Genomic DNA, 57,473 nt, shown 5'->3' with positions numbered 1-57,473 from the left:
CCCAGATGACGCGGGTCGACCAGCTCGGGCAAGTCGCCCGGCCAATAGCCGCAACCGCGAGCGATGGCGACCATCCGCGCCATCGCCTGACCGACCAGGCCGAAGCGTCGTCCCACCGCCTCGGCGACCCGCGCCAGGGTGACGAGCCGCGCGATGTTGCTGGCGAAACTGGTGACCAGGATCCGCCCGCTCGCCTGGCTGGCCAGCTCAAGCAGAGGGGCGAAGAGATCCCCTTCGGATCCGGTTGAGCCCGGCACCACGGCATTGGTGGAATCGCAGACCATGGCCAGCAGGGGCGCGCGACTCAGGGCGTGCAGCCGGTCGGGGTCGTAGCGTCGGCCGACGACCGGACGATCGTCGAGCTTCCAGTCGCCGCTGTGGAAGACCGCACCGACCGGGGTGGTGATGAGGATCCCGTTGGACTCCGGGATCGAATGGGTCATGCCGATATATTCGACACCGAAGGGACCGAGCTGAAACCGCTCGCCGAGGGCGATCGGCCGAACCGGATCCTCCTCGATTCCGGCGCCAGCGAGCTTCTGGCGGACGAAGGCGGCGGTGAAGGGCGTGGCCAGGATGGGACAGCGCAGACGCCGCCAGAGATAGGGCAAGGCGCCGACGTGGTCCTCGTGCCCGTGCGTCAGCAGGATGCCGACCAGACGCTCGCGGCGCGCCGCGATGAAGGCCGGATCCGCCATCATCACCCGATGCTCCGGGAAGGCGTCGCCACCGAAGGTGAGGCCCATGTCGACCATGAACCAGGCGCCATCGTGACCGTAGAGCGCCAGGTTCATGCCGATCTCGCCCGCGCCGCCCAGCGGGAGGAAGAGGAGTTCGTCGGTCGTGGGGATCAGGTGCGCGGAATCGTTGAGCGGCATCGCTAGGACATGAGGGCTCGGTCAGGTGGAAAACGACCCGTCCGAATCCGTAACGGACCCTGTCAGTCTGGCACTAAGGGTCAAGCTCGGCAAACCCACGCCAGCGGCATCCGATCCCGGCCTCTCGAAGGCCTCGCCCACGCAACCGATGGATCGGAGCCGCTACCGCGACGCCGGCTACTTGCTCCGGGATCAGGATTCGATCAGGCGGGTGCGCGAGCGGATCCGCCCAACCATCTCCATATCCAAAGGCGTCGCCCGCCCGCTAGGGGTCATGGCGCGCATTCCAGGCACGTCCGAGTGACCGGTGAAGATGGCTCGGATCCGGGCTTCGAGCCGGGTTTCACCGAGGACGTCAGGTCCGGCCAGATGGAGCGGATCGTCTCCCCAGGCGTCGAGTCCGGCCTCAAGCACCCGGCGCGCCCGCGTGCCTTCACGGATCAGGCGAAGGGCCAGATCGTCGAGCCAGCGGCCAAGACCAGGATCAACCCGATGTTTGAAGTACCTCTTCATGCGCGCCTCGCGAGTGGTTTCGTTGAATGGTGATATCGCGCGGCATTCGGGGCTGGATCCTTGGTGAATGCCGCTCACCACCTAGCTGACAACCGTCCACCGAAAAAGTTGTCGGCAAGACAGCACCGAACGTCGATTGAACCTCGTCGGCCAGGCGCGCGCCGCTCAAGGCTCCGCGCCACGCCATCTCAGGTGCTCAAGCAGATCCAGCAGGGGCGCGGCCTTGTGAAAGGTCTCTCGATACTCGGCTTCAGGGTCGGAGTCGGCCACGATGCCACCGCCGGCCCAGAGCCGCGCGGTGCCGGCGGACTGAACCAGGGTGCGAATGGCGATGTTGGTGTCCATGGCGCCATCGAATCCCAGATAGCCGATCGCCCCGCAATAGACACCGCGCCGATGCGGCTCCAGCTCATCGATCACCTCCATCGCCCGCCGCTTGGGCGCGCCCGTGATGGATCCGCCCGGAAAGCAGGCTCGCAGCAGATCCACCGCCGTGCGTCCCTCGGCCAGACGCCCGGTGACGGTGCTCACCAGATGGTGCACGCGGGCGAAGCTCTCGACCTCGAACAGCTTGGGGACACGGATGCTGCCGATCGCGCAGACCTGGCCCAGGTCGTTGCGCATCAGGTCGACGATCATGACGTTCTCCGCGCGATCCTTTGGGCTCAGACGCAGCGCGTCCGCCAGACGCCGGTCCTCGGCTGGATCCTTCCCGCGTGGGCATGTCCCCTTGATGGGCTTGGTTTCCACCCAGCCGTCCCGCGCCTCCAGGAAGCGTTCCGGCGAGGAGCACAACACCTGACCATCGGGCGTCGCCAGATAGGCACCGAAGGGGGCCGGGTTGAGCGTCCGCAGGATCCTGTAGGCGTGCCAGGGATCGCCCTCGGCGGGCACCGAGAAGCGTTGGGCGAAATTGACCTGATAGCAGTCGCCCTCATGGAGATAGCGCTTGATGCGCGCGACGGATTCCAGGTAGCGCCCCTGGGTCAGGTTGGATGTAACCCGACCGAGCGCCCGGAAGGAGGCGCGCGGACGTCCGCGCGGGGGACCGTCGAGAGCCGAGGACAACCGCCCCTCGTACTCCGACACCATCGCCCGGTCCAGGCCGACCAGACGGCTGCGACGCTCGACATGATCCACGACCAGGGCCCAGTCGTAGAGGCCCAGGGCCATGTCCGGGAACGGTGGGTCATCCTCCACCCGACTCGGCGAGCGCGCCAGGCACCGGCCGAGATCGTATCCGAAATAGCCGACCGCCCCGCCGACGAATGGCAGGCCGGCCATCCCCGAGCGAAGGGGACCGAGCGCGTCCGCCAGCAGCCGGAAGGGATCGTCGAGCGAGAGGCGCGCTCCATGGGCCGAGCGCCACTCGGTCTTGAGCCCGCGGGTGACGAGCACCTGGCCTGGATCGGCGGTCAGGATGTCGAAACGACCCTGGGAACAAAAGGGACGGCCGCTGTCGAGAAAGACCGGCCGGGAACAATCCAGCAACGCCTCGAACAGTGCCGCGCTATCCGGACGATAGGGAAAATCCCGGACCAGCGGCGGACTCACAAGGGATAGGATTCAACGGCCAGGGCGGCCACCGCCGCCGCCGGGGCGCAGTCGGAGACAGGGGGCGACCCGCTCCATTCGCAGGCCAGCAGGGTATCGAATCCGACATAGGGGCGCTTCAGTCGCTCGGCGAGTCGAACCGCCAGAAAGCAACCGACCCCGGCCCCCACGATCGGCGTCGTGTCAGCACAGTCGGCACGCGAGAGCAGACAGGCCGCGGCATCCACGAGGCGGCGCAGTTGGCACTCGGACAGATACTCGGCGGTTCGTGTCCAAGCCCCCGGATCGCCCGACGCCTCCGCCAGTCCGAGCATCCGGGCCAGTCGTCGCGCGCTGGCCGTCGCCTTCCCCTCGCGACCCTCGGCGCCCGGCGGAATCTCGCTCGGTTCCGGCAGATCGCCGGTGAGCCGATGGATGTCGGCGGTCGTCGCGAAAGGCTCCGCGATCAAGGGAACCCAGGCGCCATCGAACGGCACCTGTCGAGCCAGGGCCATCAGCGGGGTGCTCGACACACCGGAATAGAGTAGCTCGCCATGCAGCAGCCGTTCGTGATCCGTCGCGCCCCAGGCCAGCACCTCGTGATCCGCGAATGGAACCAGATCGACGGTGGCGCTCCCGACATCCACCACCAGCCCTCGCGGGAGATGACTGGTGGCCAGCGCGGCCGGCGCCATCCAGCGCGCCGAGGCGACCTGGGCGCGCATGCCGCTGGCCGCGTCCGGCCCGATCAAGCCAGCCGCGCCCGCGTAGACCAGGAGCGTTTCGTCGGGCAGGGCGTCTCGCATCAGGGAGACCAGTGTCTCGACTCCTTGGGCGCGATCCTCGAACAGACGGGCCAGCTCGACGGTCATGGTCAGCGCATGGCGGGCCTTGGGCCGACCGAGTCGTTCCAGGGCCTCCTGAATCGCGGGCGCGAGCCGATCGAAGCCCTGGCCCAGCGGGCAAGCGATCAGGACCACCGCACGCACGCACCCCGAGCGATCGAGCCGAACCGCTTTCAGGCGGGTAGCGCCCAGATCCCAACCAATCCAAGCATCAGGCAACACCGGCATACGTCAGACAGATCTCCAGGGCTAGGCCGTCGGCGACATCCCACGGCCTGTTGAACGGACCCAGGCGCATCGCGCCCGAGAGGACAGTCTACACCCGAGAGGGCGACAAGGCGGGAGGCGCGGGCGCGCCGGGGAGCATGGCCCTCGGCGATCCGCGAGGACGCCGGCTCGCGAGCCACGCGCGTCATGCATCAGTCAGGGATCGCCTCAAGCACCTCCAGGGCCGGGACGTAATCCAGCGCGTGCGCCTGCGCGACCTCCCGCCGACAGAGACGCCCGTTCGCCACGTTCAACCCGTCGCGCAGACGCGGATCCTCCAGCAACGCCCGGCGCGCGCCCTTGTCCGCCAGCGCCAGCACGAACGGCAGGGTGGCGTTGTTCAGGGCCAGGGTCGAGGTCCGCGCCACCGCGCCCGGCATGTTGGTCACGCAATAGTGAACGACCCCATCGATCTGGAAGGTCGGATCCTGATGGGTGGTCGGACGCGAGGTCTCGAAGCAGCCGCCCTGATCGATGGCGACATCCACCAGCACCGAGCCCTTCTTCATGCGCCCGACCATCTCGCGCGTGACCAGCTTGGGGGCCGCCGCCCCTGGGACCAGCACCGCGCCGATCACCAGATCCGCCTCCAGGACGCATGGCTCCAGGAGGTGCGCCGCCGAGAACAGGGTGCGAACGCGATTGCCGAAGCGCTCGTCCAGACGCCGCAGGGCGTCGAGGTCGCGATCCAGAACACTCACGTCCGCGCCCAGACCAACGGCCATGGCGATCGCGTTGCGTCCCACGACCCCCGCCCCGATCACCGTCACCCGCGCCGGCTCGACCCCTGGGACACCGCCCAGCAGGAGGCCGCGTCCGCCCTGGGCCTGTTCGAGACAATGGGCGCCGGCCTGGATCGAGAGTCGGCCGGCCACCTCCGACATGGGCGTCAGCAGCGGTAGATGCCCGGTGGCGTCCGTGACCGTCTCGTAGGCGATGCCGATGGCCCCGCTCGCCATCAGATCCAAAGTCTGGGCGAGATCCGGGGCGAGATGGAGAAAGGTGAAGAGCGTGTGACCCGCGTGCAGCCAGCCACGCTCGACCGCCAGGGGCTCCTTGACCTTGACGATCAACTCGGAGCGCGCGAAGACCTCCTCGGCCGATGACGAAATCCGGGCACCGGCGGACAGATAATCCGCGTCCTGGAAACCGATCGCCGCGCCGGCCCGGGACTCGACCAGCACCCGGTGCCCGCGCGCCGACAACGCCTGGACCGAGGCCGGCGTCAGCCCGACGCGATACTCATGGTTCTTGATTTCCCTGGGCACACCGACGTTCATGGGCAAACATCCCCCGGCGGTTGAGTCGCGACGGCTCGACCGAGGCGGCCAGCCGTCCTGGATCGCGGTTCAGTCGGCCCCCGCGCCCGGCGTCGCGGATGGCGGTCTGGGCATCAGCCAACCGGCGATCAGGATCAGGATCACGCCAGCCAGCGAGATCCAGTACCAGCCGCGTAATTGAGTCGGACCATATTCATACACGGCGCCGGCACCCACCATGATCCGATCTCCAGCGGAAACGATACGGCCGATCCCGAACGGCGGCTGGTTTTCGACCGTGTCGGCCGGCAACAATGGATCCTCGGTGATCAAGCCATCGTCCTCGTCCGAAATCCCAAACGAGTAGAGCCCATCGTCGCGTCCGATCCAGAGGCGCTCCGCGCCTTGCGCGCCGCCGTCCGTGGTCAGGTGTAGCGACAACACCCGTTGGCCCTTGAGTTCGGGATGCAGCGACCGCCAGACCTCGCCCGGTCGCGTTTGCCAGAACAGACCCTGATCGGTCCCGGCCAGAAGCCGGCCGCCCCGGCTGGTCGCGAAACCGAACACCTTCACGTCGGCCGGCAGCCCCTCGCTGTTCGCCCGCCAGGCCGTCGCCGGATCGCCCGCCGGGGTGGAGAAGACCCCGGCGCCAATGGTGCCGGCATGCCACCAATGTCCGGCGTCCGTCCGTTGATCATGAAGACAGTAGATGTTCGCCTTCGGCTCCAGAACCTGCCAGACGCCATTGACGAGCCGCCGCACACCGGTGGCGGTTCCGGCCAGGAGCCCCTGGTCGGTCGCCAGCAGGCTCCCGACCCGCTCCTCCAGCGGCGGCGCCCCGACCGGCGCGAAATAGAGTCCGCCCGCCGTCCCAACCGGTGCACGCCCCGGCTCGCCGAGCATGGCGATCACCGGCTGCTCGCCCAGGTACTGATTGATCCGCGTCCAGACCCCATCGCGGAAGCGCCAGACCTCACCCGCCTGGGTACCCGCGAGAATGTCGCCCCCGGCCGTGGCGACAAGATCCGTCACATGCCCGGTCCGAGGCGGATCGTTCGGCGCCAGATGGATACCGCCCGGCAGCAAAGGCCCGGCGATCGCCAGGATCAGCCCGAGCCCGCTCAGACCGAGCGCGAGATTCTTTCGTGTTTTCATCGACATGATTCCGCTAGCGCTGAAAGGCGCGTTGGTGATTTCCCGAAACCCCGTCCCGGTGGATGGATACGCCAGATAAAGGGGATTTCCAGGATCGAGTGAAGTTCCTGGGACTCGGCTCACGCCTCCAGATTAAAGATGCTTCTGGAAACCGCTAAAGACCCAGCCGATGGCATCCGGTCGCCCGAGGTCGTCAACCGCCAGCACGTCGAACAGGTCGCTCTTCTCAGCGTCGATGATCCCAGACGTTGGCATGTGGGCCTCGGACAGGTCAAATGGAACCTAGGGTTTAGCCACCGCATCGGTTATGGTCGCACCCGAGCCATCTCGGTGACTTGCGTGGATTTTGACCGACGTGTTAGGATCCCGCTTCTTTATGCACCGAAACACACGCCGACTTGCAGGGATTCCCGCCATGTCCAAGGTATGTCAAGTTACCGGTAAACGCCCCCTCACCGGCAACAACGTCTCGCACGCGAACAACAAGACCAAACGTCGTTTCCTGCCCAATCTCCATGAGAAGAGATTCTGGGTCGAGGCGGAGAAGCGCTGGGTGAAGCTGCGGCTCACGACCAAGGGCATGCGCATCATCGACAAGAAAGGCATCGATGCCGTTTTGGTCGATGTCCGCGCGAGCGGCATCAAGGTCTAACCGGAGAATCCATCCATGGCCAAGGCAGCACGCGACAAGATTCGGCTGAACTCCAGCGCCGGAACCGGTCACTTCTACACCACGACCAAGAACAAGCGCAATCAGCCCGGCAAGATGGAGATCAAGAAGTTCGATCCCGTCATCCGCCAGCACGTCATGTACAAGGAAGGCAAGATCAAGTAAGCCTTCCCGATCGGCGCTCGCTGCCGGTCCGCTCGTCCCTGATCGTCTAAAAGGCCCGCCTTGGCGGGCTTTTGGCGTTTTGGCTGACCTGCGTCTCGTCCTCGCGAGCGCTCCAGTCCATCGGGCACCCTGGCCGGGCCATGGACTGTCAGCGAATCGATTCGATCCCCCGAGCGGCACCCACCCGCTCTCCTGGCTCCGCAGTCCGGAAGCGCCTTATCGAGCCATCCCGTGGATGACGGATGAAAGGCTCGGACGGGTTGTGGGTGATCTCCGGGAAACCATGTGCCCGCGATTCGCCCCGTCATGGACAGGATTTACAGGATTTATAAAGCCCTGTTTTTAATCCTGTAAATCATGAAGAATCCTGTTAATCCTGTCCCACTCCCGAGCCTTCGGTCGGGCACGGACTTGCCCGGAAATCGCCTTAGTCGATCCCCGCAAGACAGAACACCGTACCTTCGTCTCGTCTCGCGCATCGCCCCGATGCGCGCCTTGGCGGCGCGCGCTCGGGATTGTCGAAGGCGTGAGGTGCTCAGCCTGAGTGGATTAGACGCGGACCGACTACTATTGAACGGCCCTCAGCCGCCCCGATTCGCGCGCTTGCGCTCGTGCTCCTTCAGGTAGCGCTTACGCACCCGGATGGCCTTAGGGGTGATCTCGACCAGTTCGTCGTCCTCGATGAACTCCAGTGCCTGCTCCAGCGTGAACTTGACGGGCGGGGTCAGCAGGATGTTCTCGTCCGAGCCGGCGGCGCGGATGTTGGTCAACTGCTTGGCCTTGAGCGGATTGACGGTGAGGTCGTTGTCGCGCGAGTGGATGCCGACCACCTGGCCTTCGTACACCTCGTCGCTGGGCGAGACCATCATGCGACCGCGTTCCTGGAGCGCGAAGAGGGCGTAACCCAGGGCCTTGCCGGTGCCGTTGGAGATGAGCGCGCCGTTGCGCCGGGGGGCGATGCCGCCCATGTTGGCCGGACGATAGCGGTCGAAGACGTGGTATTTGAGTCCGGTGCCGGAGGTCAGCGACATGAACTCGGTCTGGAAGCCGATCAGTCCGCGCGAGGGGATCTCGTAGTCGAGCCGCACCCGGCCCCGGCCGTCCGGAACCATGTCCTTGAGCTCGCCGCGCCGCTCGCCGAGCGCCTGCATGATGGCGCCTTGCGAGGTCTCGTCCATGTCGACCGTGAGCTGCTCGTAGGGCTCGCAGATCTGACCGTCGATCTCGCGGAAGATGACCTCGGGACGCGAGACGGCCATCTCGAAACCCTCGCGGCGCATGTTCTCCAGCAGGATGGAGAGATGCAGCTCGCCGCGCCCGGAGACGCGGAATTTCTCGGGGTCGTTGCCTTCCTCGACCCGCAGGGCGACGTTATGGATGAGCTCGCGCTCCAGCCGGTCCTTGAGCTGGCGCGAGGTCAGATATTTGCCGTCGCGCCCGCAGAAGGGCGAGGTGTTGACCTGGAAGGTCATGGTGACGGTCGGCTCGTCGACGGTCAGCGCCGGCATGGCGTGAACGTTCTCTGGGTCGCAGAGGGTGTCGGAGACGCCGGGCGCCTCGATTCCGGTCAGGGCCACGATGTCGCCGGCGGTGGCCAGGGGCACTTCGTGACGCGCCAGACCCAGATAGCCATAGACCAGCCCGATCTTGGCCTTCTGACGCACGCCGTCGGGCTTGACGACGATGATCTGCTGGTTGGGTCGCACGCTGCCATGCCGAATGCGACCGACCGCGATGGCGCCCACATAGGAGTTGTAGTCGAGCGTCGAGATCTGCATCTGGAAGGGCGAGTCGGGATCGACCTCGGGGGCCGGACAGTGCTGGACGATGGCCTCGAACAGCGGGGTCATGTCGCCCTCGGTGATGTCGTTGGCGAGTCCGGCATAGCCGTTGATGGCCGAGGCGTAGACGATCGGGAAGTCGAGCTGCTCGTCGGTCGCGCCGAGCCGGTCGAAAAGATCGAAAACCTGGTCGATCACCCAATCCGGGCGCGCGCCGGGGCGGTCGATCTTGTTGATGACCACGATCGGACGCAGGCCGTGGGCGAACGCCTTGCTGGTCACGAAACGGGTCTGAGGCATGGGGCCTTCCTGGGCATCGACCAGCAGCAGCACCGAATCGACCATGGAGAGCACGCGCTCCACCTCGCCGCCGAAATCCGCGTGGCCGGGGGTGTCGACGATGTTGATGCGGTAGTCGTTCCAGCGGATGGCGGTGTTCTTGGAGAGGATGGTGATGCCGCGCTCCTTCTCCAGCGCGTTGGAGTCCATGACCCGCTCCACCGGCCCGAAGCGATCGCCCAGTGTGCCGGATTGCTGCAAGAGCTTATCCACCAGTGTGGTTTTGCCATGATCGACGTGGGCGATGATGGCGATGTTGCGAAGGGTTTCGATCACTGGGGAAAGCTCCGGGGAATGGCAAAAGGATGACGGAAGTGAGGGAGTTTGAATCACGAGCGGTGGCGGGATCCTTGACCGGGGGCCGGATGCGGGGCATGACCGGCCCGGTCAGACGCGAATTATATACGCTCGGAGCCCAGATTGATCGGTGCTTGTCCACGTCACCCTGGTTTGCGCGGAACCTTCCGGGGCGTGTATGCGCCAGGCGGCCGGTGGTCGGACCGGCCAAGTCGAGCGGGGCCGCGGCGCGGAACACACCATGATCGCCGCCCCGAGTGTCGGGGACACTTAGCGGTCAATCCTTCGACTTTTCGTCGTCATTTTGCCGCAACGCTTGGCCTCTCATGCCTTTTTCCAAGATGCCAACAATATCTGTGGATAACTTTGTGCAAAACATTTGATCAACCGCGTCGAGGGCGCGTCGTTACTGGTCTCGAAACAGATTGCACGAATTTTGACCGATTCAAGAAAATCTTGTTAATTCAGCATCTTGTGAATTTCCGCTCGTTCGCCGGAAGGGGCCGCCCGCCCCCTGTGTCCGGCCTGGCCAGAGGGCTTGACACTTGTGAACAAGCCGTTATCCAACCGGCCGGCTGGAATCTGGCGAGGAGCCTCCGGGACAGCCCGCGCCTTCGGTCCACGGCCGCGCGTGAACCGTGGCGAAAGGGCTGGCTGAATATTTGAATATGCCAATAAATCAATGTGATCGAGTATTTCCCCAGGGTTGCGCTGGCCAGCGAAAAGGCCCAGCATAGCGCGCTCGGAGGACAGACCGTGGGCACACCGCGGCACATATCCAGCTCGGCACTGTAACGACCTCATCCACGGCCATCCTATTCGGGAAACATAAGTACAAGAGCATGACGCCCACCGATCTCAATGCCGTTCGCGAACACATCGCCTCTCGCATCATTGGCCAGCAACCCTTCATCGACAGCATGCTCGTCTGTCTGCTGAGCGATGGTCATCTGTTGGTCGAGGGCATGCCGGGGCTGGCCAAGACCACCGCCGTCAAGGCGTTGGCCGAGTCGCTCGAAGGCGACTTCCATCGCATCCAGTTCACCCCCGACCTGCTGCCATCGGACCTGATCGGCACCGATATTTACCGGCACGAAAAGGGCGAGTTCGAGTTTCGCCAGGGACCGCTGTTCCACAACCTGCTGCTCGCCGACGAGGTCAACCGCGCCCCGGCCAAGGTGCAGTCGGCCCTGCTGGAGGCCATGGCGGAGCATCAGATCACGGTCGGGCAGAGGACCTATCCGCTGCCCTCGCTCTTCATGGTGCTGGCGACCCAGAATCCGGTGGAGCAGGAGGGCACCTACCACCTGCCCGAGGCCCAGCTCGACCGCTTCCTGATGCAGGCCGTGGTGACTTATCCGACGCGCGATGAAGAGCTGAGGATTCTTGAGCTGGACAGCCAGCAACAGCAGCACAGCTACACGCCTCCGGCCAAGCGCCTGACCCAGGCCGAGCTGTTCGCGATGCGTCGCGACGTGGCCAATCTCTACCTGGATCCCAAGCTGCACCACTACATCGTCGATCTGGTGCAGGCGACTCGCCAGCCGAAGCTCTACGACAAGGATCTGGGCCGCTGGTGCCGTTTCGGCGCCTCCCCGCGCGCCAGTATCGCGCTCGCCCGCTGCGCCCGCGCCCGCGCCTGGCTCGACGGCGAGACCTTCGTCGCCCCGCATCACATCCAGTCCGTCGCGCCCGAGATCCTGCGCCACCGACTCCTGCTCACCTTCGAGGCCGAGGCCGAGGGGGTTACGACGGATGCCTTCATCAAGCGCCTGTTGAGTTTGGTGGCGATTCCTTGATGGTGAGTGACATTGGATCGGTTCCGTCGAGCACGGATGAACCTGGCATCTCTCGGGATCCGCAACGGGACACGCCGTCCGATTCACCTTAGGCCGTGCCCGCCAACTGTTGCGCCGCCTTATGTAATCTTGCGTTGAACCAGCGGCGAATGATGTAACTTCGGGCAAGGCTGATCGCCGTGAACCAGGCCCCAATGGCAAGATTCGAGCTGATCGGTATATCAATCCCGAACCATGGGAAGATGACCAGTTGTGATGCAAAAGCAACGAAGTAGCCTATGGCCACATTCATCGCCGACTCAATCATTGATTCAAATCGCGTTTGCTGCATGGATTAAAACGTCGCTCGGGAGCCGACCCAGCGCGGTCGGCGTGGTTGATGGCATTCAAGGCCCTGCCGCGCGCTGGGCGGCGTCGATCGTCGTTCCGGCCACTCAGGCGATTTCCAGGAAAGTCCGTACCCGGCCGAAAGCTCCGGAACCGGACAGGATTAACAGGATTCCTCAAGATTTACAGGATTAGAAACAGAGCTTTACAAATCCTGTCAATCCTGCGAAATCCTGTTAATCCTGTCTATGACCAGGCGGATCGCGGGCACGAGGTTTCCTGGAAATCACCTTAGCATCGACCGCCTCCGGGATCGTCCCTCAGCGTCGCCGATGGCCGAAACGATGGTCAAGGCCGTAAAATCCAACGGACAACTTCATTCAATCATGAGCCTCTACCCCCGACTCGATGACTTGCTGGAGCTGCGCCACCAGGCCCATACCCTGGGGCTGCCGTCGCATCATCTGGTCAACTCGGCCTTCGCCGGGCTCTATGCCTCGGTTTTTCGCGGCGCGGGAATCAACTTCGAGGAGGTGCGCGAGTACCGCGAGGGCGATGACATCCGCTACATGGACTGGAAGGTCACGGCCCGCACCAACGAACCGCACATGAAGATCTTCCGCGAGGAGCGCGAGCGTTCGGTTGTGCTCTGCGTCGACAAGGGGCCGCACATGAGCTTCGGTACCCGCGGAACCTTCAAATCGGTCCAGGCGGCGCGCGCGGCGGCGCTCATCGGCTGGGCCGCGACCCGACTCAACGATCGGGTTGGCGGGCTCGTGTTCGGTGATTCAGCGACCGGTCCGCGGCACTTTCGTCCCTCGCGCGGGAGCCGCGCGCTCTGGCAGGTGTTGCGGACCTTGACCGAAGCCGGAACCGAGCGATCTCCCTCCATCGATTATCTGAGCGGTGCCCTGCGACGCGCGACCTCGGGCCTGCCGAATGGCTCGCTGGTGTTCGTGATCGCGGATCTCAATCGGGACGCCCTGGATTTGGAGCCAGTGCTGGGCGATCTCTGTCAGCGCAACACCGTCGCGCTGGTTCCCACCGACGACCCGGCGGACTGGGAGATCCCGGCGATGGGCGTGACCACCTTTACCGGAACCGATGGCGCCTTGATCGAGATCGACACGGATGATCCCCAGGCCGCCCGGCTCTATCGCCAAGCCTGGGAAGAGCGACGCGAACGTCTCCAGGCGATGGCGCATCGGCTGCGTATCGTGATGCTACCGGTGCGCACGGACACCGAGATCCACCTGACCCTGATCCGTAACCTCGAACAGCGCGCGCGCTCGCGGACCATCTGATGGATCCTATTCTCACCCCTCTTCAGCCGGTTCAGACGCTCCGGGATATCCGGGACATACCGCCGATCCCCTGGTGGCCGCCCGCTCCGGGCTGGTGGCTGTTGCTATTGGCACTGATACTGATCGGCTACCTGGTCTGGCGCTGGCGTGCCCCGCTCAGTCTGCGCATCCCCATTCCGGGCCTCACCCTGGGCACCTGGCGCTGGGACGCGGCGTCGGCGCTGCGTGATCTGGGGCGACGTGCCCGCGCGGGTCAGGATGTCAAGACGACGCTTGGCGAACTCTCCGAGCTGCTGCGGCGCATCGCCATGGCCCGACTCGGTCGCGCCGCCTGCGCCGGTTTGACCGGTTCGGCCTGGCTCGACTGGCTCTCGGCCCATGATCCGAATGGCTTTCCCTGGCATGAACACGGTCGGCTGCTGCTGGTGGCGCCCTATGCCCCGCCCAGCGGGGTCGCCGGAGATATCCAGATCCTGATCCGAGCGGCCGAGGCCTGGGTGAGCGCGCGCGAACCAGGGGCGCGCCCCTGGCGTCCCTGGCGCCTGACGTCGACCTCGCGGGGAGTGACCGGCGATGTTTGAGTTTCACTGGCCCTGGGCAGCGCTCCTCCTGCCCCTGCCATGGCTGTTGCCTTATCTGTGGCCGGACCCCCGACTCCAGGTCGAGGAAAGCCTCGAAGGACAGCACCAGACCCTGCTGCATCCCCGTCTGAACGATCTCAAGGCCGCCTTCAGCGTCCGGCGCCCGCGACTCCAGCTCACCGGCTGGCTGCATCGCGCGCTGCTCTATCTGCTGTGGGTGGCGCTGGTCCTGGCGCTGATGCGGCCCCAATGGCTCACGCCCTATACCGAGGTCAGCACGCCCGGATACGATCTCATGATCGCGGTGGATGCCTCGCACTCGATGGAGGCGCTCGATTTCACGGTCGAGGGCCGCCAGGTCAACCGCATGGCGGTCGTCAAGGGCGTCATGGGGCGCTTTATCGACACTCGCGAGGGTGACCGGGTCGGGCTCATCCTCTTCGGCAGCCAGGCCTTCGTGCTCTCGCCGCTCAGTCTGGACCGGTACGCCGTGCGCCAGTTGCTCGATGGCGTGCTGCCGAGCATCGCCGGGCCGGCCACCGCGCTCGGCGACGCCATCGCGCTCGGGGCGGGTAAGCTGCGCGAGCGCCCGGAGGGCTCGCGCGTCATGATCGTGATCGCGGACGGCGACAACAACGCCGGCAGTTTCGCGCCCAAGGAGGCGGCGATGCTGGCGCGGATGACGGGGACACGCATCTATGTCATCGGCGTCGGCAGCAAGCAAAAGAGCATCCCGATTCTTGAGGAGGGCCGCGTGCGTTACCGCGACGATCTCACCATGGACGAGGAAACGCTCCAAGAGATGGCCAACCTGACCGGCGGAGGCTACTTCCGGGCCACCGACACCCGTGCCCTGGAAGAGATCTCCACCCGCATCGGCCAGCTCGAAAAGACCGAGGCGCAGGCCCGGACCGCCCTCCTGCCGCGTCCACTCTATCGCTGGCCACTAGGTCTGGCCCTCTTGGCCCTGCTCGGTCTGGGGTTGTTCCCCGAGGGTCGTAAACGTTTTCTTCGTGGGCTCGCCAGTGACTGACCCAGGTTTTCATTTCGCTCAACCCCTGTGGTTCCTTGGACTGCTGGCCATTCTTCCGGTGGCCGTCTGGCTCATGCGCAGCGCCGCGCGGGCCGCGCGCGGACCCATCCATCGCTACGCGGATCCGCATCTGCTGCCCTATCTGACCGGGACGCGCGATTTGCGCACGACCGAGCGCTGGGGCCGCTTCCTGCGCTGGAGTCTGCTCTGGACGCTCCTGTTGACGGCCATGGCGGGGCCTCGCTGGAGCTACAGCGACCTGCGTCTGTTCCATCCCGGCAACAATCTCCTGGTGCTGCTGGATGTCTCGCGCTCCATGCTGGCGGAGGACGCCAGTCCGAGCCGGCTCGGCCGCGCGCGCCAAGAGTTGCAGGATCTGATCCTGAGGAACCGTCAGGTGCGTCTGGGGCTGATCGTATTCGCCACGGTTCCGCACGTCCTCTCGCCCATCACCGAGGACACCAACAGCATTCTCAATACCCTGCCCGCCCTATCGGCCGATCTGGCCAGCCCCGGTCTTCAGGGCAGCAGTCTCACGCGCGCCCTCGCGCGCGCCGAGAACCTGCTCGCGGGACTGCCGGAGGACAGCGCCCGCGCCATCCTACTGATCAGCGACGGCGACTTCGACGAGCCGCGCCTGCTCGATCAGGTGTCGCGGCTCGCCGAGCGGGGTATTCGCGTGCACACGCTCGGGATCGGATCGACGGATGGCGCCACGGTGCCGGCGCCGCAAGGCGGCGTGGTCGTGGATCCCGCCGATCCCGACCGTAAACCCGTGCGTTCGATCCTGAACGAACCCCTGCTGGAGGGCTTGGCCAAGGCCGGCGGCGGGCTCTATCTCCGCGCCGATTACCGCGACTCGGACACCAACGCCATCCTGGCGGCGGCGACGGTCAGCCGCCTCCCCCCGGAGGCCAGCGACGCGCGCACGCGAATCTGGAATGAACGTTACTGGTTGCCGGTGCTCTTGGTGGCGGGCCTGCTGTTGCCCCAGTTCCGGGGGCTTTCGCGGCGCTCGGTTCGCCGTCGGCCGACCGACCAGGGAACTGGAGGTACGCGGCCATGAGGCGACCGATTGATGCGATGATCCATCCGCTGGGGCTGGCCTGGCTCGCCGCGCTGCTCCTGGCTCCGGCGGCACCGTCCGAGGCGGACTGGCTCCGCACGGATGAGCAAATGGCCTACGACAGTTATCGCGAGGGTGACTACGCGGGGGCCGCCAAAGCCTTCGCCGATCCCTACCGCCAGGGCGTGGCTCTCTACCGGGACGGGCAATACCAGAAAGCCGAGCGCGCCTTCGGCCAGGCCAAGGACGGACCCTTTGGCGAATCCGCCCGCTATAACCTGGGCAACGCCCGTTTCAAGCTCGGCGACTACACAGGCGCGGCCGAGGCCTACGAGTCGGTCCTCGCCACCAATCCCTCCCATGAGGATGCCGCCTACAACCTCGCCCTGACCCGCGCCAATCTGGCCCGGCTGGAGCAGGAACAATTCCGCGACCAGACCGAGGAGAAGCAGGAGGAGGGGGAACAGGATCGCGAGACCGAGCGCGAGCAGACGCAGACCGGCAACGAACGCCAAAAGGCCGCCCAGGAGGAGGAACAGCAACAAAAGCCGCAGGATAAGCCGTCGAAGCAGGACGAGGCATCCGATCAGGAACAGAAGTCCGAGCCACAACAAAGCTCCAGCGAGGAACAGAAATCCCAACAGGAGAAATCCAAGGAGCAGCAATCGAAGAAGGAGCCATCCAGCCAACAGCAGGAGAGCGAGCAGAAGAAGGAGGAGAAGAAGGAAAGCGAGCCGAGTCAGTCCGGGGACGGCGAACCCCAGGAATCGGGCGAGTCCGGTTCGGAGTCCGGGAAAAAGAAGGGCGACCAGTCATCGGGGCGGTCGGGTGAGCAGGCGCAAGCCTCCGGCGAGGCGGGTGCCGAACCGTCGGCCAAGGGCGAGGGAAGCGAGCAGGACAGCGCCCAACGCGGAGCCGGTCGAGAGTCGGAAAACGCCGGGCAGGAAGGCGACGAGACCGGGAAGCCCTCGGAAGCTGGTGGGAACGCCGGCGATGAGACCGACCAGTCGCGCGGCGATCGGGAGGAGACGGATAAGCGGCAAGCGGGCGAGCGATCCGATTCTCGTGAATCCGAGCCGGACCGCGCGGAAGGAGACCGGGAGCCGTCCGAGCAAGAGGCGCGCGGTGAAGAGCCGCGTCCCGAGGACCAGCCGGGCGGCGATGAATCCGAGCCTCGACAGAGCAAGGACGAGACCGGATCCAAGGGCGAGGAGCGCGGCCGGCGCGAGTCCGAGCTAGGGGAATCGGGCGAGGAAAAGGCCGGGGGCGGCGAGGAGACGCTCGACGAGGCATCCGGCCTTGATCCAGGCGATCAGGAAGGCAAGACCGAGGAACCCGGCCGCTCGGAGCGCGAGCCCGGCGAGGAAGGCGAGCGCGGGCAAGAGCCTCGGGACCAGCGCGACGAGCGGGAAGGTCAAGGAACCGGGGAGCGCCCCGAGTCCAGGGAGGCCGGCCGTTCCGGAGGACGCGCCGATCGTCGGGGCGTGACACCACCGGAATCGCTCGACGAGCGTCAAGCCGAGGCCGTGGAACAATTCGACCAGCTCGGACTTCAACCCGGCTCGGATCGGGAGGCGGCGACCCGAGAGGGGCAGATGCCCTCGCTGGACGGCTTGAGCCTGATGGGCGGACCTGGCATGGCCGCCATGGAACAGCGGCTCAAACAAGTGCAGGGCGATCCCACATTATTGATGCGCAATCAATTTCGGATCGAGGAAATGCGCCAGATGCAGGGCTCGACCGGCGCCTGGCGGGAGACACGGCCATGGTAAGCGGAGGCGACGCCTTGAATCCCCTGACCGTCGAGACCTTGTCCGTCGAGAAGGAGGCGCTCCGCGCCAAGGTCTGGCGCCTGGCCCTCGGTATCGTGCCGCTGCTGGCGAGCGGTGCCCTCGGCGCGCAGCCTTACGCCACGCCCTACGGCCAGCCCTATTACGCGCCGCCTTATTACGGACAGCCCTATTACGGACAGCCGTCACGACCGCCCGAGTCGCCACAACCCCGGCCGGATTCGCCCCAGTACCGTCGGCTGCCCCCAACGAACGCCCAGGGCGTGCCGCCGGCCTATCAGCCACCGCCCGCGCCGGGAGGAATGCCTGGCCAGAGGCCCCAGGGATATCCTGGCTACCAGCCCAACTGGCCAGGGGGCTATGCGCAAGGGCCGGCCCAGTCGAGCCAGGTCGCGCCGCCGAGGATGGAATGGTCGCTGGAGGTGATGGATCCTTACCTGCAACAGCCGGTGGTTCTCAAGCTGGATGTCGTCAGCCGCGAGAATCTGAGCACGGCGAACCTGGAGTTACCGGCGTCGGGTGATGCGCTCATGAAGACCCTTCAGGGGCCGAGCACCAGTACCCGGACCACCAAGGGCCAGCGCGAGATCCTCAACAGCTTCGTGCTGACGGTCGTCCCGCTACGGGCCGGCGACCTGGAGCTGCCGCCGATCAAGGTCACCGGCACCCTGGCCGGCTCGGGTCTCGGCCAAGGCTACGAGGCCCACACCGAGCGCCCCATCCGACTCCAGGTGCGTCCATCCATGACCTCGGTGCGCCCCTGGCTGCCGCTGAAGTCCCTGACCCTGAAATCCAGCCTCGACCGCGAAGGAACCCTGGAGCCCGGCCAGCCGGTGACCCTGGCGTTGGAAATCGCGGCCATCGGTGGAACCGCGGTCCAGCTCCCGAGCCTGGAGGCGCAACTGAATGGACCGGATTTCCGTGTCTATCGCGAACAGACGCTCACCAATACCGAGTTGTCGTCGGACGGGCGACAACTGAGCGCCACCCGAACCGAGTACTACACCCTGGTCCCGCAAGTCGGCGGCCGACTGAGCCTCCCGGAGATGAGCATCGCCTGGTGGAATGTCGATCAGGGCGTGCGCGAGGTCGCCCGTCTGCCGATCAAGACGCTGACCGTGCGCGGTGGTGGCCCGTTCGGGTTCCCGGTCGCGGCCTTAACCAGTTCCGAGTGGGTCAAGTTCTGGGTTCCCCTAGCCGGTCTGTTGCTGCTGGTCGCCGGCTATTGGGTGGGCGTCCTCTATCGCGGCCGTCCACTGAGCCTGGGGATCGACCTGCTCGGGCTGGGGGTCAAGGGTTTGCGCGCCGGCCATGGATTCGCGCTGAAGTGGCTGGGACCCTATGCGAGGAGCCTTGGGCCAGCGGCGCTGTTGGCGGCGACGCGCCGTTTCCTGGGGCGGACCCTGCCCGCGAGCAGCCGTTTCCTGCGCTGCGTACGGTACGCCAACCAGGCCGCCACCCCGGATGAGTGGCGCGATCGGTTCGAGGAGGAGTCCCGCGCCTGTCGGTCATTCAAGGGCGAATTCACCCAAGCCGTGCTCACCCGGCACATTCTGACCGTCCGTCCCGGAGCGGATCCGAAGGCACTGAGTCGGCTCATGGGGCAATTGGACGCCGGCATCTATGGCCGCGAAACCCTCGATTTCCAGCGCTGGAAGCGCGATCTGATGCGGCAGGTAGGGCGAGGCGCGAGACTCCCGCAGCGAAGTGAAGCCTCCGGGCGCCTGCGCTGGGCCGCGCTCCCGGCGCTCAATCCAAGCTCGTTGCGAGTCGGATGAGCGCGGAGATCAAGGACTCCTCCATTCCTGGAGCTGGATGCCGGGTGTCGGGGCGAATTCATTCGCCCCGACAGGATGCCGCGCGACATCCGCGTCGATCCGAGCCTTGGAGCCTTGGAGCCGTGGCCGGGCGGACGATCCAACGATGAAGACAATTGATGCACGCCCCAGGAGATCCGGATCCCTCTCATGCCCGCCAAGCCGATCCTCTTCATCGATCCGGGACCGAACCTGGTCCAATACCTCGCCGCCGTCGGCGAGCGGCTCGCGCCCCACTACCGGGCGGTCTTCTTCTCGCGCCGGGTGAAGAGCCGCGGTCTGCTGCGTCGACTCGGGCAGGAGATCCATCCGGATCGAGACGCGCGGCGCGCCCATGCCCCATCCCCATCGATCCGGATCGACCCCGAGGCGCTCCTGGCGCGGCTGCGCAAGGAATCGGACAAGGCCCTGACCAGAGAACAGGGTCCAGCCTTCCGCCGACTGGTCGGCGAGCTGGACGCCTGTCTCGACCGACTCCAGCCGGCCGGCGTCTTCTGCTGGAACGGCTCCGGCCTGGCGGCGGCGATCGCCGAGCAACTGGCGCGGGCGCGCGGTCTCCCGCTCCTCTTCGCCGAAAACGGCTATCTGCCCAATACGCTCCAGCTCGACCCCGAGGGCGTCAACGCCTTCTCCTCCATCGGCCGCGACCTGGATCTGGACGCCATCCGCGCCCGGCCCTATTCCGACCAACAGCGCCGCGAACTGGACGCCCGGCTCGACGATTACCGGGCGGGCAAAAGCCCACCGCGCGCGCCGCCCGCCCAAGGCCGAGTCCGCCCCCCGCCGCTGGCCTATCTCATCCAAGCCTGGAACGACTGGCGCGAACGCGAACCCTCGCGCCCCCTCAACCGGCGGATCCCGCGCCAGCCGCCGGAGCTTCCCGAGCGCTTCGTCTTCTTCCCGCTCCAGGTCCGGAGCGACAGCCAGCTCACCCTCCACTCACCGCTCTACGGCAACCGGCTCGACCTGGCCATCGCCGACCTCGATCAGTCCCTGCGCGCGATCGATCCCGAGCTGAAACTGGCGATCAAGCTCCACCCGGCCGATCTCGGCAAGACCGACTACGACCCCATGGTCGAGCGCTTCCCCCAACACCTCTGGATCGGCGGCGGCGACGTGCGGACCCTCCTGCAGCGCGCCGAGTGCGTCGTCACCATCAACTCCACGGTCGGCATCGAGGCCATGATCTTCGGCAAACCGGTCGTCGCGCTCGGCGACAACTTCTACGTCCGCGAGGGCCTGGTTCATCCCGTGCGCGACCGTGCCGAGCTGACGCCGCGTCTGCGCCAGGCCCTGAGCCAAGCGCCGGACGCCGGGCTGATCGAGCCATTCCTGCGCTTCCTCTACTTCGACGCCTTCGTGCGCGCCCACTGGCGGGATTATTCCGAAGCCTCGCTGAACCATCTGGCGGAGCGGATGATGGCGATGGTGCAGGTTCGGTCAGCGGATTGATTCGAGCTGTCCGCCACCCGGAGAGCCCGCGGATTCAAAGTGCCCTCGACAAGGCGTCCACCAACATGATGGTGACCGACACGGCAGGTACCCTCATCTATCTGAACGAAGCCTTCACCCGGATGATGCGCGGAGCCGAGGCGGATCTCCACCGGCATCTTCCGAATTTCAGTGCCGCCGGACTACTCGGGCGCGGCGGGTGTGCGGGTTGCGGAGGTTGGCGGCGAAGAACTCTTAGAAAGCGGAACTGGGCGCCTTCACCACTGGCGGCGATCAGGGCGGGACAGGCGGACAGCGGCGTCATGATCGCACGGGACACGGCATCGGCGATCAATAGACTCCCCAATCCTTGGCGCTGAAACCGTCGATCAATGGCCAAACGACCAATCAATCCTGCCGGCAGGCTGGGGTAACGCGGCAACCGCTGCGTGAGATCGGCGGGCAATTCGTTGACCGGCACGCTGGTGGCGGCAAACGTGTAGTAGCCCGCTAATTCGTCACGGGCATCCAGCAGTACGAAGCCGTGGCTCAAGCGGCGCCGGATATCCTGCGTGACGTGATCACGAAAGTAGCGATCCAGCTCGTCGCTCCCACTGCCAAACGTCGCCCGGTCTTGTGTCCCGAGACGCTCGATACGCCAACTAGTCGTCACGGTGACGGTGTAATCAAGGTGCGATAGCGCTCGATCGCGCGTTCCATGGCCGGCGTCAGCGGCGCCGGGTTGAGCAGGGCTTCGAAGAAGCGTTATGACTACCTCGGTGTTTGACTTGGGTCGTATCGTCGCGACCCCGGCGGCCTTACAGGTCTTGACCGAGCGTCAGGTCACGCCGCTCAACCTGCTCCAACGTCATGCGCGTGGTGACTGGGGCGATCTGGAGGCCGAAGACATCCAGGCCAATCAGGACGCCTTGCAACAGGGCTGCCGACTCTTTTCCAGCTATCAGATCGATCCCGAGACCAAGGTCTGGATCATCACGGAAGCCGACCGTTCGGTGACGACGGTCTTGCTGCCGGATGACTACTAGGGATGGAGTGATGACCATGACCCGTGACTCGATCCCTCTCGATCCGCGCATCGCGGCCTTCGTCGCCCGTCTGGACGAGGATGAACGTGAATACTTTGAGGAGCGTGCCGCCATCGCGGAGTACGATGGCGGTCTGACGCGCGCGGCGGCTGAAGAGCAAGCGTATCAACTGACGTTGGCCTACCGGCAACGGCATCGACAGCGTGTCTATCGCACGCTGTGCGCGCTCTAAATCGCTCGGCTCACGACGCCCACTGCCGGAAATCGACCGGATGGCGGGGGCGTCGTGCGCCTTGAGAGCCCCTCAGACCAAGTGTCTGTTGGGTTCTTTTTTGATCTGGTAGTCAAGACTGACGGACTACCTGTACGTGAGTCGAGAAACCGTCGTGATCTGAGTTTGCCGTTTAGCCTTGGCGTATCATCGACTCCACTGCAATTCGGTAGTGAATGATCGAGGTCAATTCGCGTGCTGAAGACGACTTGGAAGCCTTTCTGGACAGTTTTTCCGCCGCTGGCGGTTCTCCCCGTGCTGGTCCTCACCCTCGTTTACCACGGACGAATGACGAGCTTCCAAGAGGATCTTGTGCGCACGGAGGAGCTGACCGTTGAGGCGCAAACGGCGATCATCACGCAAAAGCTGGAACGGTTGATGGCTAACGTTCGTATCTTGGCCGCGCAGAACGAACTTGCCGACTTTCTCAACACGGGTGATCGTGCTTGGCTGTCTCGGATCGCTCAGGAATACCTGGCGGTGAGCCGCTATACCCAAATCTACGATCAGATTCGCTATCTGGACGAGCAGGGCATGGAAGTCGTGCGGATCAACTTCAATGATGGCCATCCTGCCGTGGTGCCCGAGTCAGCGCTTCAGAGTAAGGCCGGTCGCTACTATTTCACCGAGGCTCTGGCGCTGTATGCGGGTCAACTCTATGCCTCTCCGCTGGACCTCAACATCGAGAACGGCGTCATCGAACGCCCGTATAAACCGATGATCCGGGTGGGCACCCCGGTCTTTGATGCGCACGGTCATCGACGTGGCATCGTGCTCGTCAACTTCCTGGCCCAAGGTTTGCTGGACGCCGTCGAGAAAGCCGGGCAAACCTCGCCCGGCGATTCAATGCTCCTCAACAGTGAGGGATACTGGCTGCTCTCACCCAACCCGCCGCCGAGTTGGGGGTTCATGTTCGCTGAACAGAGCACGGCACGGATGCCAACCATCTACCCTCAGGCGTGGCGCGCCATGAACCAAGCGCCGTCCGGTACGGTTGAGACTGACGAGGGACTATTCGCCTTCCGCACCGTGATGCCCCTGGCTGACCAGGATCGCTCGGTTGCCTCTGTCGTGCCGGGTGAAAGTTTCTTCGCAGGCACTTATCGTTGGATCGTGGCCTCTCATGTTTCCAAGGCATCTCTCAACCATCTTCGCACCGAGACCTTGATCTGGCTGATGATCGTCGGTGCAACGATCTTGGTGTGTTTGGCCTTTGGGGTGCGCGCGTTCAGCATCGTGTTCATCGAACGTCGGCGGCACCACCTTCATTTGGAGCGCATGGCGCTTGTGGATGCGCTGACCGGCATCGCCAACCGGGCGGCCTTCGAGGAACGTCTCACCCTGGAATATGAACGCGCCCGACGCCATGGCCGTCATCTCGCGCTCCTCTACATCGACCTAGACGGTTTCAAGGCCATCAACGACACCCAAGGGCATCAGGTCGGTGATCAGGTGCTGAAGGATGTCGCGAAGTCGCTGGTCACGGGCTGTCGGTGCGAGGACTTGGTAGGTCGCTATGGTGGCGACGAGTTTGCCATGCTGCTCACCGAACCGCCGGATGTCGCGACCGCCGTCTTGGTCGCCGACAAGATACGTGAGCGGATCTCGGGACTGCGCTGGGCAGGGCAATCGGTGACGGCCAGTATTGGGGTTGCCCTTTACCCTGAGCATGCGCTCGACTTGCTGGAGCTGATACGGTTGGCTGATGCGGCCATGTATGCCTCGAAGGCATCCGGAAAGAATAGCGTGGTCGTGGCTGTACCGAGCTAGCTGAGCTTGAGCATCGTTGCGATACCCTTCGGCTAACAGCATACTGCTGTGCATGACACTGTCATGCAACCGAGAGGAATACCCAATGGCTGCCAATGCCCTGGTCCAGGCCCGTATCGATGGTGAAGTGAAAGAAGAGGCTGCTGCCGTGCTGGCGACGATGGGACTGACCGTCTCCGACGCGGTTCGGCTGATGCTGACGCGCGTAGCCCGCGAGCACGCCTTACCCTTCGATCCACTGATCCCCAACCCCGAGACGATCGAGGCGATGATGGAGGCCCGGCGCGGTCAGTTGCGATCCTTTGATACCGTGGACGATCTGATGGCCGATCTCGATGCGGAGGATTGAACGGACAGCCCGCTTCAAGCGTGACTACAAACGTGAGTCAAAAGGGGCACACCGCGCGACGCTACAAGACGACTTGCGGTTCGTCCTGCTGTCACTGGTCCGCGATGAGGTCTTGCCGGATCGCTACCGCGACCATGTCCTGACGGGTAACTGGAGCGATCATCGCGATTGCCACGTCAAGCCCGATTTGATCCTGATCTACCGCAAACCCGACGCGGAGACCCTGCAACTCGTTCGGCTCGGTTCGCATGCAGAGCTTGGGCTTTGATTTCCCGTGCGATTCACCCGATGCGCTGCAACCAACGCTAGGCCGATGCACGGGCGAGGTTGAGCGCCAGCAAGCGGCGCAGGATGTCCGTCTCGGGCATCTCTGGCGTGTCATCATCCCAACCGTAGGCACGCGCCACCGCGACATCCAGGGCATGGTGGGCGTGCGTGAGCCACGCAGGACGGGCGTTGTAGAGGTTGGTCAAGGTGCGCGTCTTCAATTCCTTCTCGAACCCCGGCTTGGGAATGATCCGATCCGGATAGCCCGGCACGATCTCCGGCATGATGTCGGTCCACTCCGGCGGGTTGAGCCAGTTCCGACGGAGATGATCGAGTCGATGCGCGGCCTCTGCAATCGCTAAGGCGGCTTGGCGGTATTCCGGGGCAACCGACGGTAGGATGATGCCGGTGTCCAGGGTCTCGATGGGGCCGCCCGTGTCGGCGGGTGTCAGGCCTTCCGGGAAGGGGAAGGTCTCGAAGCACGATTTGGCATTGTAGGTTGGATCGTTGCCGACTCCATGCCGCGAGGCGTTCGCCAGCGCCCATGTCAAATGCAGATGAGACGAGAGGATGCCAAAGGTTGCATCGTCTTGCCGACAGATAGCGAAGAGACGCGAATCGGGAAGGACTGTGGAAGACAGCCAGACAACGAAACGGTGCTTGGCAACGCGAGGTGTTGCCATGTAGCGATTCAGTCGAGCTATCTCGCGCCGCAATGCTGGAACTGTTTCCCCATGCCGCCACCAATATCGCTTTCGTAGCTCGCGTCGCCCTGCCTCACGCATCGGTCTAACAAATTCGGCGACATGCCGAAATGGCTCTTCGTAGAGAGAAGCATTCACTTCCGACATCTCGCCCCCAAAGTCGATGATCCAAGTATCGGATGGGCGTCTCGTTAGATCCTGCCCGTTCGTCCAGGGGCGAAGCACTTCACGATTCGATCGTCCGTGAGGATTTGGTTCTCCAATCCACGCGCGAGCCGTACTTCCAGGGACATCGAACGGACCAACCTTCACCGGCCCCTGAAAGGCAACTTGTTCGTTCTGTACCAGAGTGCTGGCATCGGTCAAACAGAAACCGGCTTCGGCAGACGTGAGGTCTGGGTTGACGTCCTGTACAGTCTCACCGTTCAATTTGATTGGTCGGGCGTCATCTTTGGCTGCGAATGCCACGAGCGACACACGAACCTCTGCCCCGTCGTTGACCCACGGTTCGTCTGACCATGCCTCGAAGATCGCTCCAGATGTCGTGATGCGCTCCAGTACGGTACGGTTCGATCCCTTTCTGATGGACTGTGTGGCGACCAAGCCCGCATACCTCACGTTGCCCGCTTCGATGTGAGCTCGGGCCTTCTCGAACCAGTAAGTCACCAGATCGGCCCCGCCGGGGACGCGACCCTCGTAACGCTTCCGCAGCCGCTTCACATAGTCTTCACCCAGAATGCCGAGCATCTTCTTGTCGCCCAAGAACGGTGGATTGCCGACGATGACATCCGCCTTGGGCCACTCTGGCTCGGTCCCGTCTTCGTTCACGATCGCATCGCGCTGTACGATGGTGTCGAGCGGCTTGAGTATCGGATTCTTCGCGAGCGAGAAGCCGTGATTGAGCATCCATTGGATCTCGCCGATCCAGACCGTGACGCGCGCCAGCTCGGCGGCATAGGGATTGATCTCGATGCCCAAGACATTCTCGGGTCCGACCAGCGGGAAGCCACGCGGTAAACCCAGTGCCTCGGCTTCCAGCATCACCTGATGCTCCAGATCCTTGAGTCCCAGCAAGGCGAGCAGGAGGAAGTTACCCGACCCGCAGGCGGGATCGAGCACACGGAAACGGGCGAGTCGATCCAGGAAGACCTGTAAGCGTCCCTGTGCGCGCTTGCGTGCCTTGGCGCTGACTGACGGGCTCTTGCTCTCCTTCGACTTGGTCATCCAGGCGGCGATCTCATCCCTGGCGCTGGCCCAGGCGTCACGTAGCGGGTCGAGCACAACCGGGTTGACCAGGCGCAGAATGGAGGCTTGATCGGTGTAGTGTGCGCCAAGCTGAGAACGCTTGCCGGGATCCAGCCCACGCTCGAACAGGGTGCCGAACAGGGTCGGATCGATGGCCGACCAATCGAGTTGCGCCAGCTCGCGCAAGATCTGAATGTCGTCTGGCTCCAGGGGCAGGATGTCCTTGGACGCGAAGAGTCCGCCGTTGAACCAGTCGATCGATTCCACGCCCATCAGTCCGCCCGTTGCCATCGCGCCGAACAGGTTTTCAAGCATGGACGGTAGCTGGTGGGGCTGTCGGCGACCGGCATCGAGCAGCTTGGCAAACAGCTTGTTCGGCAAGAGGTCGATGTCTTCGGCAAACAGACAGAACAGGATTTGTTGGCTGAAGTGGGCGACCTTGACGGGATCATGGTGGCGTGCACGGAGGGTCTGTGCCAACCCGGCGAAGCGAACAGCGGCCTCTTCGGTCAGGTGTGCGGTGGTGCGGCCTGGACGGAGTCGTTCGGGATCGGTGAAGGCCCACAGGAGCAGGCGACGCAAGGCGGGATCGCGCAGGTCATCCAAGGTGATGACATGGATCTCAGGGACGGTGCCAGTGAAGGCGGTATGAATGACGATGGTCTCGATGTCCGAGACGATCAACAGCGGCGGGTATTCCAGCGCCGGGGTATAGAGTTGAAGCTGTTTGAAGGCGTCCAGCAGACTTTTGCCTTTGCCCTTGTACTCCCAGCCGAAACAGCCTCGCTTCCAGACATCCGCCCAGCCATCGCCACCCCCCGCCTTCTTCGCGCCCTTCTCGAAGGTGTACCAAGCACCCGTGGGATCCACTTCAGCAGGCGTCGGGACATTCAGGAGCCGACAGAGGTCAAGAAAATGCTCTTGCGCCGCCGAACGCTCCTTGAGGGTGGTATCTTTCCATTTCGCGATGAACTGTTCCGGGGTCACGTCGATCGGCTCCTTATCTGTCCTGAACTGGCCCCAGCTTGCGCAATCGGGACGTACCGACACCCGGTATACGCCCGGAACCCAAAAACAAAGGGCCTAGCCTTGCGGCTAAGCCCTTGTTTTGTTTGGCTGGGGGACAAGGATTCGAACCTTGGTTGACGGAGTCAGAGTCCGTAGTCCTGCCGCTAGACGATCCCCCAGTGAAACTGTTTTTTAAGCGATTAACGCTTGGAGTACTGCGGACGCTTGCGGGCCTTGTGTAGGCCGACCTTCTTGCGCTCGACCTCGCGGGCGTCGCGGGTGAGGAAGCCGGCGCGGCGCATGGGGCTGCGAAGCTCTTCATTATAAAGAACGAGGGCGCGCGCGATGCCGTGACGGATGGCGCCGGCCTGTCCGGTGTTGCCGCCGCCCTTGACGGTGGCCTTGATGTCGAGGCGATCGACGAGGCCGGCGGTTTCGAGCGGCTGACGAACGACCATGCGGGCGGTTTCGCGCCCAAAGTATTCGTCAAGCGGGCGACCGTTGACGGTGATGGCGCCCGAGCCGACCGACAGGAAGACCCGTGCGGCGGACGTCTTACGGCGACCAGTAGCGAGTTGCGTCTCCGACATGCGTCTGATTCCTAAACGTTAAGCTCAAGGACTTGCGGTTGCTGGGCCTGATGCGTGTGCTCCGGGCCGGCGAATACCCGCAACTTCTTGATCATGGCGCGACCGAGCGGACCCCGCGGCAGCATTCCCTTCACGGCCAATTGAATGGCGCGCTCGGGCTTGGAATCCAGCAGTTTGGCGAGATTCGTGGACTTGAGGTTGCCGACGTAACCGGTGTGCCGGTAGTACATCTTGTCCTGAAGCTTGTTGCCGGTCACACGGATTTTCTCGGCGTTGACCACCACGAGATAATCGCCAGTGTCGACATGCGGCGTGTACTGGGGTTTGTGCTTGCCGCGCAGGCGCAAGGCTAACTCGCTGGCCAGGCGTCCCAGGGTCTTGCCATTGGCATCAACCAGGTACCAGGCGCGGCGAACCTCGGCGGGTTTGGCGCTAACAGTCGTCGTCATGATCCTTCGCTCCGGGATGCCCGCGCACAAAAAATCGCCGCGCTGGCCGTGAATTCGTTAGTCTGCATCGGGAAAGACCGCGAAATATACGTGATCGTTTCCGCTGGCGCAAGTCGCAATTGATGCCGCTCAGCCGGGGAGCTTGAGTCGCTCCACCGCGCGACCTTCGATCAGGTGCTCGCGCAGGATCTCTTCCAGGTCGTCCTGGTTGGCGTAGCTGTACCAGATGCCGTCCGGATAGACGACGATCGTCGGTCCCTCGGCGCAGCGGCCGAGGCAGCCGGCGGTGTTGACGCGCACCCCTCCGGGTCCGGCCAGGCCCAGTTCCTTGGTGCGTTGCTTGAGATAGTCGCGCATCGCGGATGACCCGGATTGCGCGCAGCATTGGCGGCCGTCCTCGCGCCGGTTGGTGCAGAAGAAGACGTGGTGACTGTAGCGAGGCATTGTCAATGACCTGAATAGGAGCAAGTTCGTTGTCTAGAGGTTAACATGCGATCCGATCGATACCGCTCTCTCTTGTGGCTCCGCGACACGCGCTTTCCAAGCCGGCCAGGCGGATCCGACCAGCTCGCCCGCCGCGCGCCCAGCCCGGCTTTCGGACTCAACCCACCGTAGAATTCGCCTTGAATACTCAGGTCAAGCCGTCGATCCCGGCAACGCCGCCTCGACTCTCGGACCGGGATCTACTCGATCTCGCCGATCAATGCGTCAAGTGCGGGCTGTGCCTTCCGCACTGTCCGACCTATGCCAAGACACGCCAGGAGGGGGACTCTCCGCGCGGGCGCATCGCGCTGATTCAGGGCTGGGCGACGGGCCAGTTCGCGATGACGGCGACCCTGGAGGGGCATCTCGACGGATGCCTGACCTGCCGCGCCTGCGAGTCCGCCTGCCCCTCGCTGGTCGCTTACGGTCGCTTGGCCGATGCCGCCAAGGCGCGGCGCGTGGAGAGGCTTCCCCGCTGGCGACGCGCCCGCAAACGGCTCTGGCTCCATCTGTTGTCGAGCGCTCGGGTCATGCGATCCCTGGGGCGGTTGGCGCGCGGCTATCGGGCCAGCGGTCTGGCGCGCGTCGCCGAGATCACCTGGCTCGCCCGCCTCCCGAGGCTCGGGGTTTTTCATCGTCTCGTCGCGGCGATGGGCCTGACGGCGCGTCCACTCATCGGGCGAGATCCCGAGATCGCGGATCTCGACCTCTTCGTCGGTTGCTCGGGCTCCAGCGCCCAAGGGCCAGCCATCGAGGCGGCCCTCGCGGTGTGCGAGCGCATCGGCCTGCGCGCGAGTCTCTCCTCCGAGTCCGCCTGCTGCGGGGCCATGATGCGGCACAACGGATTCCCGGAGGAGGCCGATGGTTACCGCGAACATTGCGCCCAGCGCCATCGCGGCCGGGTGCTGGTCGGGCTCGCCAGCGCCTGCGTCGCCGAGTTGCGCGAGCATCCCGAGCTTGGCGACACCTGGGAGCTGTGCGCCTATCTCGATCAGGCTGCCTGGCCCACGTCGATCGAGATCCGGCCGCTCGATCGCCGCGTTCTGGTCCACGAGCCCTGCTCGCACCGCCAACTGTTGGGCGGAAACGCCGCCGTCTATCGCCTGCTGGCCCGCGTTCCGGGCTTGCGGCTGTCTCCCCTGCCGGACAACGATCGTTGTTGCGGCGCGGCGGGAACCTATCTGATTCAGCAGCCGGAGATGGCGGGGGCGCTCCTCGACGACAAGTTGACCCACATCCGGGACTTGAAGCCGGATATCATCGTGACCACGAATCCGGGATGCGCGCTGCATCTGATCGCCGGGATCCGGGAGTCCCGTCTGGAGATCGAGGTCTGTCATCCGGTCGAACTGATCGCACGCCAGATCCAGATGTCCTGACGACCATCGCTCGCCGCTCGACAGACAGGCCCCTCATCATCCGAACCACGAGCCTCACTCAATGAACAACCAACCCACGCATAGCCGCCGCTATTCGCCTCTCGATCGACTGCTGATCAATACCGATCAAGCCTTACGCACCCTGTTCGGCCGCCCCTCGACCACCGAACGCCGCAACCCGGCCGCCGGCCTGATGGAGCCCGATCTGCGCGATGAGCAACGGCGGCATGTCGCGCGTCTGATGCGTATCAACCATACGGGCGAGATCTGTGCCCAGGCCCTCTATCAAGGCCAGGCCCTGACCGCCAAGCTGCCCGAAACGCGCCAGCGCATGGAGCGCTCCGCCAAGGAAGAGAACGATCACCTGGCCTGGTGCGAGGAGCGCCTGAATGAGCTGGGGGACCGCAAGAGTCTTCTGAACCCACTCTGGTACGCCGGATCCTTCGCGATGGGCGCCGCCGCCGGACTGGCTGGAGACAAATGGAGCCTGGGGTTCGTGGTCGAGACCGAGCGCCAGGTCGAGAACCATCTGGACGACCACCTGGGTCAGATCCCCGTCCACGACGAGAAGAGTCGGGCGATCCTGGAACGGATGAAGGCCGACGAGGTCCGCCATGCCCAGATCGCCAAGGCGGCCGGCGGCGCGGATCTGCCGGCGCCGATCCGCGCGGCCATGAAACTGACGTCGCGTGTGATGACGCGCACGGTCTATTGGGTCTGACAGGGAAGAGGTCGCGCGCGGCCTCCGCGCCACGGGAATCGGCCGCGCAAGCTGGCGGGCGACCCACCTTGACGGACGGCCGAGACCGGCTCAGTCGCCCACGAACTCCAGATTCCGGCCCAGGTTGCGGCCGTAGAAGATCTCGGTCAGCTCGCGTCGCAGGAGCTTCTGGATGCGCTGATGATCCTGACCGGACAGATCCTTGCCCTCGATGCAGAAGAGATAGTCGTCGAGCCGGAAATCCCGGATCACCATCTTGGTGTGAAAGAGATTTTCCTGGTAGACGTTCACATCGACCATCTGGTAGCGGGTCTTGGTGTTGCGCGACAGGTAGTTCTGGATCGAGCTGATGTTGTGGTCGATGAAGTGCTTGCGTCCGCTGACGTCCCGTGTGAAGCCGCGCACCCGGTAGTCCATGATGACGATGTCCGATTCCAGCGCGTGGATCAGATAGTTGAGCGCCTTGAGCGGCGAGATGCGACCGCAGGTCGAGACGTCGATATCGGCGCGGAAGGTACTGATGCCGGTCTGGGGATTGGTCTCGGGGTAGGTGTGGACCGTGATGTGACTCTTGTCGAGATGCGCCACCACGGCGTCGGGCAGCGGTCCGGGCGTGGCGTTATTGGAAAGGCCCTCGGCCGCGAGGCTCTCTTCCGAGATCAACATGGTCACCGACGCGCCCTGGGGATCGTAATCCTGATGGGCGATGTTCAGGATATTGGCGCCGATGATCTCGGCCACGTCGGTCAGGATCGCGGTCAGTCGCGCGGCGTTGTAAGCCTCGTCGATGTAGGCGATATAGGCTTGGCGTTGGTCGTCGGAATCCGCGTAGCAGACATCGTAGATGTTGAAGCTGAGCGTCTTTGTCAGGTTGTTGAAGCCATGCAGGCGCAGTTTCTTGAGGGTGGTGGGCATGGTCGGAAACCTCGGAAACAACGAGAGCGCGCAAGCTAACCATCGGTTTCAGCCGATGCAAGAGGATATGTCGTCGCGGCGCGAGAGCCGCCGGGGCGCTCGACACCCCCCGATCCCGAGGACTCAAGCCTCATGGATCTCGAAATCATGGGTGATGGCCGCCGTGGCGCCGAGCATGATGGAGGCCGAGCAGTATTTCTCCGCGCTGAGCCGGATGGCCTGCTCCACGCGCTTGGGGTCGAGGCCGCGACCCCTGACGATGAAATGCGCATGGATCTGGGTGAAGACCTTGGGATCCTGGTCGGCACGTTCGGCCTCCAGTTCCACGACACAGTCGGTTACCTCCTGACGCCCCTTGCGTAGGATCAGCAGTACGTCGAACTGGGTGCAGCCACCCATCCCGATCAACAGCATTTCCATGGGCCTGACCCCGATGTTTCGGCCACCCAACTCGGGTGGTCCGTCCATCACGACCGCATGGCCAGAGCCGGACTCGCCCAGCATGGCCACCCCATCGATCCATTTGATCCGTGCCTTCATGACATTTTCCCCTTGGTGGAATCGTGGCACCCAGTCCTTGCGAAGACAGGGACAAGCCTGTACACAAGCGCCATGGACTGACCGAAACCGGCCACCGGGCCGGAAACCCTGGGGCGCGGGCGCGCGAGGCCCCTCGTCCATAGGACGCGGCAGAGGCTAGCACAGATCGACAAGACACCTCGGCCTGCCTAGAATCTAAGGAAAATCCGTCCCCTATGACAGGTTCCGCGATGAGCATTCTGAGACCCCCGAAGGAAGAACCCAGATGGTTGCAACCCTTTCTGGCCCAATCCCATGCCAAGACCTATGAGAAGAACGTCGAGTTCATCCGTCAGGGACAGGCGGCGGAGAGTCTCTATTACCTCATCGAGGGGTCGGTCTCGGCCCTCATGTTCGACGAGGAAGAGCGCCGCGAGCTGATGCTCGCCTACATCAACAAAGGTGAGTTCATCGGCGAGATGGGGCTGTTCATCCCGCAGAACGCGCGCAGCGTCATCATCCGCACCCGGACCAAGTGCAAGGTCGCCGAGATCACCTATCAGCGACTCGACCGCCTGCTCAACGACGAGCTGGCCGACGTGGCCAAGGAATTCCTCTACAGCATCGGCGAGCAGCTTTCCCAGCGGCTCCAGGTCACCAGCCGCAAGGTCGGGCATCTGGCCTTCCTGGATGTCACCGGCCGGATCGCCGGAACCCTGCTGGATCTGTGCAAGCAGCCGGACGCCATGACCCACCCCGACGGCATGCAGATCCGGGTGACGCGCCAGGAACTGGGACGCATCGTCGGCTGCTCGCGCGAGATGGCGGGGCGGGTGATGAAGAACCTTGAGGAACAGGGCCTGGTGAGCGTCAAGGGCAAGACCATCGTGGTCTTCGGAACGCGCTGAGGCCGCGCGTTCCGATCGCCTCTGGAAGGCTTTAGAAGAACAATCGCGCCAGTTCGCTTCCGGGGTCGGGAGCCCGCATGAAGGCCTCGCCGACCAGGAAGGCATTCACGCCGCTGGAGCGCATCCGAGTGACGTCGTCCCTGGTCAGGATGCCGCTCTCCGTGACCAGCAGACGCTCCTCCGGGACCGAGGACAGCAGCCCGAGCGTGGTCTCCAGACCGACCTCGAAGGTGCGCAGATTCCGGTTGTTGATGCCGACCATCCGCCCCGGAACGGCCAGCGCCCGCTCCAACTCCTCGGCGTCGTGCACCTCGACCAGCACATCCAGTCCCAGCCCCTGGGCCAGTCCGCTCAGATCGCGTAGCGCCGAATCGTTGAGACAGGCGGCGATCAGGAGGATGCAATCCGCCCCCATCCGCCGGGCCTCGTGGATCTGGTAGGAATCGATGATGAAATCCTTGCGGATCACCGGCAGATCGCAGGCCGCCAGCGCCTGCACGAGGTAGTCGTCGCTTCCCTGAAAGAAATCCACGTCCGTCAGCACCGAGAGACAGGCCGCGCCGCCCTGTTCGTAGCTCCGTGCGATCTCGGCCGGACGAAAATCCTCCCGCAGCACGCCCTTGCTCGGGCTGGCCTTCTTGATTTCGGCGATCACCGCCGGCTGCCCGGCGGCGATCCGGGCCTCAAGCGCGGCGACGAAGCCTCGGGTCGGCCCGACATCCGCCAGACCCGCGATCAGTTCCGATTCCGGGCGGTGCTGACGGCGGTCGCGGACTTCCTCCAGCTTGCGGTGGACGATTTTCTTCAGGACATCCGGGGTATCGGCCATCTGTCTCTCCCCGCTAACCAAAACTGGACGTGAGCGCGACCAGACGCTCCAACCGCCGCCCGGCCTCGCCGCTGGCGAGCGCCTCTCCGGCCTGGACCACGCCGGCCGCGAGCGAGTCGGCGCGTCCGGCGGCATAAATGGCCGCGCCCGCATTCAGGAGCACGATGTCGCGCGCCGGCCCCGGCCGACCCGCGAGCACCCCGCGCAGCATGGCCAGACTCTCGGTCGGATTCTGGACCCGGATCGTGTCCAGCGGGGCGCGCTGGAGCCCGAAGTCCTCCGGCCGCACGCTGTAGCGATGGATCTCGCCCCCCTTCAGCTCGGCCACGTCGGTCATGTCCGCGATGCTGATTTCGTCCAGTCCATCGCGGGCGTGGACCACCAGCACATGCCGGCTGCCGAGCCGTTGCAGCACCTGGGCGAGCGGCTCAAGCAGGTCCGGGCTGAAAACGCCGAGCACCTGGTTGGGCACCCCGGCCGGATTGGTCAGCGGACCCAGCACGTTGAACAGGGTGCGCACCCCCAGCTCGCGACGCGGGACGACGGAGTGCTTCATGGCACCATGGTGTCCGGGCGCGAACATGAAACCGACCCCGACCTCGCGCACGCAGAGGGCGACCTGCTCGGGCGTCAGATCCAGTCGCACCCCGGCGGCCTCCAGCACGTCGGCCGCGCCGGACTTGCTGGAAACCGAGCGATTGCCGTGCTTGGCGACATGGCATCCCGCCGCCGCCGCCACGAACATGCTGGTCGTGGAGACATTGAAGGTTCCCGAGGAATCGCCCCCGGTGCCCACGATGTCGACCGCGTGATCGAGCCCCGAGATATCCACGCCAGTCGCCAGCTCGCGCATGACCGAGGCGGCGGCGGCGATCTCCGGCACCGTCTCGCCCTTCATGCGCAGCGCGACCAGAAACCCCGCGATTTGCGCCTCGGTCGCGCCGCCGGTCATGATGGCGCGCATCACCTCGACCATCTCCTCGGCGGCGAGATCCCGGTGCTCGATGCAGCGACCGATGGCCTCCTTCAGCTCCATGTCAGCGATCCTCCAGGAAATTCTGTAACAGCCGGTGACCCTGCTGGGTCAGGATCGACTCGGGATGGAACTGCACGCCCTGGATCGGCATCTCACGGTGCCTGACCCCCATGATGGCGTCGCGCGCGCCGTCCGATGTCTCGGTCCAGGCCGTGACCTCCAGACAGTCGGGCAGGCTCGCCTGCTCGATCACCAGCGAGTGATAGCGCGTCGCCTCGAATGGGTTGGACAAGCCGCCGAAGACGCCCTGATCGATGTGATGCACCGGCGAGGTCTTGCCGTGCATCACCTCCGGCGCCTTGACGATCCGTCCCCCGAACGCCTGCCCGATGGACTGGTGACCGAGACAGACGCCCAGGATCGGCACCTGGCCCGCCAGGCGCCGGATCAGCGGCACCGAGATCCCTGCCTCGTTGGGCGTGCAGGGTCCGGGCGAGATGACCAGGCGTTCCGGCGCCAAGTCGCATACCTGCTCGACCGTCAGCTCGTCGTTGCGTACCACCCGCACCTGTGCGCCCAGCTCGCCGAAATACTGGACCAGGTTGTAGGTGAAGGAGTCGTAGTTGTCGATCATCAGCAGCATATCGCGGCCATCCCCTTGAACTCGTCTCGCTCGCGCTCCGCCGCCTGTCCCGCCCCGGCTCGCCCTCGCGAGCACCGAGCGCCGATCACGGATGGAGTCGATCGCATCAAAGGCGGGATTGTCACCCAAACCGGCTCCGAAGCGGAATAGATCCTCATCAGCCGTCCGCCAGGGCGGGTCGGGGCGTCATCGGTTGGCTCGTTGGGCGATGGTGTCGAGCAACTTTATGAAATTGCGCTTGGGTTTGTAACGGATGCGCAACTTTTCGAGATATTCCCTGAATGGGACCGTTCGATCCTGGGACCGCATCAACTCCCCGACACGGCGGATCAGACGAATCGCGTCCTCATAGGCGCGGTTGCTGGTCTGGTCGACGATCGATGGGATGAGGCGCCGATAAATGGCGATGGCCTCGTCGGGGCGTGGCGTCTCCAGTTGGGCGGCGAGGGTGATCAGGAGCCGCGTGTCGCAGGCGCCGCGCGCGATGGCCTCCAGACCCGCGTCCGGATCCTGCTCCCAGAGCGCGATCTCGACCCGCGGCGAATAGTTGGGCGCCGATGGCTTGGGCCGCCATTGGCTGGTCTTGGCGGCCTCGGCCTGGATGTGTTCCTCCAGCCAGGCCAGCGCCCGCTCGCGCTGGGCCGGCCAGACACCGAGCCGGTCGGCGACCAGCTTGAGCTTCTGGTAGTGGGTGAGGTTGGGCTGTTCCTCGAACTGGATCCAGGTCAGCCGCAGCGCCTCGTCCTGGCGTCCACGCTCCAGATAGGCCGCCGCCAGGAAATCGCGCAGTCGATTGTCGGGCCGGTCCGGAAAGGCCGCGAGACCGCGTTCGGCCCACTCCAGCGCCTGCTCGGGCTGGCCGGCCTTGGTCCAAAGCTCGGCGATGTCCAGATAGCGATAGGCGGCGGTGAGGTCGCTCGCGCGGATGGAGATCAGTTCCTCGATGTCGCCAGCGAGGTTGGCCAGACTCTCCATGAGGCGCGTGACGCGGGCGCGATGCGAATCATAGCGCTCCTGACTGGGGCGTGGCCCCAGCTCGCGCCACTGGGCCTCCACCAGCTCCCGATAACGTTTGAGCCCCACCTCGCCGAGCGTCTCTCGGTAGGTCGCTGGATCGAAGCCGACGAACTGAAAATCCTGACGGACCTCAAGCCGAAAGAGCCGCTCGGCAAACTCGACCGGATCGGGTCGGGCCAGGCGGCAAGCCTGCTGGTGCAGGTCGCCAAGGCGCTCGATGACCTCCACGCCCTCTCCCTCCTCGTCCTCGATTCGTTGCATGGCGGCCTCGGCGCGCTCGATCGCGTATTCGCTCAGGTCGATCAGAAGCGCGGCGCTGTCCGGTTCGAGCAGTTCCTCCAGCGCATCGGCCACCGCGTCGAGATCCTCGGCGAATTCATCCGCGCCCTGCCAGTCGGCGACGCCACGGGTCGCGGCCTCGATCGCCCGCCGGAAGGTCTTGGCCTGATCGGTCCCGGCGCGCCCACGCTCGGCCTTGAGCAGGAGCGACTGATAGAGCCGGTCATCGCGCCGGGCCGTCTCCAGCAGCAGGGCGACCAGGGTGTCGTGCGGCTGGGTTTCCAGATGGGACGCGATGGCGCTCCAGGGATCCGGCCGCGACCCCGTTTCGGGCGTCTCGGCGTCCGGCGGCAGATCCGCCGCCCCGCCCAGCCAGGCCAGACCGACCGCGACACAGTGCTTGCAGAAATAGCCGTCGGCCGCGTGCGGGCAGCTACAGTCGGAGCCCAGTTGGCCGTCGTCCTCCCAGAGTTCGACCTCGTAGACCTCGCTTCCCTGAACCCGTGCCTTGATCCGGTCGCCGATCACCCGAACCCGCCCGACCGCATCGCTGGCAAAATAATCCTGCCCGCGCCAGAAGACCTTTTTGCCGGCGAGATTCTCGAGTCGAGCGATCGTAATCACATCGCTGAACATGGACGTCGAACTCCGAGGTCGATGAGACCGGACGCCGGCCAGGAATAACGCTTGCCCAAAATTTCCCGCCAGCCTTCAATCACGGCCAACGGCTCAGGCCCGCTTCACCCCGCACCCATAACGATCGATCCCGACCTCGGCGGCGGTGACGGCGCGGAAGATGGCGCGACCCTTGTTCATGGTCTCCTGCCATTCCGACTCGGGCACCGAGTCGGCGACGATGCCGGCGCCGGCCTGGATGTGCAGCATCCCGTCCTGGATGACGGCGGTGCGGATGGCGATCGCCGTGTCCATGTTGCCGTTCCAGGACAGATAACCGACCGCGCCCGAATAGATGCCGCGCTTGACCGGCTCCAACTCGTCGATGATCTCCATGGCGCGGATCTTGGGCGCGCCCGAGACGGTTCCGGCCGGGAAGGTGGCGCGCAGGACGTCGATGGCGCTCAGACCTTCCTTGAGCGTGCCGGTCACGTTGGAGACGATGTGCATGACGTGCGAATAACGCTCGACGATCATCTTGTCGGTCAGACGCACGCTGCCGATCTCGGAGACGCGCCCGGCGTCGTTGCGTCCCAGGTCGATCAGCATCAGGTGCTCGGCCAGTTCCTTGGGATCGGCCAGCAGCTCGGCCTCCAGCGCCTGATCCTCCACCTCGGATTGACCGCGACGACGGGTGCCGGCGATCGGGCGCACCGTGATGACGCCATCCTCCAGACGGGTCAGGATCTCGGGAGAGGAACCGACGATCTGGAAGTCGCCGAGATCCAGGAAGTACATGTAGGGCGAGGGATTGAGCCCGCGCAACGCCCGATAGAGATCCAGCGGCGGGGCCTGGAAGGGAATGGACAGCCGTTGCGACAGCACCACCTGCATGCAGTCGCCTTCCAGGATGTACGCCTTGATCCGCTCGACCGCCTGCTTGAAGGCGTCCTCGGTGAAGCCGGAGACGAAGTCCGCCTCCTCGACCTGGCGGGTTCCGCCGCCGCCGCCGTTGGGCGTGCCATGGCACATGCGCTCGGTCAGCTCGGCGAGACGCGCCTCGCCGGCCTCCAGGGTATCCCCGGCGGTCGGATCCAGATGCAGGATGATGTAGAGACGCCCGCTCAGGTTGTCGAAGACGACCACCTCGTCCGAGACCATCAGCAGGATGTCGGGCGTGCCCAGTTGATCCGGGTTGGGACAGACGGCCAGCTTGGGCTCGATGTAGCGGATGCTGTCATAACCGAAATAGCCCACCAGTCCGCCGGTGAAACGCGGCAGTCCGGCGACCTCGGCCACCTGGAAACGCTGCTGGAAGGCTTCGATCCAGGCGAGCGGATCGGCGCTCTCGGTCTCCTCGACGACCCGGCCGTCGCGCTCGACCTGGATCCGCTGGCCCTGGACCTTGATCAGGGTTCGGCAGGGCAGGCCGATGATGGAGTAACGTCCCCATTTCTCACCGCCCTGGACCGATTCGAACAGATAGGAGTAAGGCCCCTTGGCCAGCTTGAGATAGACGCTCAGCGGCGTGTCCAGGTCTGCCAGGACCTCGCAGGCGACGGGAATGCGGTTGTAGCCCTGGTCGGCCAGGGCGTGAAACGTCTTGGGGGTCATGGAAAATCTCCGGGCAATGAACAAGGACGGGTGGACGGGCGACTCAGCGTCGCCATCGCCCTATCCCCGTCGTTCGTCTCGCCTGGATCCGCATCGCCCGCTCGCTCTTCGCTCAAGCCTCGGCGGCCAGCAGGCCCTTGAGCTCGACGAATGAATCCACCACCGCGTCCGGGTTGGAATCCCGAATGTCCTCGCCATGGTTGTAGCCGTAGCTGGTGCAGATGATCCTGAAGCCGGCCGCCCGCGCGGCCTTCACGTCGCTGACCGAGTCGCCGATCATCAGCGACTCCTCGGGCCTGACACCGAAATGGCCGGCCGCGTGAATCAGGGGCAGTGGATCGGGTTTCTTGCGCGGCAGCGAATCGCCGCTGACCACGAGACCAAAGTGATCGAGGATCCCAAGATGCCGCAACAGCGGCTCGGTGAAACGGGCGGCCTTGTTGGTGACGCACCCCAGCGGATAGCCGGCCTGCCTGAGGAAATCCAGTCCCTCGCGCACACCCGGATAGAGTCCGGAGCGATTGAAGGTGTTCTCGGCATAGAGCTCGATGAAAATGGGGTAGGCGCGCTGATAGTCCATCTCATCCGGCTCGCCATCCAGGGCGCCGATCAGGGCGCGGCGCACCAGCCGCTCGACCCCGTTGCCGACCCAGTCGCGCACGGCCGCCTCGCCGCGCGTGGGCCGGCCGAGCCGCGCCATCATGGCGTCGACGCAATAGGCGAGATCCGGGACGCTGTCCACCAGCGTCCCGTCGAGGTCGATCAGGATCATCCTAGGCCGTAACATCGGATACCACTCCAGGCGCTCGGATTGACGATCAGCGATCGACGCTGGCCATGGCCCGACGCATCTCGGCGATGATGCTGTCGTAGCGGTGGGCGTCGCTGTCGCGGCCCTTGCCAAAGATGCCCGAGCCGGAGACGAAGGTATCGGCCCCGGCGGCCTTGATCTCGGCGATGTTGTCCGCCTTCACCCCGCCGTCGATCTCCAGACGGATATCGAGCCCGGAGTCGTCGATGATCTCGCGCACCTCGCGCAGCTTGTCCAGCGCCGTGGGGATGAAGCCCTGGCCGCCGAAGCCGGGGTTGACCGACATCAGCAGGATCATGTCGAGCTTGTCCAGCACGTAATCGAGATAGGTCAGGGGCGTGGCCGGGTTGAAGACCAGACCGGCCTTGCAGCCGGAGTCGCGGATCAACTGGAGGGTGCGGTCGACGTGCTCGCTCGCCTCGGGATGGAAGGTGATGTAGGTCGCGCCGGCGGCGGCGAAGTCCGGGATGATGCGATCGACAGGCTTGACCATCAGATGCACGTCGATGGGCGCGGTCACGCCATGCTTGCGCAGCGCCTCGCACACCAGCGGGCCGATGGTGAGGTTGGGGACGTAATGATTGTCCATGACATCGAAATGAACGATGTCGGCGCCGGCGGCGAGGACATTGTCCACCTCCTCGCCGAGCTTGGCGAAATTCGCCGACAAAATGGAAGGTGCGATCAGATCAGCCGACATGTCGTGTGTCCCCCGGATTGTATGACCAGGCACTCGGAAGCCGCGCCAGGATCAGGATTTTGGTATTGGAATGGGATGTGGCGAAAGTCGGCAACTCTAACCGATACGGTCGAGATTTTCACTCGACCGAAGTGACGCGGACCCGGAATCCGAGGCGCGGGGGGCGGGACGTCCGGGTTCTCAGTCCTCGTCCGGGTCCTCGTTGCGATCCCGTCGCTCGACGGTTTCGGGATCGGCGGTGATGGGGCGATAGATCTCGACCCGGTCGCCATCCTTGAGCTTGGCGTCCAGCTTGGTGAGCTTGCCGAAGATACCGACCTTGTTCACATCCAGATCGATCTCGGGGAATTGGCCGAGCAGACCCGAGCGCTCGATGGCGTCCCTCAGGTTGCTCCCCTCGGGCATGTCCAGCTTGAGCCAGGTCTGTTTGAACTTGTCCGCGTAGGCGACTCCGACGTGCATCTGATCCAATCTCCAGTTTCATGCGTTGATCGCGGTGTTCGGCGGATCGCGCCGACGGTCATCCCGATGCCGTGGCGGGCTCGCCCACTGGCTTGGCCACGGCAGCCATCCGCGCGTCCATGACCCGCTTGCCAGCGAGCAGGAAACCGAGCGCGAGAAAGCCGCCGGGGGGCAGGATGGCGATGAGGAAACCGCGATATTCCGGAATCAAGCGCAGCTCTAGGAAGGCCATCGACTGCCCGAGCAAAAGCGAGGCGCCGGCGAAGAGCGTGCCGGTACCGATGATCTCGCGCACCCCGCCGAGCACCACCAGAACGGCGGTGAAGCCCAGCCCCATCATCAAACCGTCCAGCGCGGAGGCGCCCACCGGATTCTTGGAGGCAAAGGACTCGGCGCGCCCCAGGATGGCGCAGTTGACCACGATCAGGGCGATGAACAGCCCCAACACCTTGTGCAGTTCGTGGGCATAGGCATTGAGCCCCAGATCCACGAGGGTGACCAGGGTGGCGATGAGCACGATGTAGACCGGGATGCGCACCTCGGGCGTGACCAGATTCCTGATCGCCGAGACCAGCACGTTGGAGATCGTGAGAACCGCCGTGGTCGCGAGCCCCATGCCCAATCCATTGGTCGCGGTCCCGGTCACCGCCAGCGTCGGACAGAGGGCCAGGAGCTGGCTGAGGGTCACGTTGTTCGACCAGAGGCCGTCGCGCGTGATTCGGCCCCAGTGGATACCGGCCTTCCGTTTTGTCTCGCTCGTCATGATGGCGGCCCCGTTTTCAGTGGTCGGTGGTCAGGGTTCGAGCCGCCGCGTCTGGCGCGGCGGAAGCGGTCATGGCCCCGCGATTGGCGGCGAAAAATTCCAGCCCGCCCTTGAGCGCGCGCACCACGGCGCGGGGGGTAATGGTGGCCCCGCTGAACTGATCGAAGTCACCGCCATCCTTCTTGACCGCCCAGCGCTCGGACGAGGGATCGCCGAGCGAGAGGCCCGTGAAGGCGAGGATCCAGTCATCCTTGGCGACCTCGATCTTGTCGCCGAGGCCGGGCGTTTCCTTGTGCGAGAGCACGCGCGCGCCCAACACCTTGCCGTCGACCGCGAGGCCCAGCATGACGCCGATCTCGCCCGCGTAGCCCTGTCCCGTGACCTGGAAGGCGACGGCGGTTACCTGGCCCCCCAAGAGTGCTCGATAGATCGTAACGGGCGTCCCGGCGGCATCCGTCAGGGTCAGGGTATTGGCGAGCAGGTCGTTGTCATGCCGCTCGGGCGGGATGACTTGCGCCAGGGAGGCGTTCATATCCTCGGCGTGGCGCAGGGCGATCGGCTCGCGGGTCAGACGATCGGCGACGACCAGCAGGGTCGCGGCGAGCGCGACGGTGCATCCGAGCAGCAGTCCCTGATAGCCGATCCCTTGGCGGAAAGTGGTCCAGGCCAGAGTGCTCATTGGTTGGCTCCCGCTCCGTCGGCGTATTCGATGGGGGCCCCCTTGCGGTCGCGCCCGTAGATACGCGGTTTCACATAGTGATCGATCAAGGGGGTACAGGCGTTCATCAGCAGGATGGCGAAGGCGACGCCCTCTGGATAGCCGGTCCAGGTTCGGATGACATAGACCAGCAAGCCGCAGCCCGCGCCGAAGAGGATCTGTCCGCGCGTGGAAACCGGCGAGGTCACCAGATCCGTGGCGATGAAGAAGGCCCCGAGCAGGGTCGCGCCCGAGACCAGATGATAGAGCGCGCCCGTGTAATGCTCCGGGTCATACAGATGCATGAGAGTAGCCAGGAGCGCGATCGTGCCCAGCATGACCAGCGGGATGTGCCAGGTGATGATCCGCTTGTAGAGCAGGAAGAGTCCGCCGAGCAGGATCAGCAGCGCCGAGGTCTCGCCCAGGCTGCCCGCGACCGTGCCGATGGCGCCCGAGACGGGTGCGTAGAGACCGGGGAGGATGGTCGAAAGCGCCTCTCCCTGGCCCAGCTCGGTGCGGACATGGCCGAGCACCGTGGCCCCGCTGAAGGCGTCGAAACCCTGTCCGCCGAAGGTGATCGCCAACCCCTCGACCAGTCCTGGCGCGCCGGCGGAGAACAGCGGCGTCGGCGCGACGAAACTGGTCATCTCCAGCGGGAAGGCGATCAAGAGGGCCACGCGCGCGACCATGGCTGGATTGAAGAGATTCTGGCCGATCCCGCCGAACACCTGCTTGGCGACCACGATCGCCAGGAAGCTGCCGACCACGCCGATCCACCAGGGCGCCCAGGGCGGCAGACTCATGGCGAGCAACCAGCCGGTGAGGAGCGCCGATCCGTCCATCAGATAGGGCCGTACCGGTTTGCCCGCGACGCGCAGACTCATGGCCTCCGCGAGCAGGGCGGCCAGCACCGTGGCGATGAAGAGATGGATCGCCGGCCAGCCGAACTGCCAGAAACCGAACAGGGTGGCGGGCAGCAGGGCCAGCATCACCAGGCCCATGGTCCGGGAGATGCTGACCCGCTCGTGGGCGAAGGGGCCGGCCGTGACGGCAGGGGTCTCGATGCTCATCTCAGGCCTCCGTCCCGGCCGCGACCGGTTGCTCGGTTATGGTCGCCGGGGCGGGTGGGTCCGCCTCGGCCTGCTTTTTCGCCGCCGCCTCGCGCCGGCGCCTGTCCATCGCCTCGCGCTTGGCCCGCTTGATCTCCTCGATTCGCGCGGTGCGCTGCTCGGCGAGCCGCTTGGTTTCCGCCTGCTTCTGCTTGACCCGTCCGCGCGCGGCCATCTCGCCCTTGGCGTAGTTGAAGAACTGGACCAGCGGGATATGACCGGGACAGACATAGGAACAGGAGCCGCAGCCGATGCAGTCCATCAGGCCGAGCTTGACCGCGCCCTCCAGATCGCCGGTGCGCGCGTGCGCGGCCATCTCCAGCGGAACCAGCCCACAGGGGCACGCCTGGACGCAGCTTCCGCAGCGGATGCAGGGCATGGGGTCGCGCTGGTTGGTCTCGGCCGCCGTCAGCGCCAGCACGCCGTTGCTGCCCTTGACCGTGGGAACCCGGGTGCTCGGCAGCGGCTGCCCCATCATGGGTCCACCGCTGATGAGCCGCGCCGGTTCCTCCCTGAAACCCCCGCAGTAATCGATCAGATCCTGAATACGGGTTCCGAGCGGCGCCTGGAGATTACGCGGCTGGGCGATGGCCCCGCCGCTGATGGTGACCACGCGACTGACCAGCGGATAGCCGAAACGCAAGGCTTCGTGCACCGCGAAGGCGGTGGCCGGGTTGTGCACCACCACGCCGATGTCGGCGGTCAGGCCGCGGGCCGGGGTCTCGCGCCCGGTCAGGGTCTGGACCAGGTGCTTCTCCGACCCCATCGGATAGCGGGTCGGAAGCCGCGCGAGGCGGATGCTGGGATAGGCCGAGGCCGCGACCACCATGGACGCCTGAGCCTCCGGCTTGTTGTTCTCGATCCCGATGACGACGCGCTCGACACCCAGCGCATGCGCCATGATGCGGATACCGTCGATCACCGCCTCCGCGCGCTCGCGCATCAGACGGTCGTCGCAGGTCAGGTAGGGCTCGCATTCGGCGCCGTTGATGACCAGGGTGTGGAGTCGATATTTCTTGCGCAGATTCAGCTTGACCGCCGCCGGGAAGGTCGCGCCGCCCAGGCCGACGACGCCGGCCGCCGCCACGCGCGCGGCGATCTCGTCGGGATCGAGCGCGAAGGGATCCGCCACGCCCTGGATGCTGTCGCCCCAGCGATCCTCGCCGTCGGGCTTGAGGGTGATGGTCGGCACCGAGAGGCCCGAGGCGTGATGGGCCGGATAGCTGCCCACGCCCATGACACGGCCGGAGGTCGGCGCATGCACCGGGGCCGAGATCACGCCCTGGCCGTTGGCCAGCCGATCGCCCTTGGCGACGTGCTGCCCACGACGCACGGCGGGACTGGCGGGCGCGCCGATATGCTGTTGCAGCGGGATATGGAGCAGGGCGGGCATCGGCAGAATCTCGATGGACTGTCCGGCCGCCAGATGCTTGCGATCGTCCGGGTGGACACCGCCGCGAATCTTGAAGAGTTTCATGGCTGCTTGCCGTCCTCGGTCCGAAGTTGCGAGTCCCAGGGCCGGTGCGTCCGGCCCATTGTCGTCGTCTCGTTCATGCCGCCACCGCCGCTGGCCGGGGCCAGAACCAGGTCTGTAGGGTCGGCGTCAGGGGGCGCATCTCGATGCACTCGGTCGGACAGACGTCGAAGCACAGCTCGCAGCCGATGCAGGCGTCCGCGAAGACGCTGTGAATCATATTGTTCGCGCCCATGATGGCGTCGGTCGGACAGCGCTTGAAACACTTGGTGCAACCCACGCAGAGGTTCTCGTGGATATGCGCGATCGTCGGCGGCTTGTCCGCGACGCCGGAAAGGTCCGCCGTCACGCCGAGCAGGCTCGCCAGCTCTTCCGCGAGCGCCCGCCCGCCCGGGGGGCAGAGGGTCACGGACGCGCTGCCCGAGGCGATCGCCTCCGCCGCCGGCCCACAGCCCGGATAGCCGCATTGACCGCATTGGGAACCCGGCAACAGGGCCGCCACCTGCTCGGTCATGGCGTTACCCTCGACCTTCAGGTAACGCGCGGCGACCCCGAGCAGCCAACCCAGGGCGAGAGCGAGTGTGGTGAGACTGGCGATCGCGGCGAGCATGATTCGATATGAACTCCGGGGTTTCTTTCGTTTTCAGTTGTCAGTTGTCAGGTATGGCTCAGTTTGCTTAGGCGAGTCCGGCGAAGCCCATGAAGGCTAGCGACAGCAGCCCGGCGGCGATGAAGGCGATCGGGGCTCCGGCGAAGGCGGCCGGCACCTGGGCCAGGGCCAGGCGCTCGCGCATCCCGGCGAAGAGAACCATGACCAGGGTGAAGCCGAGCGCCGAGCCCATGCCGTAGAGAACGCTTTCGAGGAAGCCGTTCTCCTCCTGCGCGTTCAGCAGGGCCACGCCGAGAACCGCGCAGTTGGTGGTGATCAGCGGCAGATAGATGCCCAGCACCTGATAGAGCGTGGGCGAGATCTTGCGCACCACCATCTCGGTAAACTGCACCACGGCGGCGATGACCAGGATGAAGGTCAGGATGCGCAGGAAGCCGATGTCCAGGGGAGCGAGGACCAAATGCTCCAGCAACCAGCCGGCGACCGAGGCTAGGGTCAGGACGAAGGTCGTGGCGAGCCCCATCCCCAGGGCCGAGTCGAGCTTGCCCGACACCCCCATGAAGGGACAGAGTCCGAGGAATTTGACCAGCACCACATTGTTGACCAGTGCGGTGGCCAGGATCAGCATGAGATACTCGCCCATCGTTGCAAAGCCTTTGCGCGTCGTCGATGATCAAGACGCTGCAAAAGTAATGCCACTTCCAGCAATAGGGTTTTCAAGGGGCGCGCTCCGAGGCAATCGACCGAACCGCCACGCGGCAACCGAATCAGTGGCTTGCCCGGGCTCCGGTGGTCGTGGCGAGAAGGCGCCCCGCGCCTCCCGGCTTCCGACCCAAGGATGGCGCCCGGCCTCCTGGATCTGTCGTGGTGACAACAGAATTCTTGTTGCGGAGCCTCGGGAATGTTGGAAAACTGACAATGTGTTGGTGTCGAGCCTCCGGACTCAGGTACATCGACGGCCAGGGGCTTTTGGTGTCATTCTTGCTTGCGGGTTTGGCGAGACGCCGCTTTCATCCTTGGGATGATGGCTCGCCAACCACGCTCGCTCGCCCCGGCCAGGATCGGAGTGAGATCAGGCGCGCCCAGGGGGCGACTTTCAGATCAACCGCGAGGACGTCTCGTCATTCGCTTTCGCTCAGGAGATAGCCGTGTCGGTCCGAGAAGCCCCGGAGCCCGTCCAGCACGCCGCGATGAACGCGCTGGGACTCTTTCTCGCCTCCCCGCCCGACGGCACCCCGCCCGAGGTCGTCGAGGCGCTTGTCCGAATGGGGGGCAATGCCGCGGATCCGTTGCCACCGCTGCTCTTCTTCGAGGCCGTCGAGCAATCGCCGATCGCCATTTCCATCACCGACGCCAAGGCGATCATCCTCTACGCCAATCGTGCGTTCGAGCAGCTCACCGGCTATGGGCGCGAGGAGGTGCTGGGCCAGAACGAGGCGATCCTCTCCAATAACGCGACCCCCAACCGGGTCTACGAACAGCTCTGGCGCACCATCCAGGACAAACAGACCTGGACCGGAACCCTGGTCAACCGCACCAAGCAAGGTGGCGATTATCTGGCCGAACTGAGCATCTCGCCCGTCCTGGACCGCGACGGCGATCTCAAATATTTTCTCGGCATGCACCGGGACGTGACCAAGGTTCACGAACTGGAGGGCGCCCTGCGCCAGCAGAAGGCGCGGATCGAGACGGTGCTGGATGCCGCGCCGGTGCTGGTGGTGCTGCTCGACAGTGCCGGACGGGTGATTCTCGACAATCAGGAATACAAGCGCCTGCTCGACGACCTCAAGGGTCAGGAGCCGGTGGATGTGCTGCGCGCGGCCATCAGCGAGCAACTCGGCATCGACGCCTTCGCCGCCTGTCTCGACGGTCGGGGCTTCAAGAACATCGAGGTCAGCATCGACATCCGCGGCCATCAGGGGCCACGCTGGTTCGCCTGCTCCGGCACCCCGGTCGACGAGGCCGATCCCACGGCGCGCAGCTATTTCGGGCCGGTGGTCGCCGGCGAGCGTCGCCTGCTGCTGCTCGCCAACGACATCACCGGACGTCGGCGCGAGATCGAGCGCGCGCACCTGGAGAATCTGCGCGCGCGCCTGGCCGAGCAGCAGTTGATGCACGGCATGCGCGAGGCCCTGGCGGCGGCCATCTATCAGATCCAGGTGCCGCTCAACGTCATCAACGCCGCTTCCGGCATGCTGCGCGGCGGCGCGGGCAACGTGGAGACCCTGGCCGGCATGCTCGACCAGATCAGCGAGTCCGGCGCCAAGGCCCTGGCGACCCTCACCGCCGCCCTGCCCGAGGAGCCGCGCGAGGCCGGGGTCATGGTCAATGTCAACGCCCTGCTGCGCCAGGTGCTGGAGTTGGAGACCAACCGCCTGCTGGCTGACGGGATCGTGGTGGATTGGCGCCCGGCGCATGTGTTGCCGGAGCTGCCGGCCCACAAGAACCAGTTGCGGTCCATGTTCAAGCATCTGATCGACAACGCCATTCAGGCCATGCGCGAATCCGGTCGCCCCAATCGCGAGCTTTGTCTGACCACCCGCGCCCTGGACAATGGCGTGGAGGTCGAGATCCAGGACAACGGCCCCGGCATCCCCGCCGATGATCGCTACCGGGTCTTCGAGCCCTTCCATATCGGTTGGCGCAATCGCCGCGGCCGGGCCGGCATGGGTCTCGCCCTGGCCCAGGAGATCGTCAACGCGCACGGAGGATCGATCGAGGTCGATCCGGATTTCGCCGATGGCTGTCTGATTCGCCTATCCTTGACCGCCGTGTTCCCGGACGACTGAACTTGCCCGATCGACCCATGAGCCCTCTCCCAACCGACTTCGGCGTGGCCGAAGAATCGAGCCGCCTCGCCCTGCTCGAATCCCAACTAGCCGCCCTGTTCGAGGTGAGCAGCGTACTGAGCCGCTCGCTCAATCTGCGTCAGACCCTGCGCGAGGTGCTGAGCGTCCTGCACGAAGGCGGACGCATGCGCCACGGCCTGGTCTGTCTGCTCGACGACGAGCGCGGCGAGCTGCTGATCAGTGCCCTTCACGGCAAGGACGCGGAGCCCTTCGAGACCGTCACCTATCAGCCCGGCGAGGGCGTGATCGGCCAGATCCTTTCCTCCAACGAGCCCTGGATCCTGCCGCGCGTCGGCGATGAGCCGAGCTTCCTCGACCGACTCAATCTCTACGATCCCGAGCTACCCTTCATCGGCGTCCCGATCCGCCTGGAAGAGCACGCGATCGGCGTCTTCGCCGCCCAGCCACCGCCCGCCGACGCCCTGCTGGGCTATCGCTCGCGCTTTCTGGAGATGGTCGCCAACCTCATCGGCCAGGCGGTGCGCCTCGCCCGCACCGTCGAGGCCGAGCAGCGGGCACTGCGCGAGGAGCGCGACAAGCTGCGCCGAGAGGTTCGGGGCACCCACGGGTTCGACAGCATCATTGGCCGGGCGGATACCATGCGCCTGGTATTCGATCAGGTGCGTCAGGTCGCCAAGTGGAACACCACGGTCCTGATCCGGGGCGAGTCCGGCACCGGCAAGGAGTTGATCGCCAACGCCATCCACTACAACTCGCCCCGCGCCCGTGCGCCCTTCGTCAAACTCAACTGCGCCGCCCTGCCCGACAACCTGCTGGAGTCCGAACTGTTCGGCCATGAAAAGGGCGCCTTCACCGGCGCCGTCGCGCTGCGCAAGGGCCGCTTCGAGCAGGCCGACAGCGGAACGCTCTTTCTCGACGAGATCGGCGAGATCACCCCAGCCTTCCAGGCCAAGCTGCTGCGCGTGCTGCAGGAGGGCGAGTTCGAGCGGGTCGGCGGCGGGCGCACGCTCAAGGTCGACGTACGGGTCATCGCCGCCACCAACCGCGACCTGGAGGCCGAGGTGCGCGCAGGCGAGTTCCGCGAGGATCTCTACTACCGGCTCAACGTCATGCCCATCCGCATGCCCGCCCTGCGCGAGCGCATGGAGGACATCCCGGACCTGGCCCGCTTCCTGGTCGCCAAGGTCGCGCGCATGCAGGGCCGCGAGTTGGAAATCACCGACAGCGCCCTACGCGTACTGATGCGCTACGACTGGCCCGGCAACGTCCGCGAGCTGGAGAACTGCATGGAGCGCGCCGCCGTCATGTGCGAGAACGGCCTGATCGACCGCGACGTGATCAACCTCACCGGGATCAGCATCGGCGCCGCCGCAGGCCCGGACCATCTCCCGCCGGGCGCGCCGCCGGCCAGCCAGATCGATTTCAACGACCCCAACCTGGACGAACGCGAACGTGTCATCGCCGCCCTGGAAGAAGCCGGCTGGGTCCAAGCCAAGGCCGCGCGCCTGCTCAACATGACCCCGCGCCAGATCGCCTACCGCATCCAGACGCTCAACATCAAGATGCGGCAGTTTTGATCGGCCGAGAGACGTGAGGCCGGCTTGCCCTCGGGCTCACCACCTATCGGTTTAACGGAGCCAGGGCTTTCAACGCTGGACAACCAGGCGAGGATGGCCGGGTAATGGCGAACAACCGGCCTCCCGTGGGAGCGGCTTGCAGCCGCGAAGAACACCACACCGTCGCTTGAGCCGATACGCCGCGCGCGTCGCGGCTGGAAGCCCACGGACTCCAGACCTCGGTCACAAATCCCACACGTCACCGAGCCATGTACCTTTTCTTCCTTCGGGCGAGCGAGTAAGTTTAACCAAGGTGATAAACCACAAACAACGCCATGAGGAGCGGCAACAGCTTTTCCTAATCTCTACCAGCCAGGAGAGGGGTTAGGATAAAGGGGGAGAAGGCCGAGCCAACCTGAACCTGTATCGGTTGTTTCTGCAACGTTCCCCAGCAGCAACCTTCAAGACCTGACCGCATCCACATTGGACATGGCTGACGATGTGAGCATGGACCCGGGGTCTTGGCTTGGTTCTTGTGCGTCTATCCAGATCTTCAGCATTGGAGATAAGAGGCGGGCTCCCGCGATGACACCATGAGCCACGATCAGAACTTCAAGAACCTGATCGTTGATTACCCGCTCGAATCGGTACGGTTCTTCGCCGCGCCCGAGTCGCTGGACGTCGATCAGAGCGCCCGCTTCCTCCCGCTCCGCGAGGAACAGCTCAAGGATCGCCTGGGCGAGCGTTTTCGCGAACTGGACGTGCCCCTGCTGGTCGAATGGCCCGATGGCCGCCGCGAGGCCCTGCTGTTCGTCTTCGAGGAAGAAACCGAGCCGCGCCGTTTCTCCATCCACCGGCTGGCCCATTACTGTCTCGATCTGGCCGAACTCATCGGAACCCACCGCGTGGTGCCGATCGTCATCTTTCTGCATGCGGGCGCCTATCCGACCCAACTCAGCCTCGGCGGCGACCACCAGCGCTATCTGGAATTTCGCTACCTCGGCTGCCCGCTTTTCGAGACCCCCGCGCGTGAGCATTTCGACAGTCCCAACCTGGTCGCCCGCCTGAACCTGCCCAACATGGCCTATGCGCCGGAAGACCGGATCGAGGTCTATGCCCAAGCCGTGCGCGGTCTTCTGGAACTTGAACCCGACCCCGAGCGCCGGCTCAAATATCTCGACTTCATCGATATTTATGCCCATCTCGATGAGCAGGAACGGGTCATCTATCAACGCCGAACAGCGGCTGCGAATCCACTTGCGCAAGCGACACAAGGTCAAGAACTGGAAAGCGGGTTACGCCAAATTCCCGTCTCGCGACCTCTATGACCGCCATGGACTGCACCCACTCCCGAACGGACCCGGCTGGAAAACGGCGCATGCCTTGGTGTGAAGAACATCGGAAAGCCGTGTGCGGGAGAACCGCATGCACGGTTTGATGAGGGAGGGCTGGGAGTCACAGCCATGTCCTAGCTATTTAGGCACCGCAAAACGAAAGGCGCGGAAATAGATAAGCCATGGCTACCGCGATGGGCGACCTGCTCTCTACTCTACCCTTTTTGGTCCCCTTTTAGCTCCTACGGCCAGCGAATTTGAAGAGAGGTTAAGCGCAGGGTATACCCACCAACAACATCTGTCTTGCATCTAGCGGATCCGATGCGGGCGAATCCGGAAAGCAATCCGAAAGAAATGTGAAACGCCCTGTTGGTTGTGCTATCCATCTAACGAAGAATAATTTATCATCTAAAAGCATTTTTCCCGCGCAAGAGGTAACTTAGATCATGCGTACTCCATGCTGCCATTCGTCAATAATCCTTATTTTGGCGCTACTGCTGCAGAGTGAAGCGAAAGCAGCTTATCCCGCGAACTTTTACCAGATTGATCCATTTTCAGACTTTCCAATCCTAGCGGATCAGGGGAGCGAGAATTTTAAAATTTCTGATTCCATCTATGCTGAAGGATGCGCTGGGGAACGCATTCATGTAAGCATTATTGTGCGCCCTGAAACACAGAGCTTTCAAGGGCTAAAAATGGATATTGGACCGCTCAAGAACGCTGCGAGCGAAATTAATGAGAAGCTGGTCGATACTCGAATAGTTAAAATTTGGTATCAATCTAAACCAATGCCTGGCAGAAAAAACTATCACAGACGGGCAGATCCGCGTGAGCGGATACTAATTCCGGAATTGCTTCTACATGATGAATCTCTGGTGTTAGTTGACAAAAGCTCACAGCATAATTCTGTAAAACTTCATTGCCCTGCCGTCAAATATAAAAACATTTCTATTGAGCTGGGAGAAGAACAGATACGTACAACGTCGCTGAGATTTCCAGGGGGGAATGCAACCGTTGAGCCAAACAGCGAATCACAATGCTTCGACGAATTTCCGGTTCGAGATTTGGCCAATCTAAGTCAGTTTGAGCTTATCGCCGGGGAAAATAAGCAGTTCCTGATTACAATTGCTGCACCGGAAGATGCAGTGCCAGGAGAATACCAGACGAATCTGAGAGTATCTGATGCTAGTGAAAAAACAATTATTTTGATCCCCTTAAAACTAAAAATCTTCGATTTCAAGCTTGAAAAGTCTAGTCTGTCGTACTCTATCTATTATCGAGGTCAGCTCCCTGCTGATGATAAGGTCAAAATCTCATCCGATAAGAAGAGCGAGACTCAGTTAACGGCAGAACTAAAGGACTTAGTGAGTCATGGCGTGACGAATCCCACGGTGTATCAGAAAATAGACGACAAAACCCTTTTTGAACGCTATCTGCGTTTGCGTCAAATAACGGGGGCTGTGGGCTCAGAGCTTTTCATCGTGAGTAGACAATCTGGCCCAGAAAACACAGAGGTTGCTCTAGCAGGGCTTGAGGCAGACGTGCTCTGGCTCAAGAAAGTCATAACAAACTACGGATTCACAGTTCCCTATATATACGGGAAAGACGAGGCACACGATGATGGGATAGATCAGCAGCTTGCAAGTTGGAAAATGGTTCAACAGGCCGGCGGAAAGAATTTTTCGTCTGGATATCAAGGGCATTTTGAAAGAAGCGGCAGTCTGACAGACTTGTTAATTTTTCATGGGGATAACGATACACAAGAACGCGATAAAGCTCATTCGTTAGGTAGCAAAATTTTTTCATACCACAATCCACAGGTGGGCGCTGATATTCCTCAACTCTTTCGTCTGAACTATGGTTTGCAATTGTGGAAAAATGGTTTTGATGGGGCAATGCCTTATGCTTATCAACATCCAGAAGGATTCATCTGGAACGACTTCGATGACGCAATATATAAGGACCACGCATTAACCTATCCAACGGTTGATGGCGTGATTTCAACTTTGTCGTGGGAGGCGTTTGGTGCTGGGATCGATGACGTTAGGTATGTAAGCACGTTGGAATCGATTGTGAATAATGAAAATAGTAGCTTATCCGCACCTGTTCTCAAAGAAGCTAACGAGCTCTTAAACGCATTAAGGTCAGGCTCGATTACTCCACCCGCTGAGATTCGCCGAAACATTGCGCAAATGCTACTAAAAGTGCATGAGGAATTGAAAAGCACAAACTAGCAACAATCAATTATGTCTAGCAGACGGGCTTCTCACCAGGGCGATCGCATGGCCTTACGAATCAATGCTTTGCAGCTCACAGTCAACTTCTGTTGTGTCTCGTAAAGCATTGATCGATAAGCTGCATAAGCATTTCTTGATGCGATTGCCCTAGGCTTCTCACGACTTGATACGCAGCCAGAAAATAGGCAGACCTGATTATTCACGATCCTCAGCCCATTTCGCCCTAAGTAACCATTTGAAAATCAAACGTTTCATGACGCTGGTTGCCGTTGCTCGTCGGAGTCTGGCGGGTTAGGCTGATCTACTCAGGCCCTCCAGGTGGTGGCCGCGCGGGACTTCCCAACACATAATCAGTAACTTACTGGGTGATTAAGACTTGCAAGAGCGGAGCTTGGTAAATAATCAGGTAGGCAGATGGCATTGGATCGCAAAATATCTTGCTACGCTCAGTCTTGGTTTATATGTCGTCCAGCCATGGTCGATTTCATATTTAGGCATCCCGCTGCAAGTCGTCTTCATATGGCTGGCTTTTGCTGTCGTTACGTTTTCTAACAGTAGAATAGGCAGACCATTTACCGTATTTGCGACTTATGAATGGGTTCTTATCATTATATTTGGCACATTCGTCACCTGTCGTTCCTTGATAGATGGCGATCAATTATTACGAATTTATCAGCTATTGACAGGTATAGTACTAGCCACCGTCGTTTTTCGGATTTCGGATGACGAAAGAACGAGGCGCTTACTCTTGTTGAGCATTGCACTCTTGGCGGTCGCCAGCACGCTTGTAGCTATTCTACAGTTAATTGGTTTTGCGCCATGGTCGTGGCGCGGGACCATGTACTACTTGTCAGGCAATAAAACACCATGCGGCCTCGAGACATACCCTGTTTCGTATGCTTTTAGCGTGATTGGGATAGGGGTGACATTGCTTGCTACAGAGTTCGTCGCCAAGCGGAATTATTTGAGAAGCAATGTAAGCGTTTTGCCCCCGCTAACTTTATGGCTCGGTTTCTTCATATTACTTGGGTTGGCAATTTCGGGAAGTCGGTCTGGCATTCTAGGAATGATCATGGGTGTTTTTGTGAGTATCCTGCTTGCCCATCTATATGGCATTCAAGTTTTAGGTAAAGCCTTTGTGTATTTTATTGCGACCATGGTTCTCGTTGCTGGGATTGCAAGTCAAACGGATATTTTGGAGCGGATTGGATCTAAAGCGGAAAGAATATCGGAGGACACGAGGCTGCTAAGCAATTGGGCGATTTTTTACCCGGTAATTGTAGAGTATCCCTTAGGGGTTCCAGGCGCAATAATCAAGGAGGCGAAAGCGCGTGGTGTGGTCGGGTTTGGTTCACGCAACATAGTTGAGAAGGCGTACGAAGCTAATTATGGCTATGATCCACATAACATGCTTTTGACGACCGCTGTTTACTATGGTTGGGTATCTGCCATATGCCTGGTGTTTTTTTTTATTAGTCTTTTTTTGCGTGGTATCAATTTTCTTCGCAAAGATAGAAACACCAATAATAAGCTATACGGCATCTATGCTTTACTGGCCTTGGGGGCACTTACGGCTATTATTGTACACTCATGGTTTCATAATGCTAATCTCGCCTTGGGCGAAATGCGGGGTTGGTTCTGGGTTGGATTGCTGTTGTGGGCGATTAAGCCTCGCGGCGCACGCGAACCGTTGGGGGCTTCCGACTCCCCCCCAACACCACCAATTCTTGATGGAAGATTATGAGTCTTCATAATAGTCGAACCACGAGCGCGCTACTAACCGGTGCGGCTCAAGCGATCGACCAATTTGCTCGTATCTTCATGCAAGCGATTCTTGCGCCGTTTTTGATTCAACACATGGGTGAAAGTAGTTTTGGCTTATGGCAATGGCTCAATCGATTGTTTGCTAACTTGGTTATGCTTGATGGGCGCGGCGCGGAAACAATAAAATGGTATATCGCTACAAAGCAGGGTTCCAGTGGTGACAATTGGAAGCAGCAGGTCTATGGGGCAAGCTTGCTAACATTGCTACTTTATATGCCCCTTTTTTTCTCAACAGTTTTTGTATTTTTTTTGCTTAAAAATAGAAGTTCAGGAACAGACTTTGACCAAGAGTTCATGGTCGTTATATTCATTTTGATGACGTTTTCGATGATCACACAAAGTGTCGCGGGACTGTTTCAAGGTATCCTGCGTGGGGAAAATTTGGGTTACAAGCGAATGGGGGTCAACGCTGGGATAGTCGTTACGATCGGCATGCTAATGATGCTGCTAGTATGGCGAGGTTATGGTTTATTAGGCCTTGCTGTTGCTCATTTCTTTGGTTCAATAATTTTATTCGTTATCAACTATCGTGTAGCATACAAAATATTAAACTGGTTGAGTCCAAAATTTCCTCAATCGAATCTATGGAGAGGATTTGCGAGGGACTCGGCATGGATGACAGCGTGGGAGTTTTTGGCCCAAATGATTTTGGCTGGGGAAATTATTGTACTAGGAGCATTCGCATCAACATCGATTGTAACGAAATACTATGTGACAGCATTTGCTCCGCAGATTGTGAATATCGGTGTCGGGCTGGTAGTCTCGTCCGTAATGCCCGGGCTGGCGGGGGTTCACGCGGGTATGGAAAAGGATAGATTCGGCAATCTATATGCTGAATTAAGAGAATATACGTGGTTGATTGCGACATTACTTTGCGCTGCGCTTATAGTAATTAATCCTGTTTTCGTCCGTTCATGGGTTGGCGCAGAGAAATATTCAGGTGGTTTAGAGAATGCTATTATCGTAATCCTTTCCTATCAATTGGTATATGTGAGGCTTGCTGCTTCACTTTTAAACATTGCGCTAAAGATTCGAGAAAAGGTGCTTGCAGGAGCTTGCGCATTTTCGATTACTTTATTACTTGCCTATTTGCTCGTGCCAATTTACTCTATTCTAGGTCTCTGTATCGCCTTCCTGGCGGGACGTCTGGCTTTGATTGGCTTGCTAGAACTCCATTCTAGGAGTGCTGATCTTGGTAGTTTAAATATCATTAAGACTTCTCGAAAGATGGTCCGAGTATTTTTGACCAGCAGCACGATGTTGGCGGCGTACTGCCTTTCTTTGAAAATGAGCGAGATGACAACGCTGATTGCTATCTCATCCGGCATCGGCTTCTCAGTGTTAATCTTTTTTTTATTATTTTTAGTCGGATGGACAAGGGAAACGCGAAGATTAGCCGCAATAAGAGTGGAGGCATTTAAAGGGAAATTGTTTTTGCGTGAATAATACTACTTTGTTACCTTCGCGTAGTCGATTGATTATACTGCACTTAACCCATGCGGGCTAGCCGAGTACGTAAAGTGTAAATTTATGCAGAAAAGCGACGCTCAGAAAAAGATTGATGCGTTAAAGCAATTACATAATCACCTCGCGTCTCATATTGAAGAATACAGCCACTGCTTTCATAATGAAACGTCAG

53 protein-coding genes, 1 tRNA gene and 1 pseudogene (1 of these 55 running past the window's edge) are annotated in these 57,473 nt (G+C 62.9%); 24 read left to right on the top strand and 31 right to left on the bottom strand.

What is annotated here, in order from left to right:
• The 7 genes from CKO27_RS15190 to CKO27_RS24995 form a co-directional block, all read right to left on the bottom strand.
• Positions 1–878 carry the 5' portion of a ribonuclease J gene (locus tag CKO27_RS15190; RefSeq protein ID WP_200375752.1) on the bottom strand. 310 nt of this gene lie to the left of the window's left edge, so the window shows 878 of its 1,188 coding nt (coding positions 1–878); the start codon lies at positions 876–878; its stop codon lies off the left edge, out of view.
• A 192-nt stretch (positions 879–1,070) separates the two neighbouring features.
• Positions 1,071–1,391 carry a hypothetical protein gene (locus tag CKO27_RS15185; RefSeq protein WP_200375751.1) on the bottom strand — a complete coding sequence of 107 codons (321 nt, stop codon included), beginning with the start codon at positions 1,389–1,391 and terminating at the stop codon, positions 1,071–1,073.
• A 165-nt stretch (positions 1,392–1,556) separates the two neighbouring features.
• The gene (gene pabB, locus CKO27_RS15180; protein WP_200375750.1) at positions 1,557–2,945 is read right to left on the bottom strand and encodes an aminodeoxychorismate synthase component I; all 1,389 of its coding nucleotides are present in this window, start codon (positions 2,943–2,945) and stop codon (positions 1,557–1,559) included.
• Positions 2,942–3,997, bottom strand: coding sequence for a hydantoinase/oxoprolinase family protein (locus tag CKO27_RS15175; RefSeq protein ID WP_200375749.1), 1,056 nt, complete (start codon positions 3,995–3,997; stop codon positions 2,942–2,944). Before CKO27_RS15175 ends, pabB begins: the two co-directional genes overlap by 4 nt.
• A gap of 191 nt (positions 3,998–4,188) precedes the next feature.
• Positions 4,189–5,316, bottom strand: coding sequence for an alanine dehydrogenase (ald, locus tag CKO27_RS15170; protein ID WP_200375748.1), 1,128 nt, complete (start codon positions 5,314–5,316; stop codon positions 4,189–4,191).
• Positions 5,317–5,385: 69 nt separating this feature from the next.
• Entirely contained in the window at positions 5,386–6,450 is a 1,065-nt protein-coding gene (locus CKO27_RS15165) for a ligand-binding sensor domain-containing protein (RefSeq protein ID WP_200375747.1), read from the bottom strand.
• A 132-nt stretch (positions 6,451–6,582) separates the two neighbouring features.
• Positions 6,583–6,705, bottom strand: a complete 123-nt coding sequence (locus tag CKO27_RS24995; RefSeq protein ID WP_276570167.1) for a hypothetical protein — start codon at positions 6,703–6,705, stop codon at positions 6,583–6,585.
• A gap of 160 nt (positions 6,706–6,865) precedes the next feature.
• Here CKO27_RS24995 and rpmB point away from each other — a divergent pair, with 160 nt between their 5' ends.
• Both rpmB and rpmG read left to right on the top strand, forming a co-directional pair.
• Positions 6,866–7,102, top strand: a complete 237-nt coding sequence (gene rpmB, locus CKO27_RS15160; RefSeq protein WP_200375746.1) for a 50S ribosomal protein L28 — start codon at positions 6,866–6,868, stop codon at positions 7,100–7,102.
• A gap of 15 nt (positions 7,103–7,117) precedes the next feature.
• Complete coding sequence (gene rpmG / locus CKO27_RS15155; RefSeq protein WP_007193702.1) at positions 7,118–7,285, top strand: 50S ribosomal protein L33; 168 nt, start codon at positions 7,118–7,120, stop codon at positions 7,283–7,285.
• A gap of 581 nt (positions 7,286–7,866) precedes the next feature.
• Here the strand turns inward: rpmG and typA are convergent.
• Complete coding sequence (gene typA / locus CKO27_RS15150; RefSeq protein WP_200375745.1) at positions 7,867–9,681, bottom strand: translational GTPase TypA; 1,815 nt, start codon at positions 9,679–9,681, stop codon at positions 7,867–7,869.
• Between the two features lie 863 nt (positions 9,682–10,544).
• Between typA and CKO27_RS15145 the strand changes: the two genes are divergently transcribed.
• A complete protein-coding gene (locus CKO27_RS15145; protein ID WP_200375744.1) occupies positions 10,545–11,501 on the top strand; it encodes an AAA family ATPase in 957 nt (318 codons plus the stop codon).
• Between the two features lie 88 nt (positions 11,502–11,589).
• On the opposite strand, the gene CKO27_RS15140 is transcribed toward CKO27_RS15145, so the two are convergent.
• Positions 11,590–11,832, bottom strand: a complete 243-nt coding sequence (locus tag CKO27_RS15140) for a DUF7220 family protein (RefSeq protein ID WP_200375743.1) — start codon at positions 11,830–11,832, stop codon at positions 11,590–11,592.
• 382 nt (positions 11,833–12,214) lie between these two features.
• On the opposite strand from CKO27_RS15140, the gene CKO27_RS15135 reads away from it, so the two are divergent.
• From CKO27_RS15135 to CKO27_RS15105, 7 genes are all read left to right on the top strand, one after another.
• Positions 12,215–13,132 carry a DUF58 domain-containing protein gene (locus CKO27_RS15135; protein WP_200375742.1) on the top strand — a complete coding sequence of 306 codons (918 nt, stop codon included), beginning with the start codon at positions 12,215–12,217 and terminating at the stop codon, positions 13,130–13,132.
• Complete coding sequence (locus CKO27_RS15130) at positions 13,132–13,713, top strand: DUF4381 domain-containing protein (protein WP_200375741.1); 582 nt, start codon at positions 13,132–13,134, stop codon at positions 13,711–13,713. Before CKO27_RS15135 ends, CKO27_RS15130 begins: the two co-directional genes overlap by 1 nt.
• On the top strand, positions 13,706–14,746 hold the full coding sequence (locus CKO27_RS15125; RefSeq protein ID WP_200375740.1) for a VWA domain-containing protein: 1,041 nt from the start codon (positions 13,706–13,708) through the stop codon (positions 14,744–14,746). The genes CKO27_RS15130 and CKO27_RS15125 overlap by 8 nt, the downstream gene beginning before the upstream one ends.
• Positions 14,739–15,812, top strand: coding sequence for a VWA domain-containing protein (locus CKO27_RS15120; RefSeq protein ID WP_200375739.1), 1,074 nt, complete (start codon positions 14,739–14,741; stop codon positions 15,810–15,812). The genes CKO27_RS15125 and CKO27_RS15120 overlap by 8 nt, the downstream gene beginning before the upstream one ends.
• Positions 15,809–17,584 carry a tetratricopeptide repeat protein gene (locus CKO27_RS15115; protein ID WP_200375738.1) on the top strand — a complete coding sequence of 592 codons (1,776 nt, stop codon included), beginning with the start codon at positions 15,809–15,811 and terminating at the stop codon, positions 17,582–17,584. The genes CKO27_RS15120 and CKO27_RS15115 overlap by 4 nt, the downstream gene beginning before the upstream one ends.
• Positions 17,585–17,598: 14 nt before the next feature.
• Entirely contained in the window at positions 17,599–19,380 is a 1,782-nt protein-coding gene (locus CKO27_RS15110) for a BatD family protein (protein WP_242470933.1), read from the top strand.
• 189 nt (positions 19,381–19,569) lie between these two features.
• Positions 19,570–20,871 carry a capsular polysaccharide export protein, LipB/KpsS family gene (locus CKO27_RS15105; protein WP_200375736.1) on the top strand — a complete coding sequence of 434 codons (1,302 nt, stop codon included), beginning with the start codon at positions 19,570–19,572 and terminating at the stop codon, positions 20,869–20,871.
• Positions 20,872–20,968: 97 nt separating this feature from the next.
• Here CKO27_RS15105 and CKO27_RS15100 read toward each other — a convergent pair whose 3' ends face one another.
• Positions 20,969–21,403 carry a GNAT family N-acetyltransferase gene (locus tag CKO27_RS15100; protein ID WP_242470932.1) on the bottom strand — a complete coding sequence of 145 codons (435 nt, stop codon included), beginning with the start codon at positions 21,401–21,403 and terminating at the stop codon, positions 20,969–20,971.
• A gap of 214 nt (positions 21,404–21,617) precedes the next feature.
• Here CKO27_RS15100 and CKO27_RS15095 point away from each other — a divergent pair, with 214 nt between their 5' ends.
• The 5 genes from CKO27_RS15095 to CKO27_RS15075 all read left to right on the top strand — a co-directional run bounded on the left by CKO27_RS15095 (position 21,618) and on the right by CKO27_RS15075 (position 24,554).
• On the top strand, positions 21,618–21,896 hold the full coding sequence (locus CKO27_RS15095) for a hypothetical protein (protein ID WP_200375734.1): 279 nt from the start codon (positions 21,618–21,620) through the stop codon (positions 21,894–21,896).
• A gap of 16 nt (positions 21,897–21,912) precedes the next feature.
• Complete coding sequence (locus CKO27_RS15090; protein ID WP_200375733.1) at positions 21,913–22,128, top strand: hypothetical protein; 216 nt, start codon at positions 21,913–21,915, stop codon at positions 22,126–22,128.
• Positions 22,129–22,362: 234 nt separating this feature from the next.
• A complete protein-coding gene (locus CKO27_RS15085; protein WP_200375732.1) occupies positions 22,363–23,937 on the top strand; it encodes a diguanylate cyclase in 1,575 nt (524 codons plus the stop codon).
• A gap of 85 nt (positions 23,938–24,022) precedes the next feature.
• A complete protein-coding gene (locus CKO27_RS15080) occupies positions 24,023–24,286 on the top strand; it encodes a type II toxin-antitoxin system RelB/DinJ family antitoxin (RefSeq protein ID WP_200375731.1) in 264 nt (87 codons plus the stop codon).
• Positions 24,273–24,554, top strand: a complete 282-nt coding sequence (locus CKO27_RS15075; protein WP_200375730.1) for a type II toxin-antitoxin system YafQ family toxin — start codon at positions 24,273–24,275, stop codon at positions 24,552–24,554. Before CKO27_RS15080 ends, CKO27_RS15075 begins: the two co-directional genes overlap by 14 nt.
• 37 nt (positions 24,555–24,591) lie before the next feature.
• On the opposite strand, the gene CKO27_RS15070 is transcribed toward CKO27_RS15075, so the two are convergent.
• From CKO27_RS15070 to CKO27_RS15050, 5 genes are all read right to left on the bottom strand, one after another.
• Positions 24,592–27,489, bottom strand: a complete 2,898-nt coding sequence (locus tag CKO27_RS15070) for a class I SAM-dependent DNA methyltransferase (RefSeq protein ID WP_200375729.1) — start codon at positions 27,487–27,489, stop codon at positions 24,592–24,594.
• Positions 27,490–27,615: 126 nt separating this feature from the next.
• A tRNA-Gln gene (locus CKO27_RS15065) sits at positions 27,616–27,689 on the bottom strand.
• Positions 27,690–27,710: 21 nt separating this feature from the next.
• Positions 27,711–28,100 (bottom strand): 30S ribosomal protein S9, encoded by a 390-nt coding sequence (rpsI, locus tag CKO27_RS15060; protein ID WP_200375728.1) that lies wholly within the window; start codon positions 28,098–28,100, stop codon positions 27,711–27,713.
• An 11-nt stretch (positions 28,101–28,111) separates the two neighbouring features.
• Positions 28,112–28,549: a 50S ribosomal protein L13 gene (gene rplM, locus CKO27_RS15055; protein ID WP_200375727.1), complete on the bottom strand. Its 438-nt coding sequence runs from the start codon at positions 28,547–28,549 to the stop codon at positions 28,112–28,114.
• Between the two features lie 129 nt (positions 28,550–28,678).
• Positions 28,679–28,993 (bottom strand): (2Fe-2S) ferredoxin domain-containing protein, encoded by a 315-nt coding sequence (locus CKO27_RS15050; protein WP_200375726.1) that lies wholly within the window; start codon positions 28,991–28,993, stop codon positions 28,679–28,681.
• 179 nt (positions 28,994–29,172) lie between these two features.
• Here CKO27_RS15050 and CKO27_RS15045 point away from each other — a divergent pair, with 179 nt between their 5' ends.
• Both CKO27_RS15045 and coq7 read left to right on the top strand, forming a co-directional pair.
• Entirely contained in the window at positions 29,173–30,411 is a 1,239-nt protein-coding gene (locus tag CKO27_RS15045) for a (Fe-S)-binding protein (protein WP_207280836.1), read from the top strand.
• Positions 30,412–30,472: 61 nt separating this feature from the next.
• Positions 30,473–31,132: a 2-polyprenyl-3-methyl-6-methoxy-1,4-benzoquinone monooxygenase gene (coq7, locus tag CKO27_RS15040; RefSeq protein ID WP_200375725.1), complete on the top strand. Its 660-nt coding sequence runs from the start codon at positions 30,473–30,475 to the stop codon at positions 31,130–31,132.
• Between the two features lie 90 nt (positions 31,133–31,222).
• On the opposite strand, the gene speD is transcribed toward coq7, so the two are convergent.
• Together speD and CKO27_RS15030 are read right to left on the bottom strand one after the other, a co-directional pair.
• Entirely contained in the window at positions 31,223–32,047 is an 825-nt protein-coding gene (speD, locus tag CKO27_RS15035) for an adenosylmethionine decarboxylase (RefSeq protein WP_200375724.1), read from the bottom strand.
• Between the two features lie 123 nt (positions 32,048–32,170).
• Entirely contained in the window at positions 32,171–32,587 is a 417-nt protein-coding gene (locus CKO27_RS15030; protein ID WP_200375723.1) for an OsmC family protein, read from the bottom strand.
• A 230-nt stretch (positions 32,588–32,817) separates the two neighbouring features.
• Between CKO27_RS15030 and crp the strand changes: the two genes are divergently transcribed.
• On the top strand, positions 32,818–33,474 hold the full coding sequence (gene crp, locus CKO27_RS15025; protein ID WP_200375722.1) for a cAMP-activated global transcriptional regulator CRP: 657 nt from the start codon (positions 32,818–32,820) through the stop codon (positions 33,472–33,474).
• 31 nt (positions 33,475–33,505) lie between these two features.
• Here crp and trpC read toward each other — a convergent pair whose 3' ends face one another.
• From trpC to rsxA, 14 genes are all read right to left on the bottom strand, one after another.
• Positions 33,506–34,303 (bottom strand): indole-3-glycerol phosphate synthase TrpC, encoded by a 798-nt coding sequence (gene trpC, locus CKO27_RS15020; RefSeq protein ID WP_200375721.1) that lies wholly within the window; start codon positions 34,301–34,303, stop codon positions 33,506–33,508.
• Positions 34,304–34,316: 13 nt separating this feature from the next.
• The gene (trpD, locus tag CKO27_RS15015) at positions 34,317–35,339 is read right to left on the bottom strand and encodes an anthranilate phosphoribosyltransferase (protein ID WP_200375720.1); all 1,023 of its coding nucleotides are present in this window, start codon (positions 35,337–35,339) and stop codon (positions 34,317–34,319) included.
• A gap of 1 nt (position 35,340) precedes the next feature.
• A complete protein-coding gene (locus tag CKO27_RS15010; protein ID WP_200375719.1) occupies positions 35,341–35,922 on the bottom strand; it encodes an aminodeoxychorismate/anthranilate synthase component II in 582 nt (193 codons plus the stop codon).
• A gap of 186 nt (positions 35,923–36,108) precedes the next feature.
• Positions 36,109–37,854: an SWIM zinc finger family protein gene (locus CKO27_RS15005; RefSeq protein ID WP_200375718.1), complete on the bottom strand. Its 1,746-nt coding sequence runs from the start codon at positions 37,852–37,854 to the stop codon at positions 36,109–36,111.
• A gap of 93 nt (positions 37,855–37,947) precedes the next feature.
• Positions 37,948–39,447, bottom strand: coding sequence for an anthranilate synthase component I (gene trpE / locus CKO27_RS15000; protein ID WP_200375717.1), 1,500 nt, complete (start codon positions 39,445–39,447; stop codon positions 37,948–37,950).
• Positions 39,448–39,559: 112 nt separating this feature from the next.
• Complete coding sequence (locus CKO27_RS14995) at positions 39,560–40,234, bottom strand: phosphoglycolate phosphatase (protein WP_200375716.1); 675 nt, start codon at positions 40,232–40,234, stop codon at positions 39,560–39,562.
• A gap of 31 nt (positions 40,235–40,265) precedes the next feature.
• Complete coding sequence (gene rpe / locus CKO27_RS14990) at positions 40,266–40,958, bottom strand: ribulose-phosphate 3-epimerase (protein ID WP_200375715.1); 693 nt, start codon at positions 40,956–40,958, stop codon at positions 40,266–40,268.
• 180 nt (positions 40,959–41,138) lie between these two features.
• Positions 41,139–41,420, bottom strand: a complete 282-nt coding sequence (locus CKO27_RS14985) for an RnfH family protein (protein WP_200375714.1) — start codon at positions 41,418–41,420, stop codon at positions 41,139–41,141.
• Between the two features lie 58 nt (positions 41,421–41,478).
• Positions 41,479–42,183, bottom strand: a complete 705-nt coding sequence (locus CKO27_RS14980; RefSeq protein WP_200375713.1) for an electron transport complex subunit E — start codon at positions 42,181–42,183, stop codon at positions 41,479–41,481.
• A 16-nt stretch (positions 42,184–42,199) separates the two neighbouring features.
• Positions 42,200–42,862 carry an electron transport complex subunit RsxG gene (rsxG, locus tag CKO27_RS14975; protein ID WP_200375712.1) on the bottom strand — a complete coding sequence of 221 codons (663 nt, stop codon included), beginning with the start codon at positions 42,860–42,862 and terminating at the stop codon, positions 42,200–42,202.
• Complete coding sequence (locus tag CKO27_RS14970) at positions 42,859–43,950, bottom strand: RnfABCDGE type electron transport complex subunit D (RefSeq protein WP_200375711.1); 1,092 nt, start codon at positions 43,948–43,950, stop codon at positions 42,859–42,861. The genes rsxG and CKO27_RS14970 overlap by 4 nt, the downstream gene beginning before the upstream one ends.
• Before the next feature lies 1 nt (position 43,951).
• Positions 43,952–45,466: an electron transport complex subunit RsxC gene (gene rsxC, locus CKO27_RS14965; protein WP_200375710.1), complete on the bottom strand. Its 1,515-nt coding sequence runs from the start codon at positions 45,464–45,466 to the stop codon at positions 43,952–43,954.
• Positions 45,467–45,539: 73 nt separating this feature from the next.
• A complete protein-coding gene (gene rsxB, locus CKO27_RS14960; protein WP_200375709.1) occupies positions 45,540–46,073 on the bottom strand; it encodes an electron transport complex subunit RsxB in 534 nt (177 codons plus the stop codon).
• 67 nt (positions 46,074–46,140) lie between these two features.
• Positions 46,141–46,716, bottom strand: coding sequence for an electron transport complex subunit RsxA (rsxA, locus tag CKO27_RS14955; RefSeq protein WP_200375708.1), 576 nt, complete (start codon positions 46,714–46,716; stop codon positions 46,141–46,143).
• Between the two features lie 505 nt (positions 46,717–47,221).
• On the opposite strand from rsxA, the gene nifL reads away from it, so the two are divergent.
• The 6 genes and pseudogenes from nifL (at position 47,222) to CKO27_RS14925 (ending at position 57,280) form a co-directional block, all read left to right on the top strand.
• On the top strand, positions 47,222–48,862 hold the full coding sequence (gene nifL, locus CKO27_RS14950) for a nitrogen fixation negative regulator NifL (RefSeq protein ID WP_200375707.1): 1,641 nt from the start codon (positions 47,222–47,224) through the stop codon (positions 48,860–48,862).
• 17 nt (positions 48,863–48,879) lie between these two features.
• Positions 48,880–50,460 (top strand): nif-specific transcriptional activator NifA, encoded by a 1,581-nt coding sequence (gene nifA / locus CKO27_RS14945; protein WP_200375706.1) that lies wholly within the window; start codon positions 48,880–48,882, stop codon positions 50,458–50,460.
• Between the two features lie 572 nt (positions 50,461–51,032).
• Positions 51,033–51,743, top strand: a pseudogene (locus tag CKO27_RS14940) (hypothetical protein); the annotation flags it as partial.
• 515 nt (positions 51,744–52,258) lie between these two features.
• Positions 52,259–54,007 (top strand): hypothetical protein, encoded by a 1,749-nt coding sequence (locus tag CKO27_RS14935; RefSeq protein WP_200375705.1) that lies wholly within the window; start codon positions 52,259–52,261, stop codon positions 54,005–54,007.
• A gap of 379 nt (positions 54,008–54,386) precedes the next feature.
• Positions 54,387–55,754, top strand: coding sequence for an O-antigen ligase family protein (locus tag CKO27_RS14930; protein WP_200375704.1), 1,368 nt, complete (start codon positions 54,387–54,389; stop codon positions 55,752–55,754).
• Entirely contained in the window at positions 55,751–57,280 is a 1,530-nt protein-coding gene (locus tag CKO27_RS14925; protein WP_200375703.1) for a lipopolysaccharide biosynthesis protein, read from the top strand. Before CKO27_RS14930 ends, CKO27_RS14925 begins: the two co-directional genes overlap by 4 nt.
• Positions 57,281–57,473 lie beyond the last annotated feature (193 nt).

The sequence above is a fragment of the Thiocystis violacea genome, from assembly GCF_016583575.1.
GTDB classification, from domain to species: Bacteria; Pseudomonadota; Gammaproteobacteria; order Chromatiales; family Chromatiaceae; genus Thiocystis; species Thiocystis violacea.
This window is presented reverse-complemented; position numbering and strand designations above follow the sequence as displayed.

What these genes read in the sequence shown, in the direction of transcription:
- CKO27_RS15185 (WP_200375751.1), bottom strand. Translation starts at nt 1,391, where the DNA reads ATGAAGAGGTACTTCAAACATCGGGTTGATCCTGGTCTTGGCCGCTGG.
- CKO27_RS15175 (WP_200375749.1), bottom strand. Translation starts at nt 3,997, where the DNA reads ATGCCGGTGTTGCCTGATGCTTGGATTGGTTGGGATCTGGGCGCTACC.
- ald (WP_200375748.1), bottom strand. Translation starts at nt 5,316, where the DNA reads ATGAACGTCGGTGTGCCCAGGGAAATCAAGAACCATGAGTATCGCGTC.
- CKO27_RS15165 (WP_200375747.1), bottom strand. Translation starts at nt 6,450, where the DNA reads ATGAAAACACGAAAGAATCTCGCGCTCGGTCTGAGCGGGCTCGGGCTG.
- CKO27_RS24995 (WP_276570167.1), bottom strand. Translation starts at nt 6,705, where the DNA reads ATGCCAACGTCTGGGATCATCGACGCTGAGAAGAGCGACCTGTTCGAC.
- rpmB (WP_200375746.1), top strand. Translation starts at nt 6,866, where the DNA reads ATGTCCAAGGTATGTCAAGTTACCGGTAAACGCCCCCTCACCGGCAAC.
- rpmG (WP_007193702.1), top strand. Translation starts at nt 7,118, where the DNA reads ATGGCCAAGGCAGCACGCGACAAGATTCGGCTGAACTCCAGCGCCGGA.
- CKO27_RS15145 (WP_200375744.1), top strand. Translation starts at nt 10,545, where the DNA reads ATGACGCCCACCGATCTCAATGCCGTTCGCGAACACATCGCCTCTCGC.
- CKO27_RS15140 (WP_200375743.1), bottom strand. Translation starts at nt 11,832, where the DNA reads ATGCAGCAAACGCGATTTGAATCAATGATTGAGTCGGCGATGAATGTG.
- CKO27_RS15135 (WP_200375742.1), top strand. Translation starts at nt 12,215, where the DNA reads ATGAGCCTCTACCCCCGACTCGATGACTTGCTGGAGCTGCGCCACCAG.
- CKO27_RS15130 (WP_200375741.1), top strand. Translation starts at nt 13,132, where the DNA reads ATGGATCCTATTCTCACCCCTCTTCAGCCGGTTCAGACGCTCCGGGAT.
- CKO27_RS15125 (WP_200375740.1), top strand. Translation starts at nt 13,706, where the DNA reads ATGTTTGAGTTTCACTGGCCCTGGGCAGCGCTCCTCCTGCCCCTGCCA.
- CKO27_RS15115 (WP_200375738.1), top strand. Translation starts at nt 15,809, where the DNA reads ATGAGGCGACCGATTGATGCGATGATCCATCCGCTGGGGCTGGCCTGG.
- CKO27_RS15105 (WP_200375736.1), top strand. Translation starts at nt 19,570, where the DNA reads ATGCCCGCCAAGCCGATCCTCTTCATCGATCCGGGACCGAACCTGGTC.
- CKO27_RS15095 (WP_200375734.1), top strand. Translation starts at nt 21,618, where the DNA reads ATGACTACCTCGGTGTTTGACTTGGGTCGTATCGTCGCGACCCCGGCG.
- CKO27_RS15090 (WP_200375733.1), top strand. Translation starts at nt 21,913, where the DNA reads ATGACCCGTGACTCGATCCCTCTCGATCCGCGCATCGCGGCCTTCGTC.
- CKO27_RS15080 (WP_200375731.1), top strand. Translation starts at nt 24,023, where the DNA reads ATGGCTGCCAATGCCCTGGTCCAGGCCCGTATCGATGGTGAAGTGAAA.
- CKO27_RS15075 (WP_200375730.1), top strand. Translation starts at nt 24,273, where the DNA reads ATGCGGAGGATTGAACGGACAGCCCGCTTCAAGCGTGACTACAAACGT.
- rpsI (WP_200375728.1), bottom strand. Translation starts at nt 28,100, where the DNA reads ATGTCGGAGACGCAACTCGCTACTGGTCGCCGTAAGACGTCCGCCGCA.
- rplM (WP_200375727.1), bottom strand. Translation starts at nt 28,549, where the DNA reads ATGACGACGACTGTTAGCGCCAAACCCGCCGAGGTTCGCCGCGCCTGG.
- CKO27_RS15050 (WP_200375726.1), bottom strand. Translation starts at nt 28,993, where the DNA reads ATGCCTCGCTACAGTCACCACGTCTTCTTCTGCACCAACCGGCGCGAG.
- coq7 (WP_200375725.1), top strand. Translation starts at nt 30,473, where the DNA reads ATGAACAACCAACCCACGCATAGCCGCCGCTATTCGCCTCTCGATCGA.
- speD (WP_200375724.1), bottom strand. Translation starts at nt 32,047, where the DNA reads ATGCCCACCACCCTCAAGAAACTGCGCCTGCATGGCTTCAACAACCTG.
- CKO27_RS15030 (WP_200375723.1), bottom strand. Translation starts at nt 32,587, where the DNA reads ATGAAGGCACGGATCAAATGGATCGATGGGGTGGCCATGCTGGGCGAG.
- crp (WP_200375722.1), top strand. Translation starts at nt 32,818, where the DNA reads ATGAGCATTCTGAGACCCCCGAAGGAAGAACCCAGATGGTTGCAACCC.
- trpC (WP_200375721.1), bottom strand. Translation starts at nt 34,303, where the DNA reads ATGGCCGATACCCCGGATGTCCTGAAGAAAATCGTCCACCGCAAGCTG.
- trpD (WP_200375720.1), bottom strand. Translation starts at nt 35,339, where the DNA reads ATGGAGCTGAAGGAGGCCATCGGTCGCTGCATCGAGCACCGGGATCTC.
- CKO27_RS15010 (WP_200375719.1), bottom strand. Translation starts at nt 35,922, where the DNA reads ATGCTGCTGATGATCGACAACTACGACTCCTTCACCTACAACCTGGTC.
- CKO27_RS15005 (WP_200375718.1), bottom strand. Translation starts at nt 37,854, where the DNA reads ATGTTCAGCGATGTGATTACGATCGCTCGACTCGAGAATCTCGCCGGC.
- trpE (WP_200375717.1), bottom strand. Translation starts at nt 39,447, where the DNA reads ATGACCCCCAAGACGTTTCACGCCCTGGCCGACCAGGGCTACAACCGC.
- CKO27_RS14995 (WP_200375716.1), bottom strand. Translation starts at nt 40,234, where the DNA reads ATGTTACGGCCTAGGATGATCCTGATCGACCTCGACGGGACGCTGGTG.
- rpe (WP_200375715.1), bottom strand. Translation starts at nt 40,958, where the DNA reads ATGTCGGCTGATCTGATCGCACCTTCCATTTTGTCGGCGAATTTCGCC.
- CKO27_RS14985 (WP_200375714.1), bottom strand. Translation starts at nt 41,420, where the DNA reads ATGCACGTCGGAGTCGCCTACGCGGACAAGTTCAAACAGACCTGGCTC.
- CKO27_RS14980 (WP_200375713.1), bottom strand. Translation starts at nt 42,183, where the DNA reads ATGACGAGCGAGACAAAACGGAAGGCCGGTATCCACTGGGGCCGAATC.
- rsxG (WP_200375712.1), bottom strand. Translation starts at nt 42,862, where the DNA reads ATGAGCACTCTGGCCTGGACCACTTTCCGCCAAGGGATCGGCTATCAG.
- CKO27_RS14970 (WP_200375711.1), bottom strand. Translation starts at nt 43,950, where the DNA reads ATGAGCATCGAGACCCCTGCCGTCACGGCCGGCCCCTTCGCCCACGAG.
- rsxC (WP_200375710.1), bottom strand. Translation starts at nt 45,466, where the DNA reads ATGAAACTCTTCAAGATTCGCGGCGGTGTCCACCCGGACGATCGCAAG.
- rsxB (WP_200375709.1), bottom strand. Translation starts at nt 46,073, where the DNA reads ATGCTCGCCGCGATCGCCAGTCTCACCACACTCGCTCTCGCCCTGGGT.
- rsxA (WP_200375708.1), bottom strand. Translation starts at nt 46,716, where the DNA reads ATGGGCGAGTATCTCATGCTGATCCTGGCCACCGCACTGGTCAACAAT.
- nifA (WP_200375706.1), top strand. Translation starts at nt 48,880, where the DNA reads ATGAGCCCTCTCCCAACCGACTTCGGCGTGGCCGAAGAATCGAGCCGC.
- CKO27_RS14925 (WP_200375703.1), top strand. Translation starts at nt 55,751, where the DNA reads ATGAGTCTTCATAATAGTCGAACCACGAGCGCGCTACTAACCGGTGCG.